At 64.1% G+C, this 56,104-nt stretch carries 51 protein-coding genes and 1 pseudogene (2 of these 52 only partly in view); 23 read left to right on the top strand and 29 right to left on the bottom strand.

Annotated elements, in window-relative coordinates; translation table 11 throughout:
• The 4 genes in view from solA to AC57BR_RS08255 are tightly spaced (at most 57 nt apart) and all read right to left on the bottom strand, a layout consistent with a single transcriptional unit that may run on beyond the window.
• Nucleotides 1–342, bottom strand: partial view of an N-methyl-L-tryptophan oxidase gene (gene solA / locus AC57BR_RS08270; RefSeq protein ID WP_496359360.1) — the start only. It extends 792 nt beyond the left edge of the window; only the first 342 of its 1,134 coding nucleotides appear in the window; its start codon is at nt 340–342; its stop codon lies off the left edge, out of view.
• Nucleotides 343–1,110, bottom strand: a complete 768-nt coding sequence (locus AC57BR_RS08265; protein ID WP_496359358.1) for an amino acid ABC transporter ATP-binding protein — start codon at nt 1,108–1,110, stop codon at nt 343–345.
• Nucleotides 1,107–1,994, bottom strand: a complete 888-nt coding sequence (locus tag AC57BR_RS08260; RefSeq protein WP_496359355.1) for an amino acid ABC transporter permease — start codon at nt 1,992–1,994, stop codon at nt 1,107–1,109. Before AC57BR_RS08260 ends, AC57BR_RS08265 begins: the two co-directional genes overlap by 4 nt.
• Nucleotides 1,995–2,051: 57 nt before the next feature.
• Entirely contained in the window at nt 2,052–2,978 is a 927-nt protein-coding gene (locus AC57BR_RS08255) for an ABC transporter substrate-binding protein (protein WP_496359353.1), read from the bottom strand.
• Between the two features lie 409 nt (nt 2,979–3,387).
• Here AC57BR_RS08255 and AC57BR_RS08250 point away from each other — a divergent pair, with 409 nt between their 5' ends.
• From AC57BR_RS08250 to AC57BR_RS08225, 6 genes are read left to right on the top strand one after another with little or no spacing between them, the layout of a single operon-like run.
• Nucleotides 3,388–4,062, top strand: a complete 675-nt coding sequence (locus AC57BR_RS08250) for a haloacid dehalogenase type II (protein ID WP_496359351.1) — start codon at nt 3,388–3,390, stop codon at nt 4,060–4,062.
• A 27-nt stretch (nt 4,063–4,089) separates the two neighbouring features.
• Nucleotides 4,090–5,367, top strand: coding sequence for an NAD(P)/FAD-dependent oxidoreductase (locus AC57BR_RS08245; protein WP_496359349.1), 1,278 nt, complete (start codon nt 4,090–4,092; stop codon nt 5,365–5,367).
• A gap of 13 nt (nt 5,368–5,380) precedes the next feature.
• Nucleotides 5,381–6,922 (top strand): aldehyde dehydrogenase family protein, encoded by a 1,542-nt coding sequence (locus AC57BR_RS08240; RefSeq protein ID WP_496359347.1) that lies wholly within the window; start codon nt 5,381–5,383, stop codon nt 6,920–6,922.
• Nucleotides 6,919–8,016, top strand: a complete 1,098-nt coding sequence (locus AC57BR_RS08235; RefSeq protein ID WP_496359345.1) for a tartrate dehydrogenase — start codon at nt 6,919–6,921, stop codon at nt 8,014–8,016. The genes AC57BR_RS08240 and AC57BR_RS08235 overlap by 4 nt, the downstream gene beginning before the upstream one ends.
• Complete coding sequence (locus tag AC57BR_RS08230; protein WP_496359343.1) at nt 8,013–9,008, top strand: D-2-hydroxyacid dehydrogenase; 996 nt, start codon at nt 8,013–8,015, stop codon at nt 9,006–9,008. The genes AC57BR_RS08235 and AC57BR_RS08230 overlap by 4 nt, the downstream gene beginning before the upstream one ends.
• Before the next feature lie 60 nt (nt 9,009–9,068).
• Nucleotides 9,069–10,112: an NAD(P)-dependent alcohol dehydrogenase gene (locus AC57BR_RS08225; RefSeq protein WP_496359341.1), complete on the top strand. Its 1,044-nt coding sequence runs from the start codon at nt 9,069–9,071 to the stop codon at nt 10,110–10,112.
• Between the two features lie 155 nt (nt 10,113–10,267).
• Here AC57BR_RS08225 and AC57BR_RS08220 read toward each other — a convergent pair whose 3' ends face one another.
• From AC57BR_RS08220 to speB, 6 genes are all read right to left on the bottom strand, one after another.
• Nucleotides 10,268–11,227 carry a 2-hydroxyacid dehydrogenase gene (locus AC57BR_RS08220; RefSeq protein ID WP_496359339.1) on the bottom strand — a complete coding sequence of 320 codons (960 nt, stop codon included), beginning with the start codon at nt 11,225–11,227 and terminating at the stop codon, nt 10,268–10,270.
• A complete protein-coding gene (locus AC57BR_RS08215) occupies nt 11,224–12,423 on the bottom strand; it encodes a pyridoxal phosphate-dependent aminotransferase (protein ID WP_496359337.1) in 1,200 nt (399 codons plus the stop codon). Before AC57BR_RS08215 ends, AC57BR_RS08220 begins: the two co-directional genes overlap by 4 nt.
• 197 nt (nt 12,424–12,620) lie before the next feature.
• Entirely contained in the window at nt 12,621–13,916 is a 1,296-nt protein-coding gene (locus tag AC57BR_RS08210) for a D-arabinono-1,4-lactone oxidase (protein ID WP_496359335.1), read from the bottom strand.
• Between the two features lie 28 nt (nt 13,917–13,944).
• Nucleotides 13,945–15,459, bottom strand: coding sequence for an aminobutyraldehyde dehydrogenase (locus AC57BR_RS08205; protein ID WP_496359333.1), 1,515 nt, complete (start codon nt 15,457–15,459; stop codon nt 13,945–13,947).
• Between the two features lie 12 nt (nt 15,460–15,471).
• Nucleotides 15,472–16,929, bottom strand: a complete 1,458-nt coding sequence (locus AC57BR_RS08200; RefSeq protein WP_496359331.1) for a purine-cytosine permease family protein — start codon at nt 16,927–16,929, stop codon at nt 15,472–15,474.
• A complete protein-coding gene (gene speB, locus AC57BR_RS08195) occupies nt 16,929–17,927 on the bottom strand; it encodes an agmatinase (RefSeq protein ID WP_496359329.1) in 999 nt (332 codons plus the stop codon). Before speB ends, AC57BR_RS08200 begins: the two co-directional genes overlap by 1 nt.
• A 248-nt stretch (nt 17,928–18,175) precedes the next feature.
• Here speB and AC57BR_RS08190 point away from each other — a divergent pair, with 248 nt between their 5' ends.
• The gene (locus AC57BR_RS08190) at nt 18,176–19,669 is read left to right on the top strand and encodes a PucR family transcriptional regulator (protein ID WP_496359327.1); all 1,494 of its coding nucleotides are present in this window, start codon (nt 18,176–18,178) and stop codon (nt 19,667–19,669) included.
• Between the two features lie 83 nt (nt 19,670–19,752).
• Here the strand turns inward: AC57BR_RS08190 and AC57BR_RS08185 are convergent.
• Nucleotides 19,753–20,729: pseudogene (locus tag AC57BR_RS08185) on the bottom strand (threonine/serine dehydratase).
• Nucleotides 20,730–20,845: 116 nt separating this feature from the next.
• On the bottom strand, nt 20,846–21,286 hold the full coding sequence (locus tag AC57BR_RS08180; RefSeq protein WP_496359325.1) for a CBS domain-containing protein: 441 nt from the start codon (nt 21,284–21,286) through the stop codon (nt 20,846–20,848).
• A 381-nt stretch (nt 21,287–21,667) separates the two neighbouring features.
• Here AC57BR_RS08180 and AC57BR_RS08175 point away from each other — a divergent pair, with 381 nt between their 5' ends.
• Nucleotides 21,668–22,945, top strand: coding sequence for a flavin-containing monooxygenase (locus AC57BR_RS08175; protein ID WP_496359323.1), 1,278 nt, complete (start codon nt 21,668–21,670; stop codon nt 22,943–22,945).
• A gap of 291 nt (nt 22,946–23,236) precedes the next feature.
• Here AC57BR_RS08175 and AC57BR_RS08170 read toward each other — a convergent pair whose 3' ends face one another.
• The 3 genes from AC57BR_RS08170 to AC57BR_RS08160 are packed head-to-tail and all read right to left on the bottom strand — an operon-like array spanning nt 23,237 to nt 25,519.
• Nucleotides 23,237–24,439 carry a M20 family metallopeptidase gene (locus AC57BR_RS08170; protein WP_496359321.1) on the bottom strand — a complete coding sequence of 401 codons (1,203 nt, stop codon included), beginning with the start codon at nt 24,437–24,439 and terminating at the stop codon, nt 23,237–23,239.
• Nucleotides 24,429–25,100: a DUF1028 domain-containing protein gene (locus AC57BR_RS08165; RefSeq protein WP_496359319.1), complete on the bottom strand. Its 672-nt coding sequence runs from the start codon at nt 25,098–25,100 to the stop codon at nt 24,429–24,431. Before AC57BR_RS08165 ends, AC57BR_RS08170 begins: the two co-directional genes overlap by 11 nt.
• Nucleotides 25,097–25,519, bottom strand: coding sequence for a RidA family protein (locus AC57BR_RS08160; protein ID WP_496359317.1), 423 nt, complete (start codon nt 25,517–25,519; stop codon nt 25,097–25,099). The genes AC57BR_RS08165 and AC57BR_RS08160 overlap by 4 nt, the downstream gene beginning before the upstream one ends.
• A gap of 134 nt (nt 25,520–25,653) precedes the next feature.
• Between AC57BR_RS08160 and AC57BR_RS08155 the strand changes: the two genes are divergently transcribed.
• Nucleotides 25,654–26,568: a LysR substrate-binding domain-containing protein gene (locus tag AC57BR_RS08155; RefSeq protein ID WP_496359315.1), complete on the top strand. Its 915-nt coding sequence runs from the start codon at nt 25,654–25,656 to the stop codon at nt 26,566–26,568.
• Between the two features lie 215 nt (nt 26,569–26,783).
• Entirely contained in the window at nt 26,784–28,145 is a 1,362-nt protein-coding gene (locus AC57BR_RS08150) for an MFS transporter (protein WP_496359313.1), read from the top strand.
• Nucleotides 28,146–28,213: 68 nt separating this feature from the next.
• On the opposite strand, the gene AC57BR_RS08145 is transcribed toward AC57BR_RS08150, so the two are convergent.
• The gene (locus tag AC57BR_RS08145) at nt 28,214–28,822 is read right to left on the bottom strand and encodes a TetR/AcrR family transcriptional regulator (protein ID WP_496359311.1); all 609 of its coding nucleotides are present in this window, start codon (nt 28,820–28,822) and stop codon (nt 28,214–28,216) included.
• 109 nt (nt 28,823–28,931) lie between these two features.
• Nucleotides 28,932–30,956, bottom strand: a complete 2,025-nt coding sequence (locus tag AC57BR_RS08140) for a primary-amine oxidase (protein WP_496359309.1) — start codon at nt 30,954–30,956, stop codon at nt 28,932–28,934.
• Nucleotides 30,957–31,074: 118 nt separating this feature from the next.
• On the opposite strand from AC57BR_RS08140, the gene AC57BR_RS08135 reads away from it, so the two are divergent.
• The 3 genes from AC57BR_RS08135 (at nt 31,075) to AC57BR_RS08125 (ending at nt 34,734) form a co-directional block, all read left to right on the top strand.
• Nucleotides 31,075–31,542: a hypothetical protein gene (locus AC57BR_RS08135; RefSeq protein WP_496359307.1), complete on the top strand. Its 468-nt coding sequence runs from the start codon at nt 31,075–31,077 to the stop codon at nt 31,540–31,542.
• A 48-nt stretch (nt 31,543–31,590) separates the two neighbouring features.
• Nucleotides 31,591–33,087 carry an aldehyde dehydrogenase family protein gene (locus AC57BR_RS08130; protein ID WP_496359305.1) on the top strand — a complete coding sequence of 499 codons (1,497 nt, stop codon included), beginning with the start codon at nt 31,591–31,593 and terminating at the stop codon, nt 33,085–33,087.
• Nucleotides 33,088–33,225: 138 nt separating this feature from the next.
• Complete coding sequence (locus AC57BR_RS08125) at nt 33,226–34,734, top strand: APC family permease (protein ID WP_496359303.1); 1,509 nt, start codon at nt 33,226–33,228, stop codon at nt 34,732–34,734.
• A gap of 145 nt (nt 34,735–34,879) precedes the next feature.
• On the opposite strand, the gene AC57BR_RS08120 is transcribed toward AC57BR_RS08125, so the two are convergent.
• The 3 genes from AC57BR_RS08120 to AC57BR_RS08110 form a co-directional block, all read right to left on the bottom strand.
• Nucleotides 34,880–35,494 (bottom strand): TetR/AcrR family transcriptional regulator, encoded by a 615-nt coding sequence (locus AC57BR_RS08120; protein ID WP_496359301.1) that lies wholly within the window; start codon nt 35,492–35,494, stop codon nt 34,880–34,882.
• An 83-nt stretch (nt 35,495–35,577) separates the two neighbouring features.
• The gene (locus tag AC57BR_RS08115) at nt 35,578–36,444 is read right to left on the bottom strand and encodes an alpha/beta fold hydrolase (protein ID WP_496359299.1); all 867 of its coding nucleotides are present in this window, start codon (nt 36,442–36,444) and stop codon (nt 35,578–35,580) included.
• Between the two features lie 67 nt (nt 36,445–36,511).
• A complete protein-coding gene (locus tag AC57BR_RS08110; RefSeq protein WP_496359297.1) occupies nt 36,512–37,510 on the bottom strand; it encodes an NADP-dependent oxidoreductase in 999 nt (332 codons plus the stop codon).
• A gap of 234 nt (nt 37,511–37,744) precedes the next feature.
• Between AC57BR_RS08110 and AC57BR_RS08105 the strand changes: the two genes are divergently transcribed.
• Nucleotides 37,745–38,332 (top strand): TMEM175 family protein, encoded by a 588-nt coding sequence (locus AC57BR_RS08105; protein WP_496359295.1) that lies wholly within the window; start codon nt 37,745–37,747, stop codon nt 38,330–38,332.
• Nucleotides 38,333–38,416: 84 nt separating this feature from the next.
• Here the strand turns inward: AC57BR_RS08105 and AC57BR_RS08100 are convergent, their stop codons facing one another.
• The 4 genes from AC57BR_RS08100 to AC57BR_RS08085 are packed head-to-tail and all read right to left on the bottom strand — an operon-like array spanning nt 38,417 to nt 41,745.
• Nucleotides 38,417–39,658: an NAD(P)/FAD-dependent oxidoreductase gene (locus tag AC57BR_RS08100; protein ID WP_496359293.1), complete on the bottom strand. Its 1,242-nt coding sequence runs from the start codon at nt 39,656–39,658 to the stop codon at nt 38,417–38,419.
• Nucleotides 39,597–39,806, bottom strand: a complete 210-nt coding sequence (locus AC57BR_RS08095) for a nuclear transport factor 2 family protein (protein WP_496359628.1) — start codon at nt 39,804–39,806, stop codon at nt 39,597–39,599. Before AC57BR_RS08095 ends, AC57BR_RS08100 begins: the two co-directional genes overlap by 62 nt.
• 8 nt (nt 39,807–39,814) lie before the next feature.
• Nucleotides 39,815–40,843 (bottom strand): aldo/keto reductase, encoded by a 1,029-nt coding sequence (locus AC57BR_RS08090; protein WP_496359291.1) that lies wholly within the window; start codon nt 40,841–40,843, stop codon nt 39,815–39,817.
• A gap of 17 nt (nt 40,844–40,860) precedes the next feature.
• Entirely contained in the window at nt 40,861–41,745 is an 885-nt protein-coding gene (locus AC57BR_RS08085) for an aldo/keto reductase (RefSeq protein ID WP_496359626.1), read from the bottom strand.
• Nucleotides 41,746–41,922: 177 nt separating this feature from the next.
• Here AC57BR_RS08085 and AC57BR_RS08080 point away from each other — a divergent pair, with 177 nt between their 5' ends.
• Both AC57BR_RS08080 and AC57BR_RS08075 read left to right on the top strand, forming a co-directional pair.
• Nucleotides 41,923–42,807 carry a helix-turn-helix transcriptional regulator gene (locus tag AC57BR_RS08080; protein ID WP_496359289.1) on the top strand — a complete coding sequence of 295 codons (885 nt, stop codon included), beginning with the start codon at nt 41,923–41,925 and terminating at the stop codon, nt 42,805–42,807.
• A 140-nt stretch (nt 42,808–42,947) separates the two neighbouring features.
• Nucleotides 42,948–43,562, top strand: a complete 615-nt coding sequence (locus tag AC57BR_RS08075; RefSeq protein WP_496359287.1) for a carbonic anhydrase — start codon at nt 42,948–42,950, stop codon at nt 43,560–43,562.
• A gap of 42 nt (nt 43,563–43,604) precedes the next feature.
• On the opposite strand, the gene arfB is transcribed toward AC57BR_RS08075, so the two are convergent.
• On the bottom strand, nt 43,605–44,027 hold the full coding sequence (arfB, locus tag AC57BR_RS08070; protein WP_496359285.1) for an alternative ribosome rescue aminoacyl-tRNA hydrolase ArfB: 423 nt from the start codon (nt 44,025–44,027) through the stop codon (nt 43,605–43,607).
• Between the two features lie 140 nt (nt 44,028–44,167).
• Here arfB and AC57BR_RS08065 point away from each other — a divergent pair, with 140 nt between their 5' ends.
• From AC57BR_RS08065 to AC57BR_RS08055, 3 genes are all read left to right on the top strand, one after another.
• Nucleotides 44,168–45,988, top strand: a complete 1,821-nt coding sequence (locus tag AC57BR_RS08065) for a glycoside hydrolase family 15 protein (protein WP_496359283.1) — start codon at nt 44,168–44,170, stop codon at nt 45,986–45,988.
• Nucleotides 45,989–46,267: 279 nt separating this feature from the next.
• A complete protein-coding gene (locus tag AC57BR_RS08060) occupies nt 46,268–46,630 on the top strand; it encodes a cupin domain-containing protein (protein ID WP_496359281.1) in 363 nt (120 codons plus the stop codon).
• Between the two features lie 220 nt (nt 46,631–46,850).
• Nucleotides 46,851–48,311: an MFS transporter gene (locus AC57BR_RS08055; protein ID WP_496359279.1), complete on the top strand. Its 1,461-nt coding sequence runs from the start codon at nt 46,851–46,853 to the stop codon at nt 48,309–48,311.
• Between the two features lie 8 nt (nt 48,312–48,319).
• Here the strand turns inward: AC57BR_RS08055 and ftsW are convergent, their stop codons facing one another.
• A complete protein-coding gene (gene ftsW, locus AC57BR_RS08050; RefSeq protein WP_496359277.1) occupies nt 48,320–49,561 on the bottom strand; it encodes a putative lipid II flippase FtsW in 1,242 nt (413 codons plus the stop codon).
• A 124-nt stretch (nt 49,562–49,685) separates the two neighbouring features.
• Nucleotides 49,686–50,144 (bottom strand): CHAD domain-containing protein, encoded by a 459-nt coding sequence (locus tag AC57BR_RS08045; protein WP_496359275.1) that lies wholly within the window; start codon nt 50,142–50,144, stop codon nt 49,686–49,688.
• 222 nt (nt 50,145–50,366) lie between these two features.
• On the opposite strand from AC57BR_RS08045, the gene AC57BR_RS08040 reads away from it, so the two are divergent.
• Complete coding sequence (locus AC57BR_RS08040) at nt 50,367–50,987, top strand: dihydrofolate reductase family protein (protein ID WP_496359273.1); 621 nt, start codon at nt 50,367–50,369, stop codon at nt 50,985–50,987.
• A gap of 36 nt (nt 50,988–51,023) precedes the next feature.
• On the opposite strand, the gene AC57BR_RS08035 is transcribed toward AC57BR_RS08040, so the two are convergent.
• Complete coding sequence (locus AC57BR_RS08035; protein WP_496359271.1) at nt 51,024–52,385, bottom strand: aspartate aminotransferase family protein; 1,362 nt, start codon at nt 52,383–52,385, stop codon at nt 51,024–51,026.
• A gap of 201 nt (nt 52,386–52,586) precedes the next feature.
• On the opposite strand from AC57BR_RS08035, the gene AC57BR_RS08030 reads away from it, so the two are divergent.
• Both AC57BR_RS08030 and AC57BR_RS08025 read left to right on the top strand, forming a co-directional pair.
• Nucleotides 52,587–53,222 carry a dihydrofolate reductase family protein gene (locus tag AC57BR_RS08030; RefSeq protein ID WP_496359269.1) on the top strand — a complete coding sequence of 212 codons (636 nt, stop codon included), beginning with the start codon at nt 52,587–52,589 and terminating at the stop codon, nt 53,220–53,222.
• 138 nt (nt 53,223–53,360) lie between these two features.
• Nucleotides 53,361–53,627 (top strand): DUF1876 domain-containing protein, encoded by a 267-nt coding sequence (locus tag AC57BR_RS08025; protein ID WP_496359267.1) that lies wholly within the window; start codon nt 53,361–53,363, stop codon nt 53,625–53,627.
• A gap of 81 nt (nt 53,628–53,708) precedes the next feature.
• Here AC57BR_RS08025 and AC57BR_RS08020 read toward each other — a convergent pair whose 3' ends face one another.
• The gene (locus tag AC57BR_RS08020; protein ID WP_496359265.1) at nt 53,709–54,467 is read right to left on the bottom strand and encodes a MerR family transcriptional regulator; all 759 of its coding nucleotides are present in this window, start codon (nt 54,465–54,467) and stop codon (nt 53,709–53,711) included.
• Nucleotides 54,468–54,728: 261 nt separating this feature from the next.
• Between AC57BR_RS08020 and ribA the strand changes: the two genes are divergently transcribed.
• Nucleotides 54,729–56,104: the 5' portion of a GTP cyclohydrolase II RibA gene (ribA, locus tag AC57BR_RS08015; RefSeq protein WP_496359263.1), read on the top strand. It continues 481 nt past the right edge of the window; 1,376 of the gene's 1,857 nt are visible here — the first part of the coding sequence; its start codon is at nt 54,729–54,731; its stop codon lies beyond the right edge, outside the window.

Below are 56,104 nucleotides of genomic sequence, written 5' to 3'. Positions count from 1 at the left end.
GTGGGCGGCGCCGTTGGTCCTGGTGGTTTCGAGCAGGGCTGTGAGGTAGGGGCCGTTTTTGGTGCCGATGGAGAGTCCGCCGCAGCGGGTGAGCATGTCCTGTCCGGTTTCGGCTTCGAGTTCGGCCCAGAGGTCCCGGGAGCGTTCCAGGATGGGGTAGTAGCCGGGGTTGCCGCGGTAGATCATGCGGAAGAGGCGGGTGTCGCCGCCTACGGCGCTTCGGGCGTGGGCGGGTGCGTGGGCTTCGAATCCGGTGACGGAACCGGTCAGGCGGGAGGCCTGCCAGAGGGCCATGGATCCGATGCTGCCCAGGCCGATGACTGCGAGTTTGCCGTCGGTCATTTAAATCACCTTGTCCAGGAAGGCCTGGGTGCGGGGTTCTTTGGGGTTGGAGAGGACTTCGCGGGCGTCGCCGCGTTCGACGACGCAGCCATCGTCCATGAAAATCAGGGAGTCGGCGACTTCGCGGGCGAAGCCCATTTCGTGGGTGACGACCACCATGGTCATGCCCTTCTTGGCGAGGTCCTGCATGACCATGAGGACTTCGCCGACTTTTTCGGGGTCCAGGGCGGAGGTGGGTTCATCGAAGAGCATGATCTCGGGGTCCATGGCCAGGGACCGGGCGATCGCGACGCGCTGCTGCTGCCCGCCGGAGAGCTGGGCGGGGTAGTAGTCCCCGAACCCGGCCAGGCCGACGCTGGCGAGGAGTTCGTGCGCCCGCGTCAGGGCTTGTTTCTTGTCCTGGCCTTTGACCAGGACGGGTCCGGCCATGATGTTTTCGTTTGCGGTCATGTTGGGGAAGAGGTTGAACTGCTGGAAGACCATGCCGACCCTGGTGCGCTGTTCGGCGAGCTTCTTGGGGGGCAGGGCGTGGTAGGCGGAGTCGGTTTCGTAGTAGCCGAAGTTTTCGCCGTTGACTTTCAGGACTCCGGTGTCGACGGTTTCCAGGCCGTTGATGCAGCGCAGGACGGTGGATTTGCCGGAGCCGCTGGGGCCGATGATGCAGCAGATTTCGCCGCTGGCGATGTCCAGGTCGATGTCTTTGAGGACTGTTTTGGGTCCGAAGGACTTGCGGATTTTGCGGGCGTGAATGGTGCCGTCGGTACTCATCGGGCAATACCTTCCGGTGCTGTCAGGGCAACCTTCTTCGCCTTCCGGGGAAGCCTGGAGGTTGAACGGGAGTATTTTTGCTCGAGCTTGGATTGGGGGTAGCTGAGCAGGAGGGTCATCACCAGGTACCAGAGGCTGGCGACGATCAGCAGCGGGATGGTCTCGTAGGTGCGGGCGTAGATGAGCTGGGCGCTTTGGAGCAGTTCGGCGACGCCGAGCACGCTGACGAGGGAGGTTTCCTTGAACATGCCGATGAACTGGTTTCCGGTGGCCGGGATGATCGAGGGCATGGCTTGGGGGATGATGACCTTGCGCATCTTCATGCCGGCGCTCATGCCGAGGGAGTCGGCGGCCTCGATCTGGCCCTTGCCGACGGCGGAGAACCCGCCGCGGATGATTTCGGCCATGTAGGCGGCCTGGTTGAGGGTCAGGCCGATGAGTGCTGCGGTGATGGGTGCCATCAGGGCGTTCACGTCGATCGCGGTGCTGATGTTGGTGAAGGGGATGCCGATGGTCAGGTTGGGGTAGAGCGCGGCGATGTTGAACCAGAAGATGAGCTGGACCAGGACCGGGGTGCCACGGAACAGGGTGATGTAGACACCCGCGGTAGCGGCGACCGGTTTGAGCTTCGAGGATCTCATGACGGCAAGGCCCAGGCCCAGGAGCGTTCCCAGGGCCATGCTGGCAAGTGTCAGGAAGATCGTGAGCATCAGGCCGCGGAGGATCGTTTCGTACGTGAAGTACTTGGCGACCACGCCCCACTTGAAATTGGGATTGGTTGATACCGAGATGAGAATTCCGATGGCGATCAGGCTGCAGACGACCCACGCGACGTACTCGAAGGTGCTGCGCCGCCGGAGCCGTGGCTTGAGTGCTGAATCCATCCCACTCATTGTGGTTCCACTTCTTTCGATAATCACTGGCTGCATGAAAATACCCCGCTAGTTGAGCTTGGCGTCGGTGATTGCCAGATTGTTCAGGCCCCAATTCTCGAGGGACTTCTTGTATTCGGGGCTTTTAAGGACGGACTGCGTCGCTGCCTGCAGAGCAGGGGACAGCGGTGATTCCTTCTTCAGGCCAATGGCAACGGTGTGGTCCGAGCGGGTATCCACCTGTGGTGTCAGGACCGTGAAAGTGTTCGGCTGCTGCTGGTCTGCCCAGACCAGCGCCGGAGTGTCATAGAAGACGCCGTCAACCCGCTTGGACGCCAGCTGCGTCAGGGCCTCCTGAACGTTGGGCAGCGTAACAGCGTTGATGGCCGGCTTGCCCTTGGAGGTGCAGGTCCACTCCGAGATGTTCGGAAGATGCTTCAACTGGGCGTTGGAGCCCTTGGTGACCGCGATGTTCCGGCCGCACATATCGTCATTGCTGATGTTCAGCGGATTGCCATGAGCCACGGCCACCGAGACGCCGGTATTGAGATAGTCGATCATGTCCAGGACCTTCAGCCGTTCGGCGGTGGGTGACATCGTGGTGGCTGTGAAGTCATAGCGGCCGCCGTCAATGCCGGGAATGATGGTGTCGAACGCGGTGTTCTCGAATTTCAGCTTCAGGCCCAGCTTCTTCGCCACGAGGCGCGCGATGTCCGGATTGACGCCGATCGGCGTGACGTTATCGTCTGCGAGGAACGTGGTGGGCGGGTAGTGGAGGTCCATGGCCACCGTCAGTTCGCCCTTGTCCTTGTAGGACTGCGGCAACAGCTTGACCGCGGCCGCATCAGGCTGGACACCCTCGGAAATATCGGCGGTGTTCGAGGTCTTGGAATCGGCCGGAGCCGTGCCTCCAGTGGCCGATCCGCCACAGGCGCTCAAGGCCAACAGGACGGCAAGGCCTGTGGCGGCGGTCTGGACTTTGCTTCTGTTCTTCATGGTGCTTCCCTTCGAAATGGTTCCAGCTGAGGTGGGTCTGGAACGGGTGCAGTATTTCCAGGACTTTCCGCTTGTCTTGACTGCTGTTGGCAGAGGCGAAGGTGGTCCTGGCGGTTGGTGCTTCATGCGGGGCTGTGATCCGGATCTCGTTCCGCATCCAAGAGCAATGCAACCCCCTTGACCGCAGATTGTCAACAATTGACGATAAGAAAAATCAATTGGTTTGGTGCGCTTACTTCTTGAGAAGGAATCTCACTAAGAACTGTTGACAATTGACAATTTTCGGGCCTACAGTCGAGAGCAACGGGCAGAATAGTCTTCCGGTGCGGAAGAATCCGCCAGCCCCGACAACGGATAGCTGATGGCCAACAATCCGGGCCTCGCACAAATTTCAACGAACGGACGAATCATGGCAGAGACCAATTTCCGGCCGAAGTACATCTCCTTCGATGTCTACGGCACTCTCATCAACTTCGACATTGATCCCACCACGCGTCGCCTGCTCGATGGCCGCATTTCAGAAGAGCAGTGGCCTGCCTTCAAGAAGCAGTTCCGCGGGTACCGGTTCGACGAGGTCCTTGGCGACTTCAAGCCTTACGAGCAGATCCTTCAGGATTCCTTTGACCGCGTGTGCAAGCGCTGGGGCATTGGACCGACCGAAGGCGCCGGTGCGGCGTTCGCTGAGGCGGTACGCGGCTGGGTTGCCCACGAGGACGTGCCGGCTCCGCTGAAACTCATGGGCGACAACTACAAGCTGGTGGCTCTGTCCAACGCCGACGACAGCTTCCTGGACATCAGCATTCCCAAGCTCGGCGCAAACTTCCACGCCGTGCTGACCGCTGAGCAGGCCCAGGCCTACAAGCCGCGCTACCAGGCCTTCGAGTACATGCTCGATACCCTGAACGCCAAGCCGGAGGACTTCCTGCACATCTCTTCGCACACACGCTACGACATGCATCCGATGCACGACATGGGCTTCCGGAACCTCTGGATGCTGGACCGTGGCTATGACCCCATTGGCCCGGGCTACGACCTCAACATTGCTAAGTCCCTGGACGAGATCAACGAGCACCTCGGTCTCTAAACCGACGTCAAGGCGAAAGGTCAAACCGTGAAACTCATTCCTTACTGGCTGGACACAGCCGAAGCATCCGGAGACTACCGGCAGACTCCGGTACCCGAGAATGTCGATGTGGCAATCATCGGCGCCGGATTTACGGGGCTGTCCGCCGCCCTGGAATTTGCCAAGCAAGGCGCCAGCGTTGCCGTTTTCGAACGCCACACCGTGGGGTGGGGCGCGTCGGGCCGCAACGGGGGAATGGCGACGACCGGGTTGGCCATCAGCTTCAGCACCGCGGTCAAGCGCTACGGCGCGACGCGCGCCGTAGAGATGTTCCGGGAATACAACGACGCCATCGACACCATCGAGAAGCTCGTCCGTGACAATGGCATCGACTGCGACTACAACCGCTTTGGAAAGCTGTCGCTGGCCTTCCACAAGTCCCACTATGAGGGCTTCCTGAAGTCGCAGGAGAAGCTGGCCACCCTGGCCAACCACCATGTCACCGTGATCCCCAAGTCCGAGATCCACAGTGAAATCGGCACGGACTTCTACCAGGGCGCGATGATGGATCCGCTGGGGGCCGGCCTGCATGTGGGGAAGTTCGTCCATGGGCTGGCGAAGGTGGCCGCCGCTACCGGAGCGGACATCTGCGAGAACGCAGCGGTCACCGAGCTGAAGAAGGTCTCAGGCACCGTGCACGACGTGCACACCACCCGGGGCATCACCAGGGCCAAGCAGGTCCTCGTGGCCACCAGCGGCTACACCGGTGGGGTGACCCCCTGGCTGCAGCGCCGGGTAATCCCGGTGGGCAGCTTCATCATTGTGACGAACCCGCTGCCCGAGGACGTGGTCAACCGCATCCTGCCCCACAGGCGGCAGGCCTCGGACAGCAAGATGCTGACCTACTACTTCCGGATTACCCCGGACAACAGGCTCCTGTTCGGCGGCCGCGCCCGCTTTGCGCTGTCCAGCCCGGATTCGGACGTGAAGAGCGCCGAGATCCTGCGCAAGGCCATGCTTGAACTTTTCCCCTACCTTTCCAACACGAAGGTGGACTACATCTGGGGCGGACTGGTGGATCTCTCCATGGACCAGATGGTCCACGCAGGTGTCCACGACGGGCTCTTCTACTCCCTCTGCTACAGCGGACACGGGGTGCAGATGGCAGCCCACATGGGCAAGAGGATGGCCCACTACATGGCCGGGGACAAGAGCGCCAACGTGTGGGAGGACCTGAAAAACCCGCCCGTGCCGGGCCATTTCGGCCCGCCCTGGTTCCTCCCGTTCATCGGCGCAGCCGCCAAGATCATTGACCGGGTCAAGTAGGCAAGGGGTTAACATGACGCTATCCGAACCCTTCGCTGACGCGCGCCCGGAAACAGGGTACAGCCGGGCAGAAATCGCTAACCTTCCCGGCGGTGCCTTCTTCGAAGGCCAATGGCAGACCGCCGACATGATCCTGGAAATACGCGACCCTGAAGACGGCATTCTGCTTGGCCGGGTCTGTTCCTCTTCGCCCCAGGACGTCCGCCGGGCAGTCGCCCACATCCACCGCCATCTACGGGCTGCGGAGTGGCCTTTGCGGTCCCGCAGACAGGCGTTGGAGACCGCAGCGCAGCTTCTCGCTGATCAATCCGGGCGATTCGCCCGGATCATCGCCGCGGAGAGCAGCAAAACCATCACCGAGGCGGAGCGTGAGGTGCGCCGCTGCATTGAAACCCTGCGCCTTTCAGCTGCCGCCTCCGGAGAACTTACAGGGGAGACCCTGGGCTTCGAGGACAGCATGGCCGGTGCGGGCAAGATCGGCTGGTACAGCCGGAAGCCGGTGGGGATTGTTGCCGCGATTACTCCGTTCAACGATCCGCTGAATCTGGTGGCGCACAAGCTGGGCCCGGCCCTCATCGGCGGCAACGGCGTCGTGCTTAAGCCTTCCGGCCGTACCCCGCTGACCGGTCTGGCGTTTGTCCAGTTGCTGCTCGAAGCGGGTGTCCCGTCGGGACGCATCGCCGCGATTGTCTCCGGGCCCGGCGTTTCCGAGGCGCTGGTGGGAGATGACCAGGTCGATCTGATTTCCTTCACCGGCGGTCCCCAGACTGCGGACCGCATTGCGGCGACAGCCGGAGCCAAAAAGATTCTCTCTGAACTGGGCGGCAACAATGCAACAATTGTCTGTTCCGACGCGGACGCCGTTCAGGCATCTGATGCCATCGTGGCCGGGGCGTTCGGTGTTGCCGGGCAAAACTGCCTTTCGGTCCAGCGCGTCTACGTGCACATCTCGCTGTTCGAGGAAGTACTCGAGCGGGTAACCCGCGGCACAAAGGCGCTCAGGACTGGGCCGAAACTCGACCGCAGCACTGACGTGGGCCCGCTCATTACCGAGGCGGAAGCCCGGAGGGTCGAGGAATGGGTCGAAGAGGCCAAGGCCGCCGGGGCACGCATCCATGCCGGGGGGAAGCGGCGGAACGCCTACTACGAGCCGACGGTCCTGACCGATGCGCCGGCGGAATGCCGGGTGATCCGTGAGGAAGTGTTTGGTCCGGTCGTCAGCATCATGCCCTTCAACAGCGTCGCAGACGCTGTCCATGCCGCCAACAGCTCCGACTACGGACTGCAGGCCGGCGTCTTTACACAGTCCATCGACCAGGCGCTGGCCCTCGCCGACAAGCTGCACGTGGGCGCCGTGGTGATCAACGAGACCAGCGACGTCCGCATCGATTCCATGCCCTTCGGCGGCTTCAAGAAGTCCGGCGTGGGGCGGGAAGGCGTCCGGTATACCGTCCACGAGATGACGGAACCTAAAAGCACCATAGTCAACCTTGGAGGACCGGGCGCCCGCTGGCAGCAGCTGCCGGGCGGCCTGCCGGAACGGAAAATATCATGAGCACCCACAAGATCGCTGTCATCCCCGGTGACGGCATCGGCAACGAAGTAGTGCCCGCGGCCATCGATTGCCTTGAGCGCATTGCGGAACTTCACTCCCTGGATCTGGAGTTTACGTACTTCGACTGGGGATCCGAATACTATGCCCGCCACGGCCGGATGATGGCCGAGGACGGGCTGGAGCAGCTCGCCAAACACCACGCCATTTTCCTGGGCGCGGTGGGGTCGCCGGACGTTCCGGACACTGAATCCCTGTGGGGGCTGCTGATCCCCATCAGGCGCGAGTTCCAGCAGTACATCAACCTGCGTCCCGTAAAAACGCTCGACGGCGTTGCGTCACCGCTTGTGGCCAAGCATCCGATCGACCTCCTCATCGTCCGGGAGAACAACGAAGGGGAGTATTCGGAGGTCGGCGGCCGCATGTACCGCGGGCTGCCCGAGGAAAGTGCCATGCAGACCACGGTCTTCACCCGACTTGGCGTGCTGCGGGCAGCGCACTATGCGGCACAGCTGGCCGCATCCAGGCGCGGGCAACTCACCTCGGCCACCAAGAGCAACGGCATCGTGCACACCATGCCGTTCTGGGACGAGGTCGTTGCCGAAGCGGTGCGCGAGTACCCGGATGTCACCCTCACCAGCGAACTCGTGGATGCACTCGCCGCCCACCTTGTCCTGAAGCCCTGGACGCTGGATGTCATTGTGGCATCCAACCTGTTCGGCGACATTCTCTCGGACCTTGGCAGTGCAGCGACAGGTTCCATCGGCTTGGCCCCCAGCGCCAACCTGAACCCGGAGGGGGACCACCCGTCCCTCTTCGAGCCGGTCCACGGTTCGGCTCCGGATATTGCCGGAAAGGGTCTGGCAAACCCGGTGGGGCAGATCTGGTCGGGGGCGATGATGCTGGAGCACCTCGGCCATCCCGAGGCAGCCGCCCACCTGCAGGCCGCGTTCGAATCGGCGCTGCGCGACGGCTTCGGCACCCGGGATGTTGGGGGAGCCTCGTCGACGTCGGAGTTCACGGCTGCGGTGGTGGCTGCTATTGACGCGCTTACCGCAAACTACGCGGACAGCACGAGCGCAACGTCAGCGCGATGACCGCACCGGAGCGCAAGCGCCCCGTCGTCGCGGCCCTCTACCGGGAGGCGTTGCCGCCCCGCCTGGCGGAGGTCGAGGAGCTCGCGGAGGTTCGGCTGACCAAGGCGGACGGTTTTGCGGAGGCTCTGGAGGGCGCCGACGTGCTGTATCAGTGGCACTCGTTCTCCCCGGCTTTGCGGGAGAACTGGGGGGCCGCCGCGTCCCTGCAATGGGTCCATGTCACGGCGGCGGGGGTCAGCCAGCTGATGTTTGATGAGCTGATCCGCAGCGACATTACCTACACGAACTCCCGGGGCGTGCTTAGCCGGGCGATCGCGGAGTTCGCACTGGGTTTTGTGCTGGACTTGGCCAAGGACGCGCAGGGTTCGTTCCGGCTGCAGCAGCAGCAACGCTGGCAGCACCGTGTCACCCGCAAGATACACGGCCAGCGCGTCCTGGTGGTGGGAACCGGATCCATCGGCCGGGAGATCGCCCGGCTCTTCCGCGCCGTCGGCATGGACGTCGACGGCGCGGGCCGGACCGGTCGTCCCGGGGACGCGGACTTCGGCCGCATCCACTCCTCGCCCGACCTCGCCGGGATCGTCCACGGCTACGACGTAGTTGTGCTCGCAGCACCACTGACGGCTGAGACCAGTGGATTGGTCGGCGCAGACGTCCTCGCGGCCATGAAGCAGTCCGCGTATCTGATCAACGTGGGCCGCGGGCCCCTGGTGGATACCGGGGCACTGACTGAAGCGCTGGCCTCGGGAGCGATTGCGGGCGCCGCCCTTGATGTGGTGCATCCCGAGCCGCTGCCGGACGGCCACGCCCTGTGGGGCATGGAGAACGTCATCATCACACCCCACATGAGCGGTGACACGGACGACTATCTCGATGACCTCAGCAAGCTGTTCGTGGACAACCTGAAACGGTACTGCAGCGGCGAGCCGCTGGAGAACGTCGTGGACAAGGCCCTCGGGTTCGTCCCGACTCCTGATCCCTACGCCAATTAACCATCGATTGCTTCGTAGGCGCCCACAGCGCCCGTCCCCACCTGCAATTAAGGAGGCACCATGCCCACCCTTGCCAAAGCCTTTGTCGCGCCTTCGCCCACCGCCCCCTTGGAACCCGGCACCGTTGAACGCCGTGAGCCCGGTGAATTCGACGTACAGATTGCCATCAAATTCACAGGGATCTGCCATTCCGATATCCACACGGCACGTGGCGATTGGGCGAGCGTGAACTACCCGGTGGTCGTTGGGCACGAGATTGCCGGCATCGTCGAAGCGGTCGGATCCAAAGTGACACGCTATTCAGCGGGAGACCGCGTCGGCGTGGGCTGCTTTGTCGATTCCTGCCGCGACTGCGCCAGCTGCCGTGCCGGCGAAGAACAGCACTGCCTCCTGGGATCCGTCAGCACGTACAACTCGGTGGGCCGGGACGGCCTGCCGACAGCGGGGGGCTACAGCACCAGCATTGTCGTGGACGAGAACTATGTGCTGCGGATTCCTGACGGCATCTCGCTTGAGGCTGCCGCACCCTTGCTGTGTGCCGGCATCACCATGTACTCGCCGCTGCGGAACTGGAACGCCGGGCCTGGGAAGCGTGTGGCCATCATTGGCATGGGCGGGCTGGGCCACATGGGTGTCAAGATCGCGGCTGCCCTGGGTGCGGAAGTCACGGTACTCAGCCAGTCGCTCAAGAAGCAGGAAGACGCGCTCCGCCTGGGTGCCCAGGAATATTACGCCACGTCCGACCCCGCCACCTTCGAAGTCCTGGCGGGTCACTTTGATCTGATCATCAACACCGTTTCGGCCGATATCGACGTCGACGATTACCTTGCGCTGCTGGCGTTGGACGGCACCATGGTTCTCGTGGGGCTGCCTGTGAAGCCGCTTAACCAACGCGCCTGGTCACTGGTCAGCTTCCGGCGCAGCCTCGCCGGATCCAAGATGGGCGGTATACGGCAGACGCAGGAAATGCTGAACTTCTGTGCAGCCCGCGGCCTAGGGGCAGAGGTCGAGGTCATTCCGGCGAGCAAAATCAACGACGCCTTCGACCGGGTTATCGCCAGTGATGTGCGCTACCGCTTTGTGATCGACGCAGGCACGTTCTAGGACCTTTCAAAGCTGTGGGCCTGACCCTTCTCCGGGCAGGCCCACAGGACGGCAGTTGCTGGCCGCGATGGCGCCCAGCCATGTGTGAACCTCGGCCGAAACGTGCGCTCCCGGCAGGCCGGGAGCGCACGTTTCTAATGCGTGCCCGTCGTCAATTAGCTGATCGGAGTGGGCGGCCGCTCGCCGCGGAGCACGGCGAGCGTGTTGTCGGCGGCGAGCACTGCCATGGCGGTGCGCGTCTCGACGGTGGCGGAGCCGAGGTGCGGCACGAGTGTCACATTTTCCAGGTCCAGCAACTCGGGGTGGACCTGGGGCTCGTGCTCGAAGACGTCGAGCCCGGCGCCCGCGATAACGCCTTCGCGCAGCGCGGCGGCGAGGGCAGCTTCGTCGACGATGGGTCCGCGTGCGGTGTTGACGAGGTATGTCGAGCTCTTCATTGCTGCGAGCTGCTCGGCGCCGATCAGATGGTGCGTTGCGGCTCCGTAGGGGCAGTGCAGCGAAATGACATCGGAAACAGTCAGCAACTCGTCCAGATCAACCCGCCGGGCGCCCAGTTCCGCGGCGATCGCAGGGTCGATCTCGCTGCGCGACTGGTAGACGATGTCCATGCCGAAGGCCTTGGCCCGGCGTGCCGTCGCCTGACCGATGCCGCCCATGCCGACGACGCCCAGGGTCTTGCCTTGCAGGCTGCTGCCGAGCAGGAAGAACATGCCCCACTTCCACGCCTGGCCGGCGCGGATGAGCCGTTCGCCCTCACCGAGCCGACGGGTTGTCATGAGGATGAGCCCGAAGGCGATGTCGGCGGTCGCCTCGGTGAGTACGCCGGGTGTGTTGGTGGCGACAACACCCCGTCCGGTGCAGGCCGGCACGTCGATGTTGTCATAGCCGACGGCGACGTTGGAGACGACCTTGAGCTGCGGGCCCGCGGCGTCGAGCAACTCGCCGTCGATGCGTTCGGTGAGAAGGCTCACGATGGCATCCGCCCCCGCCACACGGCGCAAGAGCTCCTCGCGGCCAATCGACTCCGGACCGGTCCAGGCATCGACCTCGTGCTCGGCACGAAGCTTTTCGAGTGCGGCGTCGGGCACCTTGCCCGTAACTACTACCCGGCTCATGCCGTCTCGATCCACTCGCGCAGGCGTCCGAGGCCATCGCGGATGTCTGGAACCTCGATGCCCGAGTAGGCGAGCCGGATGTACTGCCGCTCCTCGCCGGGCAGGCGTCGGCCGAAGTGCTCGCGTGTGCAGAAGGAGACGCCAGTCTTGTAGAGGGCGTCAGTGGCAAAGTCGCCGACTGCCGTGTAGCCCATGCGCTCCATGGCCCCGGTGACGTCGGGGAAGAGGTAGAACGTCGACTGCGGCACAGCTACGTGCATGCCTGGGATGGAGTTCACGAGTTCGCAGGCGGTGTCCCGGCGTGTCTGCAGGGTGCCAAGCATCTGCTGCACAGATTCCTGGGGGCCGCGGAGCGCTTCGACGCCGGCCCACTGCACGTAGTGCGTCGTGCAGGACTCATCGTTGGTGTTGAGCGTGCTGAGCACCTGGGCGATCTCGCGCGGGGCGACGGCGCAACCGAGGCGCGAACCGGTCATGGCAAACTTCTTGCTGAACGTGTAGAGGATGACGGTGCGCTCTGCCATGCCGGGAATCGATGTGATCGAGCTCGAGACGCCCTCGTAGCGGGTCTCGAAGTAGGCCTCGTCGGAGAGGACCCAGAGGTCGTGTTCTATTGCGAGCTGTGCGATGGCCTCGCGCTCGGCTGCAGTCGATTCGGCTGAGATGGGGTTCTGCAGGTCGTTGTAGATGATTGCGACCGTGTTGGGCGTGATCGACGAGCGGATCTGCTCGAGGTCGATGGCGAAGCCCGTGCTCGTGGGCACATAGCGGTAGGGTACAGCCGTGCCGCCGAGGTACTCGATCTGCGATTCATAGATCGGGAAGCCGGGGTTGGGGTAGAGCACTTCCTGGCCGGGGTTCATGACCGCCTGCAGGAACTTTGTGATGACGGGCTTGCCGCCGGTCATCACGACCACGTTCTCGGGGGAGAACTCGATACCGCGGCGAGAGCCGATGTCGTCGGCGAGGGCTTCACGCAGCTGCGGGATGCCGGGACCGGGGCAGTAGCCCGTGTAGCCGTCCGCGATCGCCCGGTTCATCGCTTCCACGATGTTCGGCGCGGTGGGGATGTTGATATCGCCGAGGTGGAAGGGGTACACCAGGTTCCCCTTCGCTTTCCAGGCGGCCGCGGCCTGGGCGACGCTGAAGGCGGTTTCTGTGCCTAGGCGTTCGAGCCGGTGCGCGAGTTGCTGCATGCTGTTCCACTCCTCATCGAGTTGACGATCGATCCTCCGAAAAACCAGATCTTGCGAGACCTAATATATATCAAAGGGCAAAACTAATATATCAGACCGAAAAGTGATCCGCATCTCGGTGGATAATCGATGAGCTTCTTGCGGATTCAGAACCTCACGGGAACGGGCGGGATCCAGTTGCGGGAGCATAGCGGCGTTCACCCCAGCAGGGCTCGGGTGTGGTCGTTGAGGAATATTCCGCGGGGGTCGAACTCGCGGCGGACCTGTATGAACGTGTCCAGTTCCGGATAGAGGCGTTCCAGGCGGCTCCTGGTCATGAAATGGATCTTGCCCCAGTGCGCACGCGGCTCGAATTCCTGCAGCACCGCATCGGCGTCCCGGAAGTACTGCCAGTAGTCGGTTCCGGGTTCGGTGGTCAGGGTGATAACAGTGGTGTCGCGTCCTTGGAACTGGGACATGTAACCTTCATCGGCTTTCACCCAGCGGACCTCGACGGGGTACTTCTGGTCGCTGTGCCTGGTGCGGATCAGGTCCTGGATGGCCTCGACCGCCGTAAAGCCGTCCTCGCTACGAACGAAGTACTCGAGTTCATGGAACTGGGTGGTGAAGCCGCCCGGATAGATACGGTACGAGCGGTCCAAGCGGGCTCCTTCCACACCCGAGATTTCGCGTTCGTCGCGGATGTGCGCGATGTTGTACCGCTTGGTGTAGCTCCGGTCTGCCATGCGCTGGCCCGGCGAGCCCGGAAGGTCCAGGAGCTCGCACGAACCCTCTTCCGGGCACCAGAGGAAGGAATAATGCCTGTTCGCGTCGATGTCCGTCTGCCACGTAGCCGTGGTTTCTTCCCACGTGGGATAGGTGACCTCCTCCTGCAGGTAGTAGCTGTCCTCAACGGCAAGTTCCACTTCCAGGAAAATTCCGAGGGTGCCCAAAGCAACCTGTGCAGCCCGGAGTTCGCGGAGTTGGCCTTCTGCGATCTCGACGATCTCGCCGTACCCGTTGATGAGCTTCACCCAGCGGAGATTGGAAGAGAAGCTGCCCAGGTTCTTACCGGAACCGTGGGTACTGGTGGCAAGCGCCCCGGCGATTTGCTGCTTGTCGATGTCACCCTGGTTGCCGAGGGCCAGGCCCTGTTCCCACAGCGGGTCACCGAACGCGTTGATGGTGGTGCCGGCCAAGGCCCTGGCACGACGCCGGACACGGTCGGTTCCGGTGATCGCGGAGAGGGCGGACATGTCCATCAGGACACCGCCCGTCTGGACCAGCGGCGAGGACGAATGCCCTGAGCCAACCGCCCGCACGGGCAAGCCTTCGCGGATGGCGAACCGGACGGCGTCGAGCGCTTCCTGTTCAGTCCGTGGCCGGACGGTGAAGGCCGGCGTGGCGCTCTGGTTCCCGCCCCAGTTGGTCCACGTGACGTCCGTCCCGAAGGGGGCGGACGGAGTGGCGGCGCGTGCCGGGGATGCGTTGCGGGGAATGTTGGTGGTGGTCATTGCTAAAGCTCCGTTGCTTGTCTAACGCTCATGCGCCGTGGTTGATCATGACGTGCTTAGTGCGGGAGTAATCGTCCAGGGCGTAGAGCGAGAGGTCGCGGCCGTAGCCGGAACCCTTGAAGCCGCCCCACGGTACCTCGCATGCCAGTACCAGGTGTGCATTGACCCACACGGTGCCGAAGTCCAGCTGTTTGGGAACCCGCAGGGACAGGCTGGAATCCTTGGTCCATACCGACGCGGACAGGCCGTACGGGCTCTCGTTTGCCCGGGTGACGGCCTCTTCAGTGGAACTGAAGGACTCAACCGAGACGACGGGGCCGAAGATCTCGTGGGTAGCAATGTGCGCCCCGGCCGGTACATTGCTGATCACTGTCGGCTCAATGAAGTAGCCGGGGCCTTCCAAGGCCGAACCGCCGATGGCCACGTTCAGGCCGGCAGCCCTGGCCTCGGCCAGGGATTCCTGCACGCGGTCGAAGTGCGGGCGCGAAATCATGGGACCGATTTCCACGTCATCTCCGGCCCCCGGCGCCCCGATCACCAGCGTGCTGACTTCGCGCACCAGATGCTCGGTGAACTCCTCCGCCACTGACTCGTGCACGAGCACGCGGCAGGCAGCACCACAGTCCTGGCCGGCGTTCCAGAAGCCGGCATTTCGCACCCCGGCGGCGGCGGCGCGGAGGTCAGCGTCGGGAAAGACAACAACCGGAGCCTTGCCACCCAGTTCCAGGTGGACGCGCTTGACCGACTTGGCCGCCGTCTCGGCAACGGCCTGTCCGCTGACGACGCTTCCGGTCAACGCGACGAGCGCAACATCAGGATGTTCCGCGAGCCGCTGTCCGACTGTCCGTCCCTGTCCCGTCACCACGTTGAGAATTCCATCGGGAATGCGTCCGGCCACGAGTTCTGCGAGCTTGAGCGTGGACAGCGGCGTCTGCTCGGAAGGCTTCAGGACGATGCTGTTTCCCGCAGCCAGGATGGGCGCGATCTTCCAGGCGGCCATCAGCAGGGGGTAGTTCCACGGGGTGATGACGCCGACGACGCCCACGGGTTCCCGAAGGATGACCGATGTGTGCCCGGTTGCGTAGTCACCGCCGGCCATGGAGGTCAGCGTGCGGGAAGCTCCTGCCATGAAGCGGAACGTGTCGATAGTGCTTGAGACGTCGTCCTCCGCGACGGTGCGCGGTTTGCCGGTGTTGGCTGACTCGATGCTTTCGAAGGCTTCCCGGTTGGCTTCGATGATGTTGGCGATCAGGGTCAGCACCTCGGAGCGTTCCTTCGGGGTGGTGGCACCCCAGGACTTCTGGGCCGCCACGGCGGCTTCGACAGCGGAATCAACATCTGCCGCTGTGCCGGCCTGCACGGAGGCGATGACCTGCTCGGTGGTGGGATCCACGACGTCGATGATGTGGGTGGAGGAGCCCGGAGCAAACGATCCGCCAATGAAGTGCCCGGCGGGCGGCAGCGGGAGTGGCAGTACGCCTGCAGGGCTGTGATCCGAGGGGGACCGTCGGACGGTGAACTGTTCGGTGTCAGTGAGTGTCATGATGTTTCGCTTTCAGAGGAGGTCGGTTGCGAGTGCGGGGGAGGGAAAGGGTGCGGCTTCCGTCTTCTTCCCGAAGACGCGGGCCGTGAAGTAGTAGAGCGGAGCGACGACTGCCAGCCCGACGATCCAGGAGATGTCCACCCCGCCCATCGCGGCGGCCAAAGGGCCGGTGTAGACGGCGGTGGCGGAGAACGGGACCTGGATCAGGGCGCCTGTCACGTAGGAGCCGATGGCGACCCAATTGAACCGGCCGTACACGCCGCCGTCGCGCTTGAAGAAGTCTTCAACCCGGTAGTCACCGTGCCGCAGAAGGTAGTAGTCCACCAGGTTGATGGCTGTCCAGGGAACCAGGACGTACATCAGGAAGGAGAGGAAGTTGGTGTAGAAGAGGATGAAATTGTCGCGGGCGAACAGCGCGATCAGCAGTGCGAGCGCAAACAGGATGACCGCCGCGATGCTGCGGGTCTTGGCGTGCGGCAACCAGTTCGGCCGGAACGTCTGCCCGATGGTGAGGGTACACAGCACGCCGCAGTAGAGGTTCATGGCGTTCGACGCCGCGACGCCCAGGCAGAAGATGCCAACAATGATCAGGGTCCACGGCTGGAGCAGTGTGCCCAGGCTGCCGACGATTTCCACGTTGCCGGCCGCGCTGCTCATGGCCACGGCGATCGTACCCACCAGGGCCCCGAGGATCATGGGGAACAGCGTGCCCAGGACACAGCCTGAGTAGGACGCCCAGAACGCCGGGGCAGAGCCCGTGCCTTGGGGCATGTAGCGGGAGTAGTCGGAGACGTAAGGCGCGTAGGCGAGTTGCCACAGGGCGGAGACGGAAATGGTCCCCATGAAGCCAACCCAGTTGAAGTTGCCCTGCTCAAGGAAGCTGGCAGGCAGGCCATGCACCACCAGGATCCAGCCGAAAGCCAGCAGCAGCGCCAGGCCGGCGGCCACACTCAGGACGCGCGCATAGGCGTGGATGAGCCGGTAACCGAAAATCGTGGCGATGACGCTGACTACGCCGATGATGATGATGCCGGCATCAACACTGATGCCCGGGCTGACGGCAGCCATCGCTTCGCCGCCGAAAACCAGGTTCGCCGCGAAGAATCCGACGTACATGATCACCACGATGACCACGATCAGCAATGCCCCGAAGGAGCCGAACTGTCCGCGGGTCTGGATCATCTGTGCCACGCCCAGTTGCGGGCCTTGGGCGGAGTGCAGCGCCATGAAGATGCCGCCCACCACGTTGCCGATGATGATGCCCACGATCGCCGGCACAAAGCCGAGGCCGAACACCGTGGTGGCGAGGCCGCCGGTAACGATGGTCATGATCATGATGTTGGAACCAAACCAGATGGTGAAGAGGTCCCGGGCTTTCCCGTGGCGTTCGTTCGCGGGGATCGGCTGGATGGTCTTGTCCTCAAGACGGGGCACTTCGGCTGCGGCGACGGGAGTGGTTTGAGTGCTCATCATGCGTTCCAGGAGGCTGCTTGCAGTTCACGGGCGGGAATGGGGGCCTTGCTGCGGTTCACCATGAGGGCGAGCAGGTCGAAGACGAGGGTGGCCGCGGCGACTGTGGTGATGTCCGCGTGGTCGTAGGCCGGAGCGACCTCCACGACGTCGGCGCCCACAATGTTGATGCCGTTCAGTCCGCGCAGCAGTGCCAGGAGCTCGCGGGAGTGGAGTCCGCCCATTTCGGGGGTGCCGGTACCCGGTGCGTAGGCAGGGTCCAGGACGTCGATGTCGATGGAGACGTAGACGGGAGTGTCGCCGAGCCGCTCCTTGACCTGTTGGATGGCTGCGGGGACGCCGATGACATCCAGATCGGAGCAGCGGATGATCTGGAAACCGAACTCGTGGTCGCGGAGGAAATCGTTGCGGTCATAGACCGGCCCGCGGATGCCGACGTGCATGGACTTGTCTTCCACCAGGAGTCCTTCCTCGAAGGCCCGCCGGAAGATGGTTCCGTGGGTGACCGGCTGGTCGAAGTACGTGTCCCACGTGTCCAGGTGGGCGTCGAAGTGCAACAACGCGACCGGTCCGTGGACCTTGTTCAAGGCCCGCAGCATCGGTAGGGCAATGGTGTGGTCGCCACCGATGGAGATGAGTTTCTTGTCTTCGCTGATCAGGGGCAGCGCCTGTTCTTCGATTTCGCGGACCGCCCGTGTGATGTCGTAAGGCGTGCAGGCGATGTCGCCGGCGTCCACAACCTGGGCTTCGTAGACAGGCTCAACGTCGAGTTCGGGGTGGTATCCGGGGCGAAGGAGCCGGGAGGCTTCGCGGACTGCGGCAGGACCGAAACGGGCGCCGGGCCGGAAGGAGGTCCCGCCGTCGAACGGTACACCGACGATCGCAATGTCGTAGTCCGGAACGCGGTCGATCTGGGCCAGCCTGGCGAACGTGCCGAGGCCTGCATACCGGGGAACTTTTGTTGCGTCGACGGGGCCGATGGGCTTGTGCGTTGTCATGCCGGGATCCTTCGGTTGCTGTGCTGCCGGTTGTGGCGCCGGCGGCGGTTCGGGGGAGGTGTTATGTCGCTCGCCGTTGAGCGGGAAGGTTGAGCGGGAAGGTTGAGCGGGAAGTAAGTAATCCAATTCTTGGTGACGCGGATCACGGCGTATAGCGGTAGATTGACTACAAATGGCCGGGGCGCTTATACATATGTCTAAGTGGCCGCCGGATGGCCCGGAAACCAAGGACGTGGGAGCGCAGTTCCATGGCGATTAATGTGGCCGAGCTCGTGGCGGAACCGCAGCTGGGACTCACGCTGCTGGCCGGCTCCGCAGGCAGTGGCAACCGGATCACGTGGGCCCACACATCTGATCTGCCGAGGCTGTGGGAATGGGTCACCGGCGGCGAACTGATGATGACCAACGGCCTGTCCATCCCAGCCGATGCGGCCGGGCAGGTTGCGCTCGCCGAGGCGCTGGTGGATGCGGGCGCCAGTGCGCTGGCCATCGGAGAGAAGATGCACGCGCCGAACCTGTTGCCTGAGTTCCTGGCTGCTTGCGAACGGCTGCCGCTGCCGCTTATCAACGTCCCCTATCCGCTGCCCTTCATCGCCATCGCGCGGACAGTGGCTGAATCTTCCCTATTGGAGGAATCGCGGCGCCTGCGCCAGACCGCCCGGATTTACGACCTGCTCCGCACTGCCGGAGCATCGGCGGACCACCTGCAAGGCCTTCTTCGGGGCCTCGCAGGCGAGCTCGACGCAGACCTGTTCGTCGTGGACCGGCGCTGCCTTCATCCGTGGCATCCGGACGGCCAGCCGCTGCCGGATTTCCTGCAGGCGGAACTCGCCACGCTCACCGGCCGAATTTCCTTGGCCGGAAAGAAGTTCCAGTGGCACCGGCTTCAGGGCAGGCACGTGCTGATGATGGACATCCCCACGCACGGCAATGCGCTCCTGGTGGTGCTTCCCAACGCCGATCCGCACCCGGACGCCGTCGTTCTTCTGCATGCGGCAACGGTGCTGGGGCTGGAACTTTCACGAAAAGTCCTGTCCCTGGAAAGCCAGCACCGCCTGGCGAGCGAATTCCTGTTGCAGGCGGTCGACGGCCGGCTGGGAACGGCGGAACTGGAGAGCCGGCTCACGGCTTTTGATGTTCCGGCGCAGGATTTCGTGTTGGTTTCGATATCGGCTGACGACGCCGAGCGGCTGGCGAACGTCCACGTCGAACTGTGGCGCCACGGCTTTCCGGCTGCCTGCCTGCGGCGCTTCGACACGCTTCACGTGGCGGTGTCCGCGGCCGTGACTGACGATACCTTGGTCCACTGCGCGGGACCCGATGTCCGGATCGGCATCAGCTCCCCGACGTCGGCGCCCGGAATCCAGCGTGCGTTGCAGGAATCGCTGTGGGCGCTCGGCTCGGCCAAGGGCAATGCCATGAACCTGGCCCGGTACGCCGAGGGTCCCTCCTGGCTGGGGCTAACAAGCTTCGAGGAAGGCACAGCGCTGGTGGAGCGGCTGCTCGGACCGATCTTCGCCTACGAACAGAGCCAGGAAGGCGACCTCATCGTCACGTTGAGGACCTATCTGGACACACAAAGATCATGGCAGAAGACGGCGGCGGCACTCTTCGCCCACCGGCAAACCGTCATCTACAGGATCAGAAAAATCAGCGAACTGACGGGCCTGGACATGACCGAAACTTCGACGTTGGCCCAGCTTTGGTTTGCGCTTCAAATCCACAAAGCCATGCGCCGCTAGACAAGGTTACGCTGGGCCCATATTGGTGGCGCGACTGCGGATGGATCGTGTGCGATGAAGTAGACGACCAGGGACACGCTCCATCATGTTGTCGACGTTTTCCAACGTGAGCGTGATGGTGATGGGGCTGCGTCGCTGAGAGTGCCGGGGTCAGTGTTCGCCCCGCAGACGATGACGGCTACGCGTTCGTCTTGGTGGGGCACGTAAGCGCCCGAGGTGAGCGCGGCGAGGGCCGTTGCGGCCCCGTACTCGGCGGGGATGCGGTACTCACTCCAGAGCTGTTCCCGGGCGCCAATGATGTCGTCATCATTGACCAGCACGGAGATGGGTGCTTCCTTGGAAGCCATGCTGAATGCGATGTCGCCGACGCGGCGCGCGCCCAGGGAGTCAGCGGCGATGCCGGAAACAGTCACGTCGACCGGCCTGCCCGCTTCCAGCGCCGCATGCAGGGTAGGGATCGTGACGGGTTCTGCCGCGACGATTTTCGCCCTGCCGGCTGCTGCCGCAGCCAAGCCCGCATAGAGACCACCTCCGCCGATGGCGACGACGATGGTGTCAATGCCTGGCTGGTCCTGGAGGATCTCCTCGGCGATGGTGCCGGCTCCGGCGGCGATTTCGGGCTGGTCATAGGCGTGGCAGAAAAGTGCACCACTTTGGGCGACGTACTCCTGAGCTGCCTCGTAGGCGTCGATGTACTCTGCGCCGTCCGACGGACGGTCGCGTTGTAGGCGAGGAGCCGTTCGACCTTAACGCGTGGGGCGTTCTCGGGGACGAACACAGTGGCTGGGACCCCGAGGGCGGCGGCGGCGTACGCGTTGGCCAGTCCGGCGTTGCCGCCAGATGCGGCGACCACGCCGACGGCAGGGTCGAGCTCTCCGCGCTCCAAGGCAGCGAGTTGACGGTTGAAAGCTCCGCGTGCCTTGAACACCCCTGTGTGTTGCAGGAATTCGCACTTGAGCCACAGCGGAGCAGAGGAGCTGCCGCCTTTGAGCAGGGGCGTGCGTCGAATATAGTTGCTGATTCGGTTGTCGGCGGCGAGTACGTCATCTCGTGTGATCACCCGTTGTATCCTGCCACGTGAACTGGGAATAGTCTTCGTAGACCGCGTCCCTGCGGGCACAAATTAGCGCCACGGAAGTATTCCGTGGCGCTTGTTTGCGGATGAATTGCTCGACTTTATGAACTGCTCGACTGCATCCGGCTGCGTTCCGAAATGTGCTCCACCAGTTCGCCTACACGCTCCTCTGAGTAGTTGCGCGCGATGTCACCCTGGCTGATGATGCCGACCAACCTGTGGTCAGCAATGACCGGGAGCCGGCGCACCTGGTACTTCTCCATCATTTCGATGGCTGCGTCAACGTTCGCATCGGCGTCAATCCAGTGGGGCCGGCCCGTGGCGAGGTCGCGGGCCATCATCTCGCGTGGATCACGGCCCGCGGCCACGCACTTGAGCACGATGTCCCGGTCGGTGATCATGCCCTTCAACTTGCCGTCGTCACCACAGATCGGCAACGATCCGCAGTCCAGATCCAGCATCATTCGTGCGGCATCTGCGAGGGACTGGTTCTCCTTAACACACTGTGCATCCGTAGTCATGAATTCACGTACGGCACTCATTGGTCCTCCTTCATCGATTGGGGTATCGACGCAGAGTCACCCGGCACATGCGCCGATGTTGCCAGCCTACGCCGGGCCCAGCGCCGATGTCGACGGCGGTTTCCCCTGCTTCGAGCGTCCGTCAGCCGCAGAGGAACATCGCGGACCTGGTACGGCACATACACGGACCATGGATCACAATTTTAGATGTGATTGCCCTGATTTATGAGCTATGCAGATGCCCTTGCCTCAAGTGAAAATGGATCAACCGTCACTTATGAGGGCCGCGCCGGCCACGATCCTCGCCGGAATTCCCAAAGAAGGGTTCGGCTGCGCGGGCGGATTTCAATGCCGTGCGCGTGGAGGAACGCTGTGGCAATTTGCTGAAATTAGGAGATCGACATGATTAGCCAAGAGGTTGAGGTCCTCGTCGTAGGGGCAGGTCAAGCCGGGGTTGCGATGAGCGAGCATCTGAGCGAACGCGGGATATCGCATCTGGTCCTGGAGCGGCACCGTATCGCCGAGCGCTGGCGCACGATGCGGTGGGACTCCCTGGTTGCGAACGGGCCGGCCTGGCATGACCGTTTCCCGGGCTTGGAATTCACCGACGTTGAGCCGGGGGAGTTCCCGTCAAAGGAGCAGGTGGCGGATTACTTCGTTGCCTATGCCGAGAAGATCGGCGCACCGATCCGCTGCGGCGTGGAGGTGACATCCGTGCGCAGGAAAGCCGGCGCACCCGGATTCCATGTGCAGACATCGGACGGGAACTTCGACGCACGCTACGTCGTGGCAGCTACGGGACCGTTCCAGCGGCCGGTGATCCCCGCCGTCGTTCCCAAAAGTGCCGACCTCGTGCAGATCCACTCCAGCTCTTACCGGAACCCGGCCCAGCTTCCGGAAGGCGCCGTTCTCGTTGTCGGTGCAGGGTCCTCGGGCGTGCAGATTGCCGCCGAAATCCAGCGGTCGGGGCGGCAGGTCTTCCTCTCGGTCGGGCCGCACGACCGGCCCCCGCGGAGCTACCGCGGACGCGACTTTTGCTGGTGGCTCGGAGTGCTCGGCATGTGGGACGCTTCCACCCCCGCGGCGGGCGCGGAGCACGTAACGATCGCCGTGAGCGGTGCCGACGGCGGCCACACCGTCGACTTCCGTGCCCTCGCCGAGAACGGTATTAAGCTCGTCGGCCGGACCGAAGCGTTCGTGGACGGAATCATGCACTTTGCCGAGGATCTCCGTACCAACATCGCTAACGGCGACGCTCACTATCTGGGGTTGCTCGACGAAGCTGACGAGTACATCGAGCGCAACGGCCTTGATCTCCCTGAGGAGCCCGAAGCCCGCACCCTGGGACCCGATCCGGACAACGTCACGGACCCCATTCTGGCCCTCGACCTCGCCGGCGCCGGTGTTGCCTCGATTATCTGGGCCACCGGGTTCGCCGTCGACTACAGCTGGCTGCAGGTGGACGCGTTCGACGAGAAAGGCAAGCCGCGGCAGCAACGCGGCGTCTCTACTGAGCCTGGCGTCTACTTCCTCGGGCTGCCGTGGCAGTCACGCCGCGGATCCAGCTTCATCTGGGGCGTCTGGCACGACGCCAAGTACGTCGCCGACCAGATCGCCATCCAGCGGAGCTACCTGGCCCACAACGATCAACACGCCCTGGTGGCGAGCGGCGCGGTGTGATGCCGCTGGCATAGGTGCCAGCACAACGAACAGCAACGGGGACCATGCCACGGAGGCATGGTCCCCTTCCGCTGTTGCTGCTGCTCGGTGCGGGATACCGGCCGGCAGGAAAGGCGCCGGCATGGGGGAGTCCAGCAAGAAGTCGCACACGTAGATAGGGCCCGTTGGGTGGAAATAATCCACCCAACGGGCCCTCATAAGGTGCCGTTCGACGTCAGCCCAGCCCGGCCACCAGCCCGGCTACCGATCTGGCCGAGACCTGGCCGAAAGACCACAAACAGAAAACCCCGGCTACTCTGCCAGGTAGTCCAGCGCAGTGAGCGCCAAGGCGGCCGCGCCATCATGGATGGCAAGGTTGGCTGCCTCGCCGACGCAATGGGTGGCGAACTCGGGTTGGTGATTTGCCGCAGGGAAGCAGCCGAGCCCTATATAGGGATGGATGGCCGGAACCACTTGGGACACGTTGCCCATGTCGGTTGAGGCCCGGTTCATGGTCGCCTGCTCCGGCGGGGCGTTGAAGTCCCTGCCAAGTGACTCCGCATGCCTGACATACAGTTCGAGCGCCCGCAGATCCGTGCGGAACTCCGAGTACGGCTCCGATTCCGGGGTTACTGACAGTTCGCAGCCGGACGCCAAAGCGCCGGCCTCGAAGCAACGGCGGACCCGCTCTTCGAGCTTCCCCAGCTGGGCGAGTGACTCGGCACGGACGTACCAGCGGCCCTCGGTCCTTTCCGGTATTGCGTTGGGGGCTTCGCCGCCGCGCGTTTGGATGCCGTGGACGCGGGTGCCGGCGGGCAGCTGCTGGCGCAGGAGGCCCAAGGCAACCTGGGCGACGATGAAGGCGTCGTTGGCATTGACGCCTTGGTCTGGATAGGCGGCGGCGTGGGCTGACTTACCCCGGTATTCCACGTGGGTGTGGGCCACTGCGTAGGGACGCGCCTCTGCGGAGTCGACGGGGCTGGGATGCGCCATCATGGCCAGATCCAATCCAAGGAAGGCGCCCTTCTTGAGCAGTTCGATCTTCCCGCCGCCGCCTTCTTCCGCAGGCGTTCCATAGAGTTCCACGGTAAGGTCCCGCTCGGCGGCGAACTCTGTCAGCGCAACAGCGGCACCGCACGAGATAGCCGTGATGACGTTGTGGCCGCACGCGTGCCCGAGGCCTGGAAGAGCGTCGTACTCGGCCATAAGCCCGATGCGCCGTGCGCCGTTTCCGAAGACGGCCCGTATCGCGGTGGGGAAGCCCATGTACTCCTTCTCCACCTCGAATCCGTGCGACACCAGGTAATCAGCGGTCCACCCTGCGGCGCGGTGTTCCTGCCAGCCGAGCTCCGGGTTGGCATGGAGTGTCTCCGAAAGCCGGGTCAGCTCCGGGTGCTGGGCGGTGACGGCCTCCAGCACCTGGTCGCGCTGACTGCAGCGGTCACGCTGACCGCGCCGGTCGCGCTGTCCGTGCTGAACGGCCGGACTCATCGCGGTAGCAGACTCAGCGTTCATCGCCCGCCACTCCATAACCAACGGAAGACGCCGGGTCGAGCCCGCGAATCACATAGTCCTGCCGCTGCGGGAGCCAGACCTGAAGGAGCTGTTCGAGCTCCGCGATCGGGTCCTCATGCCAGTCCACACGCAGGTCAGTGTCCCGCCACCCGTGGCCGGAGACCACCGAGATGCCGGCCGAGCGAACGGGCCCAGCCTCACCGCCAGCTGCTTCGGCCGCGCGAAGGGCAGCCATGAGCCGCACTTCCAGTTCCCCTGACGTGGCTTCAAACGCGTCGCAGAGGGCCTGGGCAACGCCCGGATGCGCGAGCATGTTGCCGGCGGCAACACTGCTTGGACTGCGGCCCTCCCCGAAGATGCCGAGGGTGTGTGCGCCGCTGAAGACGGCGGACCCGCCTTTGGCGTCCAGGACCACCAGTTGCCGGTAGTCCACCGCAGGTGATTCACGCACGACGGCGTCAATCGACTCGTGTGCTGAATAGCCCGCTTGCAGCCGGTCAAGCAGGGCGTAGCCCAGCCGGGGATCAGTGATGTTCTGGGAGCTGACAGCGCCGACGCCGTCCCGCAGGTGCGCGCAGCGTGCGGCAACGGCGGGCGAGGACGAGGACACCGCGATGCCAAACCTGCCCTGCCCGTCCGTGGCAGCGATGCTGAAGGTCACGCCAGTCCCTCCGCGGAGAGCACTGCTGTGGCATCAATTTCCACGAGCCACTCCGGCCGTGCCAGCGCCTGGACGACGATCCCGGTTGATACCGGGAACACGCCCTTGAGCCAGCGGCCCATGGTCCGGTAGACGGTTTCCCGGTAACGCGGGTCGACGAGGTAGACGGTCACCTTAACGATGTCTTCCAGGCTGCTGCCGGCCTCCTTGAGCAGCATGTCGATGTTGGCCATGGCCTTTTCCGTCTGAGCTTCCACGTCGCCGATGCCTACGGACTCGCGCGTCTCCAGGTCCTGTCCGATCTGGCCGCGAAGGTAGACCACACCGTTGGCCACCACTGCCTGGCAAAGATCGTTGTCCAGGTTCTGCTCGGGGTAGGTGTCTTTCGTATTAAACGTGCGGATACGCTGGTGCTTCACTTGGCTGCTGCCTTTCAGTCCTGTTTCTGGCGGATGCTCGTATCCTTCAGCTTCCTGTGAGGCACTGAATCTGTCCAACAGTTCTTTTAGAACGATTGCATCGGTAATTGTGATGCAACGTGTATCCTCGTCCCATGGATGTGACACTCACCCAACTGCGCTATTTCGTGGAAGCGGCGGCACAGCTGTCCATGACGGGCGCGGCTGCACGGCTGAACGTTGCGCAGTCCGCTGTATCCGCTGCGATCGCCCAGCTGGAGCGCCATGTCGGAACGCAGTTTTTCATCAGGCAGCGCTCCAAAGGTCTGGTGCTGACGCCGGCCGGCGAGCTCTTCGTTCGCGACGCCCAAGCGATCCTCGCGCAGGTTGAAGAAAGCATTGATCACGCCCGCGGAGAGCACCAGAGCGTTGCCGGCCGCATCCGCATTGCATGTTTCAGCACCCTGGCGCCGTTCCTGCTCCCCGGCGTCCTGACCAAGCTGCGGGAAGACCACCCTGCCCTTGAAACTGAAGTCATCGAGACCGATACCTTGGGGTGCATCAATGCGTTGCTCAGCGGGCAGGCCGATTTGGCGCTCTGCTACGACCTTGACCTGCCCGACGCCATCGCCACATCGGTGGTGGATACGGTCAGGCCCTACGTGGCTCTTCCGCCGGACCACAAGCTTGCAGGGGCGAAGAGTGTGCCGCTGTCGGCGCTGAGCGGGGAGTCCTTCGTGTTGCTGGACCTGCCCCATACGCGTGACCTCATGCTTTCCATCGCCCGATTGGGCGGCCAGGAGCCGGACGTCCGATTCCGCTCGGCCAGCTATGAAACCGTGCGTACGTTCGTGGCCCGGGGACTGGGCTATTCAATCCTTCACCAGCGGCCCCAGCACCAGTTGACGTACGACGGCGGCCAGCTGGCCGCCGTCGAAATCCGCGACGAGGTGCCTGAACTGAAGACGGTCCTGGCCCACTTGAAGTCACACCGTCCTACCGCCAGGGTCCGGGCGGTAGCCCAGGCGGTAAGGCATCAAGTAGTTGCGGCAAAATCCGCGCGCTCGTAGCGCCGGCCACGATCACTGCATCTGATCAGCAGATGCAGTTCGCATCAAAAATCTATTCGACAGATTGTGCGGCGCCATTCGACAATGGTTATGCCAGCATTCGGGCGTGACCCAAGTCACGAGCTCTGGTGGCGCAGTTCTGCAGGCCGTCAACGTCGACCGCCGTGGGCTCGCTCTCCCATCCCAGCATCGGATCTTTTCCTCCAGGAGGAACTGTGAACACCAATAAAATCGAGGGCCAGATCAGCCGGAAGGGCCTGCGCACCAGCGTTGCTGCCGGTTCCATCGGGGTCTTCGTCCACTGGTTTGAGTGGGCCATCTACGCCTATCTCGCCTCGACTATCGCGGTCGTCTTCTTCCCCCAACAGGACAGCACAGCTGCGCTGCTTTCCGTCTTCGCGGTCTTCGCCATCAGCTTCGGCGTCCGTCCCTTGGGCGCCCTCGTATTCGGAACACTGGGCGACAGGATTGGACGCAAGAAGACACTTTCCATCGTCATCCTCTCCATGAGCGCGGCGACACTGGTGGTCGGACTCCTGCCTACCTACGACGCGATCGGCCTGTGGGCGCCCGTCCTGCTCGTCGCGGCCCGTGTGGTGCAGGGGCTCGCCGCGGGAGGCGAATTCGGCAGCGCGGCGGCGTTCCTCGCAGAGTACTCACCCAGGAAGCACCGCGGATTCGGCGTCAGCTGGCTCGAGTTCGGCAGTCTCCTTGGCTTCCTTGCGGCGTCTCTGGTGGTCTTCGTCCTGACCAGCGTCATGGACGCTCAAACCATTGCCGACGGCGGCTGGCGGATTCCGTTCCTCATCGCAGTTCCGATGGGCATCATCGGCTTCTACATCCGTTCCAAGATCGAGGACACTCCCGAATTCCGCTCACTCGAGCAGTTGGACAACGTCCCGCAGAGTCCGGTCAAGGAGGTGTTCACCCGGCACTGGAAGCAGCTCCTGCAGATGAGCGGCCTGGAAATCATGATGCACGTGACCTTCTACGTGGTGCTCGTTTACCTCTTGACCTACCAGGAAAAGGTCTTGGGCTTCGACGCCGGCACTGCCGCCCTGCTCTCCACCGCCGCATCCGTGGCCGGGCTCATCCTTGTACCGTTGGTGGGCGCACTTTCTGACCGGATCGGCCGGAAGCCACTGCTGATCACCGCGGCCATTTCCCTGGTGGTGCTGGCATACCCGCTGTTCCTGATCATGCACTCCGGCACGCCCTGGGCGGGCATCGTCAGCACCATCGGCCTGGGCATCATCTTGGCCCTCATTCTCGGCGTCCATGCGGCAGCGGCAGCGGAACTCTTCCCAACCCGGACGCGGCAGACGGGCCTCTCGGTGGCCTACAGCGTCACCGCGGCCATCTTTGCCGGCACCGTGCCGTACGTCCTGACCTGGCTCATTGCCCAGACTGGCAACGAAATGATGCCGGCGTTCTACCTCATTCTCGTTGGCCTGGTGGGGTTGGCTGCCGTGCTGAGCATGAAGGAAAGCAAAGGCAAGGACCTTCTCGGAGAAGAAGACATCCAAACGGCACCCCGCCAATCCGCGCCGGCCGCCAACACCCCTGTTCGTTACTGACTCAACCAACGAGCAATCCGTAGCCTGGGCTCAGCATCTGACCCCGGGCTACGGCCGTGTCCGGCGCCTCACGAGCCAGGCTGGCCGGAGGCGAGCCTGGCCAGCGCCCGCTCCACCAGGTGGCGTTGCCGGGACCCGGTAACGGCATCCGGATCCAGCATGGCGGTCACGTGCAGGCCCATCATGATGTTCAGCAGCTCATCGGCAACCGCATCCGGATCGGCCAAAGGTTCGCATTCGCCGTCGTGCTCAGCCTGGGCGAGGAAGCCCATCACCAATCCACGCCAGTGCAGCAGGGCCTCCCGCCCGACCTCGCGCAGCGCGTCCTCCGTCTGCGCGCGCTGCCAGAAGGACACCGCCACGCGCGCTTCGACCACGGTGAGGGGATCCGCCGGAATGATTTCCAGGCAGAGGCTTCGCAACGCCGAAAGACCCCGGCGGCCGGCCGTGCCCGCTGCGATCCGTTCGTTGGTGCGTTCGCAGATCAGTTCGTACGAGGCCAGCAGCAGCGCGTCCTTGTTGGGGAAATAATGGGCCAGCACGCCCGGCGCCGCGTACCCGCATTCCCTCGCAATGTCCCGCATGCTGGCATTCTCGATGCCCTGCCCCGCGATCAACCGCCACGTGGTCTCGATGATGGAACGGCGACGCTCCTGGTGATCGACCAAGCGGGGCATGCTGCTCCTTCGTTCGCGGGGGTTCATGGCTGGGACCGTGAGCACCCTACCACCGCGGGGACGCGCCTGCGCGCCCCCGCGAAGTGGACCTGCGCCAGTGCCCGCAGGTTCAGTGGCCGCAGTGGCCTTGTCCGCTGGTGTCAGGACGGGAATGCCCGACGGCGGCACCTGCGCCGGCGGCATGCCCACCGTCGTTTCCGGTACCGCAGTGGCCGGCAGCTGACGGCGGCACGTTCAGTGTCGGGTTCTCGTCGAAGAAGCCGTGCGGCTTCAGGGTGAAGCCGGTGGTGTCCACAGGCATGATGGGCCAGTCCTCCGGACGGGGGAAGTGGGTCAATCCAAAGGAGTGCCACACCACCAGGTCCTGGCCGTCGATGTCGCGGTCGCGTGCCACGTAGGCGGGAAGCCCAGCGCCGCCCGGGTGTTGGTTGACAAAGTCGCCTGCCGCGTACAGCTCCTCCTCCGCGTGCCGTGTGACCCAGAGGTGGTGCCGGGCGAATGCAGCCCGGGACGCGATCGAGGAATCATCAGCCATGGCCAGAGTGGGGTTGCCTTCGGGGTAGAGCGTGTAGCCCACCGGGTGGCCAAGGTGGTTCAGGGAGTCCGGGTTGCTGATGTGCCACACCCGGCCCTTGGCGCCATCCGCGTCGCGCACAGCAACAGACTCGCGGACCAGCACGGTGCGCTTCTGCGTGAAGGCATTGCCGTGCGGATTACCCGGGCCCTTCGGCAGGCGCACAAGGTCCAGTTCCTCAACACGGTTCGCGTCGCCGTCGATCATCATGTCCAGCCGGGCGCTGAAGAGGTGCTGGTGGTACGGAGCGGCAAGGCCCGGGGCGATCTCCGACGCGTAGGCGTACTCCTTGTCCGGGAGCGCTGCCGTGAACACGATGCCCGTTGCCTTCGCCTCGAACTCGATGGTGCCATCCAGGTAGAGGTACCAGTAGAAGCCGTAGTCGTAGTTGCCCACGGTGGTGAAGAAGGAGACCACCAGGCGGCGGTTGCGGCGGACCTCGTTGGAGCCGGCCCACCCATCCGTGTGTTTCCAGAGGATTCCGGCGTCTTCCTCGTGGATGCAGATGCCGTTCTCGATGGTGCGTGGGTTGCCGAAGTCGTCGGCCACCACGGGGGACATGTAGGTGATCTCGCCCAGGCAGTCGCAGCCGAGCTTCAGTGAATTCGCATCGCGGCCCACGAGGTATTCGCCGGAGTCGAAGTAGTTCTGCCAGCTCCTGTACGGGGAGGGGTCGCCATACGGGACCACCATTTCGGAGATGGATGCGCGGTGGATTACCGGGCGCCTCCGTCCCTTGTGGGAGTGGTGGAGTTGGTGGAGCACCAGCCCTTCGCGGGCGTCGAAGCCTACGCGGAGGTCCCAGCCAGCCCAGGAAAGGTGGTTGCCTTCCAGCGTGAAACTGGGGCCTTCGGGCTGTGTGATTTCTATCGGCAGCAGGTCCGTGCGCAGCTCGCCGTGGATCGCGGGGTCCGTGTAATTGCCGTTGACCTCCGGGACCGGGACTGGACCGTCGTCGATCAGGTGGTTGACCCGCCGGTTCTCCACATCGACGAAGGCCACCAGGCCGTCGATGGGGTGTGCCCAGGGGTGGTCTGCCGGGTGGTCCTGGCGGAACCCCAAGCCCCGTAGCAGCCGCTTGCCTTCCTCATTTCCGTACTCAAAGACGCCTGCTGACAGGGGAGCGACGCGGACCTGCGCCGTGGTCAGGGCCCGGGCTGCAAGGGCTGCATTCCACTGCGGGTCTCCGGCCAGGATGTCCTCGATGATCCCGAATTCCTCCAGGAGAACCGGCAGTTGGCCGTCGATTTCCGGGTTCAGCTCGCGCTGATCAAGGACGACGCCCGCGGTCAGGGAGAGGCGTACGTCCAGGGAACGTGACTGCGATGCGTCCCAGAGCATGGCCCGGACCAGGCGGACGGCGTCAATGGCGTCTCCTTGGAGGGCATTCTTCGGCGGTTCAATCAGGCCGAGGTATGCGAAACGGGTGGACTCGGCTACGAGACCGGCCGTCGCCAAAATCCTGCGGGCCTCGTGGATTTCCTCGGCCGAGAGCTGCTCAAGCGGGTGCTGCGCCGCGGCCTGCGCCAGCGTGGCCAAGGGGGTGGTCTGAAGGGTCATGGCACTTCCTGAAGTCGGATTTTGATGGTACAACTGTTCAACCAACGCTTTGATGTTACCCACCTCACAAGCCCGGCGTAAAGTCCTGACCCACAAGACGCCGGCAGCCAGGAGAACCATGGACCAGCCGACCGGCCCTCGCCTTGGACGCTTCCCGAGTGCCCTCATTCCGGCGGGCATCGTCGGCACTGCCGCCGCGGGCAGTGCTACCGCCCACGTGGTGGCAGCCGCCAGTGGTCCGGCGGGTGTCATGGCCTGGTGGATGGCCGCCATGGCTGCCGCCTGCCTGGCCTGCGCCGCACCGATGGTGGGCGGGCGGCTCTGTGCCTGTCGTGCTGCCGGGCACCTGTTGGCAATGAGTGCCGCCATGATCCTCATCCACCTGGTCCTGCTGGCGGCTCCCGGCGCCGCGGGCCATCACGGCAACGGCAGCCCCGCATCATTGCCAGGCCATGGGCAGGCCATGCTGGCCCTCATCGCTGTTGAACTGCTTTGCCTCATGAGCGCTTCGGCGGCCCTCCGCCTGGCCCGGGGCATGCCGCCCGGAACTGGCGGCACCGCAGTCCGTGCCGCCGTCGAACATTAACAACCTCGTACTGAACCGTCCCCGAAAACCCCACCCCGAGGAGCCACTATGAACAGCACGTCCGCCACCCTTTCCCTTGACTGGCACGGCCGGGCGAACGCCCTGGCAATCGACGGCAGGGCCTTCATTGACGGCCGCCGCGCAACGGCGGGCGGGCAACATTCACGGCCCACCACCAGCCCCGTTGATGGCCGCGTCCTCGCTGAGTTGGCTGCGGGCGGTCCCGCCGACGTCGATCGCGCGGTGGCCGCTGCACGGCGCGCCTTCCTTTCGTGGTCCCGCATGGGGGCCGAAGGGCGAAAGGGGTTGCTGCTTGCACTGGCCGCGCTGATGGAGCGGCATGCCGACGAACTGGCACTTCTGGAGACATTGGACAGCGGGAGGCCAATCCTGCAAACCACCACCGTGGATGTGCCTGGTGCCATTTCCACGCTGCGCTGGTACGCGGAGGCGGCGGACAAGCAGAGCGGGGAACTGCCTGCCGTCCCGCCCGGGGCTACGGCGTTGGTGACGCGGGAGCCGTTGGGCGTGGTGGCCGCCATTGTGCCGTGGAACTTCCCGCTCGAAATCGCGGTCTGGAAGCTGGCTCCGGCGCTCGCCGCCGGAAATACGGTGGTGCTGAAGCCGGCAGAGCAGACGTCCCTGAGCGTGTTGCGCCTCGCCGAACTGGCCGCTGAGGCCGGGCTGCCGGACGGAGTCCTGAACATCGTCACCGGCACGGGCCGGGAAGTGGGGGCGGCGCTGGCGCACCACATGGACGTCGACGCACTGGCGTTCACCGGTTCGACCGCCGTCTCGCGGACCCTGCTGGAGGCCTCCGGCCGCAGCAATCTCAAGCGGCTCAGCCTCGAAGCCGGCGGCAAGAGTTCCAACATTGTCTTTGCGGACACGGCCGACCTTGCCACGGCCGCAGCGAAGGCAGCCTTCGGCGCCTTCTACAACCAGGGGCAAGTCTGCTCTGCCAACTCCCGGATCCTCGTCCAGCGGGATGTCCATGACGAGTTCGCTGCGTTGCTGGCCGACGCCGCGGCGGCCTTCCGGCCGGAAGATCCCCTCGCTGGCTTGGGAGGCAACGGCGCACTGATCAGCAGCGCTCACACTGACGACGTCGAACGCTGGATCGTGCGCGGCCGCACCGAAGGTGAGGTGCTTTTCGGTGGTGAGCGGCGCGAGATCCGGGGCTCTGATGCCTACCTGGAGCCCACGCTGTTGGGCGGCCTTGGGGCCGGGCATGATGTCCACCGTGAGGAGATCTTCGGGCCCGTGGCCGTGTTGCACGCCTTCGACACGGAAGATGAGGCCGTGCGGTTGGCGAACGACACAGACTATGGATTGGCGGCGTCCCTGTGGACCTCGAACCTGTCCCGGGCCCACCGGGTGGCGGGGGAGTTGCTCGCTGGAACAGTCTCCGTGAACACTGTGGATGCCCTGGGCAACACCACGCCTTTCGGGGGCTTCAAACAGTCCGGGTTCGGCCGCGATCTGTCCCTGCACGCCTTCGATAACTACACGGCGCCGAAGACCACCTGGATCCAGTTCGGCTGAGAAAGTGCATCTGAAGAAACGATGATGTGCATCGTCTTTGCATAATTTACGTGATGCAATTCAAAGCCTACGCTGCAAGCATCCCTTTCCCACCCTTCTTGCGCAGTAGCAAACCTAAGCAGTAGCAAAGGACCGATCATGGATCAGCCAATAGCCTCAACGCGCCTTGCCCACGAGCAAAGCCAGCATCTGCAGAAATCCCTCGGCCGCTTCGACATCCTGTTGCTGGTGGTCGCGGCCGTCATCTCGGTGGAGGTCCTGGGCCAGGTCTCCGGGTTTGGCGGGGAAACCTTCACCTGGACCCTCATCCTGGCCGTCACGTTCATGGTCCCCTATGGCCTGATCTTCGCCGAAACCGGCGGCGCGTTCACCGAAGAAGGTGGCGTGTACGTCTGGACCAAGATGGCCTTCGGCCGCGTTGTCGCCGCCATCACGTCGCTTTTCACCTGGGTAACGCAACCTGTTTGGGTGGGCGGCGCAATGGCTTTCGTGGCAGTGGAAACATGGTCCGAATACGTGGGCCATGTGGAGGCCGGCAGCGTCAGCGACTACATCTTCAAGCTGGTCTTTATCTGGATCACGGTGACCTCAGCCATCGTCAGTTTGAAACACGGTAAATGGCTGCCCTCGCTCGGAGCGATCCTCAAGATCGCGTTCCTGACCTTCTTCATTATCGTCACCATGGTCTATGGGCTGCAGCACGGTTTCAACGGACTCGAACTCGGCTTCTTCTCACCCACCCTGGCCGGCTTCCTTGGCGTCACCCCGCTGCTGCTTTTCTCGTTCCTTGGCTTCGAGTCCGGCAATAGCGCCGCGGGGGAGATGAAGAACCCGGCCAAGGATGTTCCCATCTCGGTGGCCCGCTCCTCCATGATCGCCGCGGCGAGCTACCTTTTGCCGATCCTGGCCATCCTGCTTGTGGTGCCGCTCGACCAGATCACGGGCATTGGGGGGCTGTTCGGCGCAGTGGCCACCGTCTACACAGTGTTCGGCCCGGCCGCTGAGGCCATGCTGGCCATTTCAGCGGTGATCTTCTGCTTCGTCCTTGTGTCGCAGGGCGCAGCATGGATGATCATCAGCGACCGCATGCAAGCCATGGCAGCCGCCGACGGCTCATTCTTTGGAGGCTTCTTCGGCCGCTTCCACCCCAGGCTGGGCACGCCGATCCGGGTCAACACGCTCTCCGGGGTGGTGGCAACGCTGTTCATGCTCGCGGCCATGCAGCTCAGCGGCACCAGCAGCGCACTGTTCGGCGTGGTCCTGGCCGTCGCCATCTCAACGTTCCTGCTCAGCTACCTTTTTGCTATCCCAGCCGCAGTCCGGCTGCGGAGCAAGTACCCCCTGGCCAATAGGCCCTTCAAGGTCCCCGTCTCGGACACCGGTTTCCGCATTCTGGGTGCCATTTGCTTCGTCTGGATCCTGATCGGCTCGTGGGTGGCGATCTTCCCCGGAACGCTCGAGGTCATCTTCGGCCTGGAGTACGACTTCGAGGCAACCTGGGGCGTCCCGCAGTTCACCTTCGAGGCCTTCGCGCTCGGCACACTCGGCTGCATCCTGGCCCTGGGACTCGTTGGTTATGCCCGCGGCAAGAAGGTCCGCGACGCTGTGTCGCCCATGCCTGCTACCGCTGAGCTGATCAACGACTGACTTTTTGAGCGTACGACGGCGGCGGGTCACCTTAGGTTCTCATGGGACTTGTTGGCGGCCCGCCGACCGTCCGCCAGTGAGAGATATCTCCGGCCTCGCCATGGGCCCCACGGCGAACCTCAGGCGGCAGGGTCCCGTCGAAGGTCTAGCCTGAACTGTCAGTGCGGATCAGCAGGCTGAGCTGGGTCCGGATGTCCCGCACAATCGCCTCGATGCTCAAAGCGGCGTTCACACTCGCTGCCATGCTGAGGAACATGATCGCCGTGACAATGCGTGCCGTCGTTGCGGCATCAACCGGACCAACCAGCCCATCCCTGCCCAGAACTGCAGCGATCGCCTCCTCGGTCTGCGCGACGATGGAGAGAGCCTCGCTGTGGCGCGGCTCGGCCGGATCGCCGAAGACCATCTCCCGCAGGTAGGTGCGCCCGTTGTCGACCTGGATGCGGTTGCATTCCACGATCGGCCGCACAATGGACATCACCGCACCCAGCACATCCGGAATGGCCTCAGCATCAGCCCGGCCCCGCTCAAGGGCTTCGTTGTAGTGGGCGTTCTGCACGAGCAGGAGGAGCTCTCCCTTGGTTTTGGCGTAGAGGAACAGGGTCCCGGTGCCGATGTCGGCCCTATCGGCGATCTGTTGCGTCGTCACATCCTCGACGCCGTGCTCCGCGAACAGCTCGCTGGCTGCGGCAGTGATGCGGTCGAGCTTCTGCTGTTTGTTCCGCTCGCGCCGACCGGGCGGCTGGGAAGCGACAGGCATGAGGGTTCCTCCGGAATGAACTGACTGGACTCAGTTATGAGTGTAAGCTCCCGGCAATGCCCAGAGTCATTCGCGCGGTGTGTCTAGCGGGCGAGGAACGCGACGGCGGCGGGGGCGAACCTGGCGTGGTACTGGAAGATGCCGCCGTGGCCGGAGTCGGGGTAGATGATCAGCTCGGATCCCGTGATGCGGCCATTCAGATCCTCGGAGAGAACTGAGGGCACCATCCGGTCGTTGTCGCCGTTGGCGATCAGAGTGGGCTGGGTGAGTTTCGACAGGTCGGCGGGCGCAGAGCGCCCCCACTTCTTGATCGCCTTCAGCTGCGTCTGGAACGCCTTCACGCTGATCGGGGCGTCAAGGTCGACAGTGCGCTCCTGGAGGCGCTTGATGAATGCTTTCGCGGCCGCCTTGCCGGTGGCGTTGCGGTTGAAAAACAGAAATTCCTTGGCGTCGGACCGGGTCAGCGCGGCGCGGAGGATGTCGTAGTAGGTGGTGCCGGCGACCTTGTCGATGTCCTTGCCACCGGCGGGGCCGGTGCCGGCGAGGACGAGTTTGCGGACGAGGTCCGGGTGCTTGGCGACCAGGTCCTGTGCGATCATGCCGCCGAGCGAGAAGGCGAAGACGTCGATCTGGTCGAACCCGAGGGCTTTGATGAAGGTGTAGGCGTCGTCTGCCATGGCCTCGATGCTGTCGGGAACCTGTCCTGTGGAGGCGCCGACGCCGCGCTGATTGAAGGTGATAACGCGGCGGTGCTTGGCAATGGGGTCGATGATGCGGGGGTCCCAGTTGTCCAGGGTCGCGGCGAGGTGGACGAAGAAGAAGACCGGGATGCCGCCCTTGGGGCCCAACTCGCGGTAGGCGTAGGTGACGCCACCGGCGGTGACGGTGCGTGTGGGTGCTTTCGCGTACGAGGTGGTGACAGAGTCCTTCGGGCCGCTGGTGTTGCTCATGCTCATTGTTCTCCTGGCTGGCTTGGCGGTTCTCCTGGATGGCTTGGCGGCAAAATACCGATGGCGGTCAGGGGGTGAGGGTGACGACGGCTTTGCCGCGGATGCCGCCGTCGGACAGGGATTGCAGCGCTTGGGGGGTCTGGGCGAAGTCGAAAACTTTCCCCACGACCGGACGCAGCACGCCCTCGTCCACGAGGGTCGCGATCTCACGCAACTGGTCGCCGCTGGCACGCATGAAGAGAAACTCGTAATTGACGCCGAGTTTCTTCGCCTGCCGTCGGATCCTGCTGCTGAGTGCCGCGACGGCCAGGCGCAGCACAGGATTCAGGCCGACCTCTCGCGCGAACGCAGGGTCCGGCGGCCCGGAGATCCCGATCACCTTCCCGCCGGGCTTCAGAATGCGGAGCGACTTCTCAAGGTTGTGCCCGCCGAGACTGTCGAGCACCAGATCGTACCCGGCGAGGAGCTGCTCGAAGTCCTGCGTGCGGTAGTCGATCACAGTGTCCGCGCCGAGGCTACGCACGAAGTCGACATTGGAGGCGCTCGCTGTGGTAGCAACGGTCGCGCCGAGGTGCTTGGCGAGTTGGATCGCGATCGACCCGACCCCGCCGGCGCCGGCGTGAATGAGAACTTTCTGCCCCGACTGTACGTTGCCCTTCTCGACGAGGGCCTGCCACGCCGTAAGCGCCACGAGCGGCAGGGAGCCAGCCTCCTCCATGGTTGCCGATGCGGGTTTAAGTGCCAGATCGGATTCGGCGACGGCGATGCGCTCGGCGAACGTGCCGATGCGGTCCTTGTCGGGGCGGGCGTAAACCTCGTCTCCGGGTTTGAACCGGCGCACACTTGCGCCGACCCCGATGACGGTGCCGGCGACGTCGTTGCCGAGGATCAGCCGCAGCTTGTAGGGAAGGATCTGCTTGAACTCACCCAGCCGGATCTTCTCATCCAACTGGTTGAGGCCTGCTGCTCGAACCTGCACGAGCACATCACGCTCGCCGACGATGGGCTCAGCGACGTCCGCCTCGCTCAGCGGCTCCTTGTACCTGGTGACGACGAAAGCCTTCACGGCGCTCCTTCTGCGAAACGTACTCTTAGTCGAAAATGACTATACTCAAGTTTGAGTACGCTCATAAAAATTGTCAAGGGGCAGAGGAGCGGGGGGAGCCTGCCACTGCGGCGCATTTGAGGACGAGCCCTGCTACTGCGCGTCCTCATCGTGAACTTCCGTGGTGCGGACTTTTCACTCGCGGGCTCTTGGACGCGGACGCCCGGATTACTAAGCTCCGGAATGGAGGACGCTATGAACAAGAACCGCCTGGAGGCATTCAGCGATGCCGTGCTGGCCATAGTTATCACCATCATGGTGCTCGAACTGCGCGTGCCGCACGAACCCACTTGGGATGGATTGGCACATGTCCTCCCGACTTTCCTCAGCTACCTGCTTAGCTTCGTTTATGTTGGGATCTACTGGAATAACCACCATCACATGATCCACTTGGCTGACCGGGTCAACGGCGCGATCCTCTGGGCCAACCTGCACCTCTTGTTCTGGCTCTCGCTCTTCCCGTTCAGCACCCGCTGGATGGATGAGTCCGGCTTCGTGCAGGTCCCGGTGCTGGTGTACGGAATCAACCTGCTTTGCGCTGCCATCGCCTACTTCATCCTGCAGCAGGCTCTCATCCGCCAGCAAGGCAGGGACGGATCCCTCGCCCGGGCAGTTGGCAAGGACTGGAAGGGCAAGGCCTCGCCGCTGATATACCTCGCCGGCCTTGCGCTGAGCATCCTGCACCCGCTGCTGGGAATTGCGGTCTACACTCTGGTGGCCCTGATCTGGTTGGTTCCAGACCGCCGCGTAGAACGCTTCGTCACCCGGGCGCACCAGGACTGACCGGTCTGAGCCGTCAGCCGATGCAGTGCGTGCGCCACATCGCGACCACGAGCGAACTCTGCTTTTTCCTGTTTGTGATGGCTTCTAGTCGGGCCTTCCGACGACAACCTGTGACGGGCTGTGCGTGACGTACCCAGTGAGCCAGGAGGAGAGTGCGCGGACCTTCTGTTGGGTGCCTGGGAGCAAGGCGAGGTGAACCCCGAGCCAGGAGAGGAACGCCAGTGGTCCTTGGAGTTGTATGCGTTTGCGACCCAGTTCGGCGACTGCTGCACCACGGCCGACCATGGCCATGTAACCCTTATCCCAATAGGCGAAAGGCTGGCGTGTGCCGCCGGTAAGGTCAGCGTGGATGTTGCGTGCGGCCCATTTCCCGGACTGCTCGGCAACGGAGCCGAGCTGGGGCAGTTTGGCGCCGGTGGCGTCGGTGATGTTGGCGGAGTCTCCCAGCACGTAGACGCCTTCGGCTCCGGGCGCGGTCAGGTCTGGCAGCACGTCGATGCGTCCGCCTTTCCCCTGCGGCAGGCCGGATTCGGAGATGATTTTTCCGGCTTTGAGGCCGCCGGCCCACACGACAATTTGAGCGGGAATGGTGGTCCCGTCCGCGAGCGTCACGCCATCGGCTCGGACCTGGGTAACGCCCTGGCCCATGTGCAGCTGGACCCCGAGTTTTATCAGCCGGTCACGGGTGTAAGCCTGCGACTTGGCGGAGAAGGGCATGAGCACGTTCGGCACCATATCCACAAGATGGACTTGGCAGCGGGCTGCCAGTCCGGGCGAAAAGTATTTGGGCACCAGGTACTTGATGTTCTCGGCGAGGGCGCCGGCCGTCTCCACGCCGGTGGGGCCGCCGCCGACCACGACCACGTCTGCGCGGCCGGCCTTCGCACGGTCTGCGTGGTCCAGGGCTGTAGTGAGGGCAGTGCTCAGGCGGGTGGCGTCAGCCACTGAGTACAGCGGGTAGGCATATTCTTCGGCGCCGGGGGTGTCGAAGAAGTTCGGTACCGCGCCTGCGGCAATGACGAGGATCTTCGACTGGTAGCGGGAGCCGTCGACAGTGGTGACGGTGCGGGTAGCGGAGTCGATTGCTGTCACCTCCGCGGTGAGGACCCGGACACTTTTAGTCCTGCGGAACACGGATCGCAGCGGCCTGGCCACCGCGGACACCCCGATCTGCGAAGCAGCCACCTGGTACAGGAGAGGCTGGAACTGGTGGTAATTGTTCGCGTCGATAAGGAGTACCCGGATGCCTTTGCGCCCGAGCTGCTCAGCTGCTGTCATGCCGGCAAACCCGCCGCCGACCACGACCACCTGATATGTATCGTCCATTCGTGCAACATACCCTGCCAGGCAACGGTGCAACAGTGCAGCCGGTCATGTGCGTAAGCATGAATTCTTCGGCGAGGAGGGCGTCCAACTCCGCCAGGTCCCCAGGCACCATCGCCTCGCACATGGCCTCATGGAGGGCTTCAATCACCTCGGCGGTCACGGTCGTGTCCGTCGCCGTGCCTGCGGCGTAAGTTCGTGGGCGCCGTAGCTGTTGTCGTCAGGATTGACGGTCACTCCGGGTGCGACGAGCTTGTCGATGCGGTCCAGCACGTCGGCGGAGAGAGTGATATCGGCCGCGGGAAGGTAGGACTCCAGCTGTTCCATGGTGCGCGGTCCGACGATCGCTGCCGTTACGCCGGGGTGGTTGATCACGAACGCGATCGCCAGCTCGATAAGACTCATTCCGGCCTGTTCGGCGAGCTGGGCGAGTTCTTCGACGATGTCGAGCTTGCGCTGGTTGGCCGGGCTCGTCATGTCGAACCGGGCGCTCGGACGCGCGGACGAGCTCGGGGCGGAGGCTGAGTCTTTCCGCCAGCGTCCGGAAAGCCAACCGCCGCTGAGCGGGCTGTACGTGAGGGTGCCCATGCCGTGACGCTGCACCGTCGGGAGAATGTCCTCCTCGATACCGCGGACGAGAATCGAGTAGGGCGGCTGCTCGGTGACGAACCGCTCCAGGTTCCGTTCACGGGAGGCCCACTGGGCTTCGACGATCTGCGACCCGGAGTACGACGAGGACCCGATGTACCGTATCTTGCCCTGGCGGACGAGGTCTGTGAGCGCCCCTAGGGTCTCCTCCACGTCCGTGTCCGGGCTGGGCCGGTGCACTTGGTACAGGTCGATGTAGTCGGTGTTCAGGCGGTGGAGGGAGTCCTCCACTGCCCGCATGATCCAGCGGCGGGACCCCCCGCGCTGGTTGGGATCATCCTCGTTCATGGGCATAAAGAACTTCGTAGCAAGGAACACGTCCTCGCGCCGGCCTTCCAGTGCCTGTCCGACGATCTCCTCGGATGCACCACCGGAGTAGACGTCGGCGGTGTCGATGAAGTTGATCCCCGCATCGAGGGCGCGGTGGATGATGGGGATAGAGTCGGCGGTGTCGTTGTTGCCCCAGGGGCCGAACATCATCGCGCCCAGGCATAAGGGGCTGACCTGCACGCCGGTGCGGCCAAGGGGACGGTATTCCATGCTGGTTCCTTTGTGTCTTAGGCTTCGGGGATGACCATGGCGAAGCGCTCCGGCCGCGCCTCGTCGGGGTCCGGTCCGTTGCGCACGCCGGTCTCGAGCGCATCGATGGCCGCGAGCTCGGCTGCCGAAAGTTCGAAGTCGAACACGTCGAAGTTCTCGGCGATCCGCGCTGGGTTGGTTGACTTGGGGATGGCTGAGCGGCCCTGCTGCAGGTGCCAGCGGAGCATGACCTGCGCCGCGGTTTTGCCGTTCGTCTGTGCGATGGTGGCGATTGTCGGGTCTTCCATGACGTTGCGGCGGTCCTCGCCACCCCAGCCCGGGTAGAAGGTGATGCCGCCGATCGGCGACCACGCCTGGGTGAGGATGCCGTGCTCGGCGTCGATTGCTTGGACGTCCGGCTGGGTGAAGTACGGGTGCAGCTCGATCTGGTTGACTGCCGGGATGATGTCCGTCTCCGCGAGCAGCTGCTTGAGGTGGTGCGGCATGAAGTTGCTGACGCCGATCGCCCGCACCCGCCCTTCGGCCAGCAGGGTCTCCAGCGCCTTGTAGGCGGCGATTGTTTTCTCGAACCGGTCAGGGGCAGGCTGGTGCAGGATGAGCAGGTCCAGGTAGTCGACGCCGAGCTTGCCGACAGCCTTCTCCCAGGCGTGAAGTGTCTCGTCATAGCCGTAGTCGCTCACCCAGACCTTCGTCTCAATGAAGACGTCGGGCCGGTCGACGCCGGACTTCCGGATGCCTTCGCCGACCTCCCGCTCGTTGCCGTAGGCAGCGGCGGTGTCGATGTGCAGGTAGCCGGCGGCAAGCGCGGCCTGGACGGCCGCCGTCGTCTGTTCCGGTGTGCTTTGGAAGACGCCCAGGCCGAGGGCGGGCATCGTGACGCCGTTGTTGAGGGTAAGTTCCATGTCCATGCCTTTCAACCTATTCAGATGAATCGGATTAAGGGAGGGCACGCCAGTACCCCTTTCGAAACGACTGGACGGTTCAGCGGGCAGGCTCCACCGGACAGATGAACCCGATCATTCGTTCCAAGTAATGACAGTGCCTCCCTCGAGCTTCGGCCGCCGCGTAGCGTTGATGCCATGACACATAGCGACGACGTGCGGAAGTTCCTGACCTCCCGCCGAGCCAGGATCACGCCAGAGGAGGCAGGATTGCCCCTCTACGGCGGCAACCGCCGGGTCACCGGACTGCGCCGCGAGGAAGTCGCGATGCTCGCCGGGATGAGCGTCGACTACTACGTCCGTCTGGAGCGCGGAAACCTCTCCGGCGCCTCGGACAGCGTTATCGAGGCGCTCGCCCGGGCGCTGAAGCTCGACGACGCCGAGACGGCCCACCTTTTCGACCTCGCCCGCGCCGCCACGGCTTCCCCGCGAGTACGGCGCAAGCGCAGCCCTCAATCGGTGCGGCCCAGCGTGCAGCGTGTCATTGATGCGATTACGGCGGCCCCGGCCTGGGTCCGCAACGACCGCGGGGATGTTCTCGCCGCCAACGAGCTCGGAGGCGCTCTTTACCTCGACCTGATGGCAGAAGAGACCACCCCGCCGAACAGTGCACGCTTCACCTTCCTGAACCCGAAAGCGCGGGAGTTCTTCACCGACTGGGAACGTGCAGCAGACGACGTCGTCGCGGTGCTGCGTTCCACGGCCGGGAAAAACCCCTACGACAAGGACCTCACGGACCTGATCGGTGAGCTCTCAACCCGTAGTGAGGAGTTCCGCACCCGGTGGGCGAGGCACGACGTGAAGTACCACCGCACCGGCCGCAAACGGCTCCGCCACCCGATTGTCGGGGACCTGGACCTGAGCTTCGAAGCACTCGAGCTTCCCGCTGATCCGGGGCTGCGGATCAACGTGTACACGGCCGAGCCCGGGACCCCGTCCGAGGATGCGCTGAAAGTCCTGGCCAGCTGGGCCGTCACCCAACGGGCCACGGCAGAGATGCCGTCAAGGAGCAGAAATGACTGACCGTCTGGGGCGCCGGAGAACTATGGGGGCCGGCACAACAAACACACACCTTGGGGCTTAGGATCCGGTTATCCCGGTTTCGGGCAGGACCGGCTGGGGGTTGCCCGTTATGAGTTGCGGCGCGCCGTAAAGTAAGCAAGGTGAGCAACCGAATCAGCCCGTACGATGCCTGGCAGCGCCTGCTAGAAGGCAACGAGCGTTTCGTTTCCGGAGATTCGAAGCACCCGAACCAGAACGCCTCCCGGCGCAGCGAGTTGGTGAATGCCCAAAACCCGTTCGCGATCATCTTTGGCTGCGCGGACTCCCGTCTGGCTGCGGAGATCATTTTCGACGTCGGCCTTGGCGACGTTTTCGTCGTGCGTACCGCCGGGCACGTCATAGATGACGCCGTTCTCGGCTCGCTCGAGTACGGTGTCTCGGTGCTCCACGTCCCGCTGGTCGTTGTCCTCGGACACGACAACTGCGGTGCCGTCACTGCCGCAAAAGACGCCGTGGAAACCGGAGAGGTGCCACACGGCCACATCCGCGACCTTGTTGAACGGATCACACCATCGGTCCTGAGTTCGCTGCGTGAGCACAAGACCGACGTCAATGACATGGTCGTCGAACACGCCAAACAGACCGTCCGTCGGCTGCTGGACAGTTCACGGATGATTTACGACGCCGTGGACAATTACTCCACTGCGGTTATTGGCGTCGCGTACAGGCTGGAAGAAGGCCGGGCGCAGCTCGTATCCACGTCTGGCGTCCTCTAAGGCCGGCGGCTCGCGGCCGGGAATTATTGTCGAGCGGCGGTGCTACTCGGCGGACGGTCGTTGTCGTTGCCGTTTTGTGGCTGCCCGTTGTTCCTTTGCGGCGAGGCGCCGGCGGTTGGAGCCGCGGGTGGGTTTGGTCGCCCGGCGGCGGGGAGCTTCGGGCGCAAGACCCTCTGCCAGGAGGTCGGCGAGCTTGGCGCGGGCGATCTCCCGATTGCGTAGCTGAGAGCGCCGCTCGGAGGCGGTTACGGTGATCACCCCGGCGGTGACTCGTCCGCCGAGACGCGTGAGCAGCATCGTCCGTTGGCTGTCGGAAAGGGCCGCGGAGTCACTAATCTTCCAGGAGAGCTCGACGCGGCTGTCCGAGGTGTTGACGTGTTGTCCGCCCGGCCCTGATGAACGCGAGAACCGCCAGGCGAGCTCCGACGAGGGAATCGTAAGCGCGGGCGACACCTCCAGATCCATGCATACCAGCCTTGCACAATATGGGCGCGACCGAGGCCTTCGTCCCCTCACGGGGTATGTTCCCGGGCGTCTATTTCCCGCTAGGACACTTTTCTGCCTGCAGCCTAACGTGGACAAGCCAGTTGTGCTTTAGTAAAGCCATGGCTGCTCCCATTGAGGACTACGCGCTGCTGTCGGATCTCCAAAGCGGGCCTCTGATCTCCCGGAACGGGAGCATCGACTGGCTCTGCTTCCCGCGGTTCGACTCCCCGTCGATGTTTAGTTCCCTGGTCGGAGTCGAGAGTCATGGCCGCTGGCTCCTGGCTCCTCGCCAGTCCGAAGCAGCAGTGGTGAAGCGGCACTATGTCGATTCGACATTTGTGCTGGAAACAGTCTGGAAGACCTCCACAGGACTGGCCCAGGTCACGGATTTCATGCCTGTGGGACATACGGGTTCGTCGGTTCTGCGCCGGGTCACCGGGCTGGAGGGGTGGGTGGAGATGTGCCAGGAACTCATCATCCGTCCCCGTTACGGCACGGTGGTGCCCTGGTCCAGGCGAATCCAGGACGGCGCGGCTCCCGGCGGAATGGTGCTTTTGGCCATGGCAGGCCCGGACGCCGTTGCCCTGCGGGGACCGCATCTGCCTGAGGCCCACGCGCATGGGCACTCGGGTGATTTCCGGGTAGTGGCAGGAGAGATTGTCGACTTTGAACTGACGTGGTTTCCTTCACACCGGCCAGTCCCTCCTGCGGTCGACGTTGACGCTGCACTCGAACAGTCCATCGATTACTGGACGCGATGGGGCAGCCACTGCCGTTCAGACGGTCCATATGGGGGCGCGGTGAAGCGTTCCCTGTTGGTGCTGAGGGCGCTGACGAATTACGAGACCGGCGGCATCGTTGCCGCGCCCACGACCTCCCTGCCGGAGGAGTTCGGTGGGCCGCGGAACTGGGACTACCGGTTCTGCTGGCTGCGTGACGCCGCATTGACGCTGGAGTCCATGCTTACCCACGGCTATGAAACTGAGGCCCTCCAGTGGCGCAACTGGTTGCTTCGTGCCCTCGCCGGCGAGCCCGAAGATCTGCAGATCATGTATGGCATCGGCGGTGAACGGGACCTGCCGGAGAGCGTCCTGGACCATCTGCCCGGTTATCAGGACTCACGGCCGGTGCGCATTGGAAATGCCGCGGTCGCACAGTTCCAGGCCGACGTCGTGGGGGAAGTGATGGTGGCGCTTGAAAGGCTCCGCCTGGCTGGCGGCAAGGAAGACCACTTCTCCTGGGCACTGCAACAAATCCTGCTCGGCTTCGTTGAGAAACACATCGAGGACAAAGACTTTGGTCTATGGGAAATGCGGGGAGACCCGCAATTCTTTACACACTCACGGGTCATGATGTGGGCCGCCTTCGACTGCGGCATACGCGCAGTCCGGAATCACGGCCTGGACGGACCAGCTGACCACTGGGAACACCTGCGCGCGCAGCTTCGGACGGAAATCCTGCGTAAAGGATTCGACCCGGACCTCAACTCCTTCACGCAGACCTACGGCGGAGGGCAAACCGACGCAGCCTTGCTCGTCATGCCCCAGGTTGGGTTTCTTCCCTACAACGACGACCGCATGCTGGGAACCGTTGCGCGGCTGGAGGAGGAACTCCTCACCGAGGACGGTCTGTTGTTGCGGTACCGCACCGAGACCGGCGTCGACGGGCTGGACCCGGGGGAACATCCCTTCCTTGCGTGTTCCTTTTGGCTTGTTGAGCAATATGCGCGCACGGGCCGCAGGTTCGAGGCGAGGAGCCTCATGGACAAACTCGTGGGCTTCTCTAATGAACTCGGCCTGCTGAGCGAGGAGTACGCCACGAAGGAGGGGCGGATGGCCGGCAACTTCCCGCAGGCGTTCTCGCACCTGGCCCTCGTTCGGGCAGCTGATGCCATGCACGGTGTGGATCTGCTGAGCTTGGCTACTGAAGCCAAGGTCTGACGCCTTCAAAGGGGCGCGCGGAACGCCAGCCCCGGCTGTCCCCACAGGGACCAATCCAAAAGGGTAGTTTAAACCGTCTCAATTAGGTGTTTTATCTGCCTGCCAACGACAGAATGATGGATCTCAGGCCCACCCTTTGAGGAGGGGAGTGCATTTGACCGCCATTTGCTGAACCCTCCCATGGCGGCTGAAGATTCAGCCGCTGCTCGACTGGAGCCGCGGCATCATCACACGCTCGCCGGAGGTTTCCCCGGCGAGTACAGCAGAAAGGCAGATCCAATGAGCAAAACCTTCCAGCCCACTGAACTCTTCAAGGGGAAACTGGACGAAGCTCCGCTCGGCCCTCCCTTGGCCGAAGTGATTGGCGACGAGATTCCAACGAGGATTGGTGTTCCCTTCACCAGTGACGACTCCCGCATCCTCTCCGGGGTCTGGGAAGCCGAACCGGGCCTCTCGCGGTGGGAGTTCTCGGAGCGCGGAGAGGTTATTCACGTCCTCGAGGGGCGCATGGTGGCCACCGAGGATGGCGGCGAACCGGTCACCCTGGAGGCGGGAACCGCCGGCTTCTTCCCCATTGGGTGGAAAGGAACCTGGGAAATCCAGGAACGCATCCGGAAGTTCTTCGTGATCTTCAACGCCTAACCGGCGCCGGTTCGGCCAGCAATAAAGACATGGCTTCGGTATGTCGGTCTTGAGGAGCCGGGGTGCGGATGCGCATCCCGGTCCTCCGGCTGCGGAACTGGGATGAATCTTCCTTAGTGGCGGGACTAATTCGGCCGTTGGCGCAGTTATGCCCTTCGGGCCCAGCAGGGCTGCGCGCACGCACACACCCCGGACCGCTAACCACGGGAATGAGACTTTAATGACGACGACGACTGCCGAGGGAGTCGGCTTCCGTTCCCGGCGGGGGCCCATCCTCATTGCCCTGATGCTCTCCACAGGCTTGGTGGCGATCGATTCAACGATCGTCGCGACGGCGGTGCCTTCGATCGTGGATGACGTTGGCGGGTTCACTTCCTTTCCCTGGCTTTTTTCGGCCTATCTGCTCGCGCAGGCTGTCTCCGTTCCGGTCTACGCGAAGCTCTCGGACGTCGTCGGCCGTAAACCGATCATCCTCAGCGGTATCGGCCTTTTCCTGCTTGGTTCGATCCTCTGCGGAGTGGCCTGGAGCATGCCGGCCCTCATCGCATTCCGCGTGCTGCAGGGCCTGGGCGCGGGAGCAGTCCAGCCGGTGGCGATCACCATCGCCGGCGATATCTACACGCTGACGGAGCGGGCAAAGGTCCAGGGTTACCTTGCCAGCGTGTGGGCGGTCTCCTCCGTCGTTGGGCCAACGCTCGGGGGCGTGTTCGCCTCGCTGGGCATCTGGCGTGGCATCTTCCTCGTGAACATCCCACTTTGCTTGCTCGCAGGGTGGATGCTGATCCGGACGTTCCACGAGGATGTCGAGCGCGCGAAGCACCGGGTCGACTATCCGGGCGCGGCACTGCTGACATTTTCCCTGAGCCTGCTCATCCTTGGGGCCCTCGAAGGTGGCCAGGCGTGGGCCTGGAACTCTTCCGTCAGCATCGCCGTCTTTGCCGCCGGAGCGCTCCTGTTCGCCGTGTTCGTGCTCGTCGAGAGGAGAGCAGCGGAGCCGGTCCTTCCACCGTGGGTCGTGTCCCGCCGGCTACTGGCGACGACGGCGACGATCTCTTTCGGGGTCGGTGCGGTCATGCTTGGCCTCACCTCCTACGTTCCGACGTTCCTCGAAGGGGCCCTCCGGACCTCCCCGATATTCGCCGGGCTCGCCCTGGCGGCACTGACCGTTGGCTGGCCGATCAGTGCGTCCCAGGCGGGCCGGTTCTATCTTCGGATCGGGTTCCGGAGGACTGCCCTGATCGGCGTCACGGTCACGGTCATCGGCACAGCCGTTCTGGCCCTCACTGCCTCGGCACCCAACATTGTGGTGGCAGCGGCAGGTTGCTTCGTCGTCGGACTTGGACTGGGGCTGGTGGCCACCCCGAGCCTCATTGCCGCCCAGTCAAGCGTCGAATGGAATGAGCGCGGCGTAGTCACCGGCACCAATCTCTTTGCGCGTTCGATCGGCAGCTCCATCGGCGTCGCCGTTTTCGGGGCAGTGGCCAACGCGATCTACGCCAGCGCGCCCGGCGGCGTTTCCGATCCGCAGACAATCGTGTCGGCGTCGACCGCCGTATTCCTGGCTGTCTTGGTCTGTGCCGTACTCACCGTTGTTGCCGTAGTGGCGATGCCGGCAGTGGACAGCACGAGCGCCACCCCCGACGCGGCCGCGAAGGCCCATGCGGCATCCTCACAAGACTAGGGCGGCACTCAGCCGCTGTGCACCGCCGCTTGCTGCCTCCTCGATCGAACAGTTCGAACCGTTGGGACGGATCGAACAGGCTGAGGTCGGGTGACGGCCAGGATCATGCCGACCCCGGCCATCGAGGAGACCATCGCGGAGCCGCCGTAGGAGATGAAGGGCAGGGGCACGCCAATAACCGGGAGCAGGCCGGTGACCATCGCGATGTTCACGACGGCCTGACCGATGATCCAGGTGATCACGCTGGAGGAGACAATGCGGGCGAACGTGTCCTGGGTACGGACTATGACCTTGAAAACAGCGATGCCGAGGACAGTAAACAGCATGAGCACCAAGAGGGTTCCAGCCAGGCCGAGTTCTTCGCCGAGGATGGTGAAGATGAAGTCGTTGTGGGCCTCGGGGATCCAGTTCCACTTCTGCCGGCTCTGCCCCAGTCCCACTCCCAGCCAGCCGCCGGAGGCCAGGGCGTACTGGCCGTGCAGCGCCTGGTAGCCGACCCCCTGGGAATCGTCAGCGGAACCGGCACCGAGCCAGGACGAAATGCGGGATACGCGGTTGCCACTCGTGGCGGCCAGGATGAGGGCTCCCACAGTGCAGAGCATTCCGGCTATCCCGAAGACTTTCATTCGTACGCCGCCGTAAAACATCGTGGCAGCGAGGATCATCATGATGATCATGGCCGTGCCCAGGTCATGGCCCAGGGCGACTAGCCCGATAATGAGGGCGCCGGTCGGCAGGAGCAACGGGACGACGGCGTGCTTCCACTCATGAAGCAGGGCCTGTTTGCGGGACAGGACGGCCGCTGCCCAGACGATGAGCGCGAGTTTCGCGAACTCGGAAGGCTGGACCGTGAAACCGCCGAAGCCCAGCCAGTTCCTGTTGCCGTTCACGGTCATGCCCAGGGGTGTGAACACCAGGCCGAGGGCTACGACGGCGGCCCCCAGAAGTGGCCAGGCGAGCCAGCGGATGTGCCGGGTCCGGAGACGGGCCAGGCCGAACATGATGGCAATGCCGGCTGCTGTCCACAGGCCCTGCTTCAGCGGAAGGTCGTAAGGGTTCCTGCCGGCCGCCACGGACTCCACCGACGACGCGGAGGCCACTTCGATGAGGCCGAGTGCTGCCAGAACCAGCACCACCGCCAGGATCACAGGCCGCGTGCGGTCCCCGGACTCATCGCCGAGCAGCCGTCCGATGCGGAGCAGAACATCGCTGCGACCCGTCGCACTAGTCGATGGATGCTTAGCGGTCATTTAGCGATCACTGTTTCCTTCCCTCGGGTCGGCCCTGCTCCGGGCCGTTCCGGGAAGGAGAAACCCACCGGGGAGAAATCATACGTCCTGGTCGGCGGAATGCGGTGCTTTGCCGGACTTCAGGTCATCCCCAGTAGAGATGCCTGCGCCGTGGCTGCCTGACCGGGGGAGTGGAACTGAACCGCTGGAGGTCGGCGACCAGCCTGTAGTACCGGTCGGATTCCAGAGCGGCGAGTGCTTTGTCATACGCCGCTTCATACGCGGTTCCTTGGGCGCTGTGGGGGTGTTGGGGGTTCCGCAGGGCCTGTTCGTGCACAGGTGCGGAATGGCTGAGTGGGGCCAGGGACTCGGTAAGCCATGCCAGCTCTGCGCGGAGCTCGTCCACTGCAGTCCTGTTGAACAGCTTGCGGTCCCCGAGCGCGGACCATACCCGGCCCGCGGCGGCACTCATGGCATTTGAGGCGTCCTGTTCGCCGGACCGCACGCTGGGGTCGTAGCAGAGCAGCGCCGCAACCTGATCGCAAAGAAAGGATGATGCGACCGGCTCGGCCTGGTGGTGGGTTCTCTCCAGAGCTTTCAGCATTTTCTGTCCCGACTGTCCCGGTGCCCGGGCGGAAGAAGGCCCGGATGATTTCATCGCCTTCGACACCTTCCATGGTGACCCGAGGACCTGAGACAGCCATGAGAAGCCTGTGAGGGTCTTCTCATGCGCTTTGCCATTGGTCACGGTTCCGTGGCTGTCTATGCTGATCTTGCAAGCAGGCTCACCGCGAGGCGATGGAGTCGCCATGAGGAGGGTAGAGCAGTGACGGAAGGTATAGGCAGGGTGGTCTGCGACATTACCGTCACGGCCGACGGATACTCGGCCGGGCTCAACCAGACCGAGCAGCGCCCGTTCGGCGACGACGGCGGCGACGGCTCCGGCGACGGGCTGCACGCCTGGATGTTCAGGACCCCTGACGAGAACCGCGCGGAAATTGACCAGATCATTGCCGCCAAGGCATTCATCATGGGCCGCAACATGTTCGGCCCGGTGCGTGGTGAGTGGGACCGGCAGTGGAACGGCTGGTGGGGTGACGATCCGCCATTCCACGCCCCGGTCTTCGTGCTGACGCACCATGCACGTGATCCGCAGCCGATGGACGGCGGCACCACGTACTACTTCATCACCGACGGAATCGAGTCGGCGCTGGCGCAGGCACGCACGGCGGCCGGCGACGGCGAGGTGGCGATCGGCGGCGGCGCGACCACGATCAACCAGTACCTCGCAGCCGGGCTGATCGATGAGCTGCGCGTGCACATTGCGCCGCTCACGTTTGGCGCCGGCACCCGGCTGTTCGAGGGCGTCCCGCCGCTGAAACTCGAGCAGGTGAATTCGCGGGCAGCGACACTTGTCACGCACGTGACCTACCGCGTGCTGTCCTGACCTTGGCCGGGCAGCGACGAACCGGTGTCTGCAGGGTTAGCTCAGGTACGCGTCGGCCACAGACAGTGCCCCGTCCAGTATGGCCAGGCCCTCGGCCACATCAGGGTCAGTCACATTGAGGGGTGGAGCGACATTGACACGGTTGCCCTGGATCAGCGGCAAAAGCCCCCTGTTCACGCACGCCTTGGCGACGGCGACCATCGGCGCGTTGTCAGCGGGTGTGGCTCCTGCGGGCACGAGCGGCTCTTTCGTCTGCCGGTTGCGGACCAGCTCCAGGCTCCAGAGGCCGCCGATGCCCCGCACATCCCCGACAGACCCGTGCTTCTCGGCAAGCTTCCTGAGTGCTGGTCCAAGGACATCGGTGCCAAGGCGGGCAGCTGCCGCGGCGGTGCCTTCCTCGTGCATGGCCGTGATGGCGCCGACGGCTGCTGCGCAGGCCAGAGGGTGGCCGCTGTACGTCATGCCCGCCGGGTAGGGGCGTTTGGTGAACATCTCATAGATCGAGTCACTGACCAGTACACCGCCCAGCGGAACGTACCCGGAGTTAACTCCCTTCGCGAACGCCAGCAGGTCGGGCGCCACACCATCGTGGTCCACGCCGAACCAGGCCCCCGTGCGGCAGAAGCCAACCATCACCTCGTCGGCGATATAGACGATGCCGTGGCGGTCGCACAGCTCGCGGACCCCGCGCAGGTAGCCGGATGGCGGCACGATGACACCTGAACTGCCGACGACCGATTCCAGGACCAGGCCGGCGATCGTCGACGGGCCTTCCAGGAGGATTACCTGCCCGAGATGGGCCAGCGCCCGCTCGCACTCTTCCTCCGGCGTCGTCGATCCGAACGCCGATCGGTACAGGAAGGGGCCAAAGAAGTGCACGGCCCCCGCCGCGCCCGTGTCGGAGGCCCAGCGGCGGGGGTCGCCCGTGAGGTGGATCGATGTGGTGGTCGAGCCATGGTAGGAGCGGTAGGCGGCGAGCACCTTGGGCCGTCCCGTGTAAAGGCGCGCCATCCGCACCGCATGCTCGATGGCCTCCGTCCCGCCGGTGGTGAACAGCACGTGCCCGAGGTGCTCCGGTGCGACCTCTACTATCAGCCGGGCTGCTTCACCCCGGACATCGGACGCGTGGCCGGGTGCGAGGGTGCACAAACGGTCGGCTTGCTCCTTGATCGCAGCAACGATGCGGGGATGTTGGTGGCCGAGGTTGGTGAACACCAGCTGCGAGCTGAAGTCCAGGTAGCGCCGTCCGTCGACGTCGAAGACGTGGCTCCCCGAGCCGCCGATCAGCGTGGGGACGTCACGCGGCCCCTGTACAGCCCAGGGGTGGAAGACCAGATCGTCGAGATTCATGACATGCTCCGTTGCTTGTGTGCCGGACGGTTCACTCCACTGCTTCACCTTGGCATCTTCCAGCAGCAGTTTCCAGAGCACTTCGCTCTCGGGCAGGCGCGGCGCAGGATCCTGTACTTCAGCGCGCCAGGAGGGCCATGGCGCGGGCCCTTGAACGTCCGGTCGCACCATGGATAGCATTGCCGGCACGGGCGTCGACGGCGCAGCGTTCCGGCTGCCACGGACGTCGATCAGATCGAGGAGACGGACATGGGCGAGGCAACTGCGGAGACGTCACCGGCAGACCTGATGGTGGACCTCATCATCTCCCTGGACGGGTATGCCTCGGCCGAGGGGTGGCCAGGCTGGTGGGGTCTGGAAGGCCCGGAATACCTGGGCTGGCTCGAGCAGGAGGGGGAGAAGGGCTACACCTTCCTCCTGGGGGCAAACACCTATCGCGTGATGTCCAGCATGTCGGGGGAGGCCGCCGCAGAGGGCTCGGGATTCTCCAAGGATGAGGGAGCCGCCCTGAGTGGCCTTGAGGCCGTGCCCAAGGTGGTCTTCTCCTCCACCCTGCAGGCGCCCCTGACATGGCCCAACTCGGAGCTGGTCACCGGCGACGCCGTCGAGGCCGTGACGGAGATGAAACGGAGCGGGACCAGGCCCTTGAGCACCCTTGGCAGCCTCAGCCTCTGCCGGTCGCTGCTGGCTGCCGGCCTGGTAGACCGCTTCCGGCTGGTCGTCTTCCCGGTGATCACGGGCCGCACCGGCCGGGAGCGGATCTACGACGGCTATCCGGACGTCGCGCTGGAGATGGTAGACAGCAGGACTTTCGACGGCAGGCTCCAGCTGCTCGAATACGTCCCCACAGTGCTCAGCGGACCGCCGGGCGGCCGTCTGACCTGAGCCAATCCATTGCTTCCCGGTTCCTCGTCACGGACCCTTCACGGCCTTCTAACGCATGGTCCGCAGGGAAGTTTTTCGACCCTTGACGGCTTGCCCGGGGCTTGGCATGGTGGGATTTGGATGGAGGAGGCGACCACCATGCAAGAGAAAAGCTGGTCGGTGAACATCGCAATCGATGAACATGAAAGCCAAACGAGGGCCACGGCGCGACTGCAAGTCGAGAAGCGGCCTGAACTGGTAGGTATCGGAATGGCCAGGCTGAACCCCGCCGACTCCGATGTCCCCGACATCGGGGATGAGCTGGCGACGGCTCGCGCTCTGGCGGACCTGGCGCATCAGCTGATTGAAGTCACCGCCGCCGACATAGAGAAAGTCACCAAAGCCCCTGCGCATCTGCGCGCTTAGCCCTGCAGGCCCGTCAGAGGAATTAGAGCGACGCCCGGCCGGGGAATCCCGGCCGGGCGTCGGAGTGACCTGCCCGAGGTGCTACAGGTTCGCTTCCGCGTAGATGCGCAGCGCGTCCCGGACAAAAGCGGCCCCGGACTCGCCGCCATAGTTTGCGCTGAACCGCGGATCCGCGACGTACATCTCAGCAAGGCCCACGACGTAGCCCTTCACATCACCCTCCGGCGCTGCCGCGGGTGTTCCGGGGATGCCGCGGAGCCATGCCACCTGCCGCCGCGCAAGATCCTGGGCCTCGGCGCTGCCGGCTGCCATACCCGAGCCTGCCGCGGCGATCCAGTCGCTGCCGAGCTGCTGCAACCGCTGCTTCCAGGCAGCCTTTTGGCCGGCGTCCATTCCACGCCACCAGGCATCGCTGCTGGCATAGGCATCCTTGCCCCAGCGCTCCTCCACTTCATCCTTGTAACGGGTGTGGTCGAAGCCGTCGAACATGTTTTCTGCCATAAGTTCTCCACCTCCTTTCACCGCGTCAATCGTGCGCTGGACCGACGCAATCTGCCGGTTCAGCCTGTCCTGCTCCTGCCGGAGCCACTGCAGGTGGCCGCCCAGGGCTCTGGCAGTGTCCGACTCGTTGCCCAGCACCTCGGCGATTGCTGGCAGGCCCAGGCCCAACTCACGCAGCAGCAGGATCCGCTGAAGTTGGATCAGCGCTTCCTGGTTGTAGTGCCGGTAGCCATTGTGGGCAATCCGGCTCGGCCTCAGCAGGCCGATGTCGTCATAGTGCCGGAGTGTCCGGCTTGTGGTCCCGGCGATCCTGGCGATTTGCTGGATCGACCAGTCCATGCGCTCCTCCTTTCCTGCCACCTTTGATCCGATGTTCCGACTCTAAAGGTTGACGTTGCGGCAAGGTCAAGGACCGGACCGGGATACGCCTGGCTGGCGGCAGTTCCCCCGCCGTGGATGGTTTCGTCCTGTGCCTCAGGGGCGGGCTTCCGGAGTCGTGCGTGTCTGGTCATGGGAGGAAATTACTTGAAGCTTGAACTAATCCGCGTTACCGTTAGTTCAGCTTTCAAGTAAATCACCCAGGAACCTCGAGGACCGCAGATGACCGCATGTGTTGAAACCGCCCCGCAGGCTTCGGCCCTGCCAGCCGCCACGGTGCGCAGCCAGGTGACCGTACCGCTGCGCTTTCCGGACGGATTCAGCACCACGGCCGAGGTGCTGACATTCCGTGGCCTCGCGGACGGCAAGGAGCACCTGCTGCTCGCCCTGGGCCAGTGGGAGCAGCAGCTCCTCGCACATGACGTGCCGCTGGTCCGGCTGCACAGCGAATGCATGACCGGCGACGTGTTCGGCAGCCAGCGCTGCGACTGCGGTCCGCAGCTGCGCGAGGCCGTCGAAGAGATCGCCGCGGCAGGCGGATTCCTGCTTTACCTCCGCCAGGAGGGCCGCGGCATCGGCCTGTATTCGAAGCTCGACGCCTACGCGCTGCAGGACACTGGCCTCGATACCTACGATGCCAACCTGGCACTGGGCCACGGCGAGGACGAACGCGACTACACCGCCGCCGCCCAGATGCTGCACGCCCTCGGCGCCTCGAGCATCAGGCTGCTCAGCAACAACCCGGACAAGGCCGCGCAGCTGACAGCCCTGGGCATCAGCGTCACCGAACAGGTTCCCACCGGCGTGTACCTCTCGCCGGCCAACCACGGCTACCTGGCGGCGAAGCGGGACCGCACCGCACATACGCTGGAACTTTCAAGGGCCGACGTCGGGCCCGTACCGCCGGGGCCTGCAGGCACCGTTCCCAGCCACGACGAGATGCTCAGCCGTGTTGACGATCTGGTTCCCCGGCTGCGGGAGCGGGCGGAGGAAACGGAGCAGCTGCGCCGACTCCCGGAGACCACCATGCAAGAACTAAAGGAGGCCGGCGTCTTCAGGATCCTCGCTCCGAAGAGTGTGGGCGGCTACGGCATGGGCGTGGAAACCTATGCTGAGGTCATCCGGCGGCTTGCCCGCGGCTGCGCATCCACGGCATGGACAGCCGGGCACCTGGCCGAACATGTCTGGATGCTGGCCCGCTGGCCCCGGCGGGTCCAGGACGAAGTCTTCGCCAACGGACCTGCTCCGCTGGCTGCGGCCACGAGCGCTCCCGTGGGCACGGCCAGGAAGGTCCGGGGAGGATTCTCGATCTCGGGCCACTGGAGCTTTGCCTCCGGGATCATGCATTCGGAGTGGGCCCTGCTGGCGGTGCAGTCCGACGGCGGCCGCCTGCAGTGCCTCGTGCCGGTGGCCGAGCTGGAGCTGCTGGATGTGTGGCACACGGATGGGCTGCGGGGGACCGGCAGCAACGATCTACGGGCGGAGGACCTGTTTGTGCCGGAGCATCGGGCCATGGACTGGGCGCTCCTGAGCGCCGCGGACAACCCCGGCAGCCTGATCCACGGGGACCGGCTGATCCACACGCCGATGGCCACGCT

This window comes from Arthrobacter sp. BGA-UO-ETr-C19, assembly GCF_059568005.1.
This window is presented reverse-complemented; position numbering and strand designations above follow the sequence as displayed.

What these genes read in the sequence shown, in the direction of transcription:
- AC57BR_RS08265 (WP_496359358.1), bottom strand. Translation starts at nt 1,110, where the DNA reads ATGAGTACCGACGGCACCATTCACGCCCGCAAAATCCGCAAGTCCTTC.
- AC57BR_RS08260 (WP_496359355.1), bottom strand. Translation starts at nt 1,994, where the DNA reads ATGGATTCAGCACTCAAGCCACGGCTCCGGCGGCGCAGCACCTTCGAG.
- AC57BR_RS08255 (WP_496359353.1), bottom strand. Translation starts at nt 2,978, where the DNA reads ATGAAGAACAGAAGCAAAGTCCAGACCGCCGCCACAGGCCTTGCCGTC.
- AC57BR_RS08250 (WP_496359351.1), top strand. Translation starts at nt 3,388, where the DNA reads ATGGCAGAGACCAATTTCCGGCCGAAGTACATCTCCTTCGATGTCTAC.
- AC57BR_RS08240 (WP_496359347.1), top strand. Translation starts at nt 5,381, where the DNA reads ATGACGCTATCCGAACCCTTCGCTGACGCGCGCCCGGAAACAGGGTAC.
- AC57BR_RS08235 (WP_496359345.1), top strand. Translation starts at nt 6,919, where the DNA reads ATGAGCACCCACAAGATCGCTGTCATCCCCGGTGACGGCATCGGCAAC.
- AC57BR_RS08230 (WP_496359343.1), top strand. Translation starts at nt 8,013, where the DNA reads ATGACCGCACCGGAGCGCAAGCGCCCCGTCGTCGCGGCCCTCTACCGG.
- AC57BR_RS08225 (WP_496359341.1), top strand. Translation starts at nt 9,069, where the DNA reads ATGCCCACCCTTGCCAAAGCCTTTGTCGCGCCTTCGCCCACCGCCCCC.
- AC57BR_RS08220 (WP_496359339.1), bottom strand. Translation starts at nt 11,227, where the DNA reads ATGAGCCGGGTAGTAGTTACGGGCAAGGTGCCCGACGCCGCACTCGAA.
- AC57BR_RS08215 (WP_496359337.1), bottom strand. Translation starts at nt 12,423, where the DNA reads ATGCAGCAACTCGCGCACCGGCTCGAACGCCTAGGCACAGAAACCGCC.
- AC57BR_RS08210 (WP_496359335.1), bottom strand. Translation starts at nt 13,916, where the DNA reads ATGACCACCACCAACATTCCCCGCAACGCATCCCCGGCACGCGCCGCC.
- AC57BR_RS08205 (WP_496359333.1), bottom strand. Translation starts at nt 15,459, where the DNA reads ATGACACTCACTGACACCGAACAGTTCACCGTCCGACGGTCCCCCTCG.
- AC57BR_RS08200 (WP_496359331.1), bottom strand. Translation starts at nt 16,929, where the DNA reads ATGAGCACTCAAACCACTCCCGTCGCCGCAGCCGAAGTGCCCCGTCTT.
- speB (WP_496359329.1), bottom strand. Translation starts at nt 17,927, where the DNA reads ATGACAACGCACAAGCCCATCGGCCCCGTCGACGCAACAAAAGTTCCC.
- AC57BR_RS08190 (WP_496359327.1), top strand. Translation starts at nt 18,176, where the DNA reads ATGGCGATTAATGTGGCCGAGCTCGTGGCGGAACCGCAGCTGGGACTC.
- AC57BR_RS08180 (WP_496359325.1), bottom strand. Translation starts at nt 21,286, where the DNA reads ATGAGTGCCGTACGTGAATTCATGACTACGGATGCACAGTGTGTTAAG.
- AC57BR_RS08175 (WP_496359323.1), top strand. Translation starts at nt 21,668, where the DNA reads ATGATTAGCCAAGAGGTTGAGGTCCTCGTCGTAGGGGCAGGTCAAGCC.
- AC57BR_RS08170 (WP_496359321.1), bottom strand. Translation starts at nt 24,439, where the DNA reads ATGAACGCTGAGTCTGCTACCGCGATGAGTCCGGCCGTTCAGCACGGA.
- AC57BR_RS08155 (WP_496359315.1), top strand. Translation starts at nt 25,654, where the DNA reads ATGGATGTGACACTCACCCAACTGCGCTATTTCGTGGAAGCGGCGGCA.
- AC57BR_RS08145 (WP_496359311.1), bottom strand. Translation starts at nt 28,822, where the DNA reads ATGCCCCGCTTGGTCGATCACCAGGAGCGTCGCCGTTCCATCATCGAG.
- AC57BR_RS08140 (WP_496359309.1), bottom strand. Translation starts at nt 30,956, where the DNA reads ATGACCCTTCAGACCACCCCCTTGGCCACGCTGGCGCAGGCCGCGGCG.
- AC57BR_RS08135 (WP_496359307.1), top strand. Translation starts at nt 31,075, where the DNA reads ATGGACCAGCCGACCGGCCCTCGCCTTGGACGCTTCCCGAGTGCCCTC.
- AC57BR_RS08130 (WP_496359305.1), top strand. Translation starts at nt 31,591, where the DNA reads ATGAACAGCACGTCCGCCACCCTTTCCCTTGACTGGCACGGCCGGGCG.
- AC57BR_RS08125 (WP_496359303.1), top strand. Translation starts at nt 33,226, where the DNA reads ATGGATCAGCCAATAGCCTCAACGCGCCTTGCCCACGAGCAAAGCCAG.
- AC57BR_RS08120 (WP_496359301.1), bottom strand. Translation starts at nt 35,494, where the DNA reads ATGCCTGTCGCTTCCCAGCCGCCCGGTCGGCGCGAGCGGAACAAACAG.
- AC57BR_RS08115 (WP_496359299.1), bottom strand. Translation starts at nt 36,444, where the DNA reads ATGAGCAACACCAGCGGCCCGAAGGACTCTGTCACCACCTCGTACGCG.
- AC57BR_RS08105 (WP_496359295.1), top strand. Translation starts at nt 37,745, where the DNA reads ATGAACAAGAACCGCCTGGAGGCATTCAGCGATGCCGTGCTGGCCATA.
- AC57BR_RS08100 (WP_496359293.1), bottom strand. Translation starts at nt 39,658, where the DNA reads ATGGACGATACATATCAGGTGGTCGTGGTCGGCGGCGGGTTTGCCGGC.
- AC57BR_RS08090 (WP_496359291.1), bottom strand. Translation starts at nt 40,843, where the DNA reads ATGGAATACCGTCCCCTTGGCCGCACCGGCGTGCAGGTCAGCCCCTTA.
- AC57BR_RS08085 (WP_496359626.1), bottom strand. Translation starts at nt 41,745, where the DNA reads ATGGAACTTACCCTCAACAACGGCGTCACGATGCCCGCCCTCGGCCTG.
- AC57BR_RS08080 (WP_496359289.1), top strand. Translation starts at nt 41,923, where the DNA reads ATGACACATAGCGACGACGTGCGGAAGTTCCTGACCTCCCGCCGAGCC.
- arfB (WP_496359285.1), bottom strand. Translation starts at nt 44,027, where the DNA reads ATGGATCTGGAGGTGTCGCCCGCGCTTACGATTCCCTCGTCGGAGCTC.
- AC57BR_RS08065 (WP_496359283.1), top strand. Translation starts at nt 44,168, where the DNA reads ATGGCTGCTCCCATTGAGGACTACGCGCTGCTGTCGGATCTCCAAAGC.
- AC57BR_RS08060 (WP_496359281.1), top strand. Translation starts at nt 46,268, where the DNA reads ATGAGCAAAACCTTCCAGCCCACTGAACTCTTCAAGGGGAAACTGGAC.
- AC57BR_RS08055 (WP_496359279.1), top strand. Translation starts at nt 46,851, where the DNA reads ATGACGACGACGACTGCCGAGGGAGTCGGCTTCCGTTCCCGGCGGGGG.
- ftsW (WP_496359277.1), bottom strand. Translation starts at nt 49,561, where the DNA reads ATGACCGCTAAGCATCCATCGACTAGTGCGACGGGTCGCAGCGATGTT.
- AC57BR_RS08045 (WP_496359275.1), bottom strand. Translation starts at nt 50,144, where the DNA reads ATGCTGAAAGCTCTGGAGAGAACCCACCACCAGGCCGAGCCGGTCGCA.
- AC57BR_RS08030 (WP_496359269.1), top strand. Translation starts at nt 52,587, where the DNA reads ATGGGCGAGGCAACTGCGGAGACGTCACCGGCAGACCTGATGGTGGAC.
- AC57BR_RS08025 (WP_496359267.1), top strand. Translation starts at nt 53,361, where the DNA reads ATGCAAGAGAAAAGCTGGTCGGTGAACATCGCAATCGATGAACATGAA.
- AC57BR_RS08020 (WP_496359265.1), bottom strand. Translation starts at nt 54,467, where the DNA reads ATGGACTGGTCGATCCAGCAAATCGCCAGGATCGCCGGGACCACAAGC.